Annotated in this window: 47 protein-coding genes (2 of these 47 only partly in view); 21 read left to right on the top strand and 26 right to left on the bottom strand. The window is 73.3% G+C overall.

The genetic code is table 11. The annotated features are described in order from the left end of the window. Positions 1–997: the 5' portion of an AraC-like ligand-binding domain-containing protein gene (locus ACY0MR_RS35375; protein ID WP_473557714.1), read on the bottom strand. The gene continues 50 nt to the left of window position 1, outside the view; only the first 997 of its 1047 coding nucleotides appear in the window; its start codon is at positions 995–997; the stop codon falls past the left edge of the window. 157 nt (positions 998–1154) lie between these two features. Further along, a complete protein-coding gene (locus tag ACY0MR_RS35370) occupies positions 1155–1676 on the bottom strand; it encodes a DUF427 domain-containing protein (protein WP_473557713.1) in 522 nt (173 codons plus the stop codon). Between the two features lie 483 nt (positions 1677–2159). Between ACY0MR_RS35370 and ACY0MR_RS35365 the strand changes: the two genes are divergently transcribed. After that, complete coding sequence (locus tag ACY0MR_RS35365; RefSeq protein ID WP_388803934.1) at positions 2160–2468, top strand: WhiB family transcriptional regulator; 309 nt, start codon at positions 2160–2162, stop codon at positions 2466–2468. Between the two features lie 125 nt (positions 2469–2593). Here the strand turns inward: ACY0MR_RS35365 and ACY0MR_RS35360 are convergent, their stop codons facing one another. Both ACY0MR_RS35360 and ACY0MR_RS35355 read right to left on the bottom strand, forming a co-directional pair. Further along, complete coding sequence (locus ACY0MR_RS35360) at positions 2594–3601, bottom strand: GDP-mannose 4,6-dehydratase (protein ID WP_392867076.1); 1008 nt, start codon at positions 3599–3601, stop codon at positions 2594–2596. Next, positions 3598–4749: a UDP-N-acetylglucosamine--N-acetylmuramyl-(pentapeptide) pyrophosphoryl-undecaprenol N-acetylglucosamine transferase gene (locus ACY0MR_RS35355; RefSeq protein WP_473557709.1), complete on the bottom strand. Its 1152-nt coding sequence runs from the start codon at positions 4747–4749 to the stop codon at positions 3598–3600. Before ACY0MR_RS35355 ends, ACY0MR_RS35360 begins: the two co-directional genes overlap by 4 nt. Before the next feature lie 181 nt (positions 4750–4930). Here ACY0MR_RS35355 and ACY0MR_RS35350 point away from each other — a divergent pair, with 181 nt between their 5' ends. Together ACY0MR_RS35350 and ACY0MR_RS35345 are read left to right on the top strand one after the other, a co-directional pair. Beyond that, positions 4931–5593 (top strand): response regulator transcription factor, encoded by a 663-nt coding sequence (locus ACY0MR_RS35350; protein WP_361850338.1) that lies wholly within the window; start codon positions 4931–4933, stop codon positions 5591–5593. Then, positions 5590–7170 (top strand): sensor histidine kinase, encoded by a 1581-nt coding sequence (locus ACY0MR_RS35345; RefSeq protein WP_473557707.1) that lies wholly within the window; start codon positions 5590–5592, stop codon positions 7168–7170. Before ACY0MR_RS35350 ends, ACY0MR_RS35345 begins: the two co-directional genes overlap by 4 nt. 117 nt (positions 7171–7287) lie before the next feature. Here ACY0MR_RS35345 and ACY0MR_RS35340 read toward each other — a convergent pair whose 3' ends face one another. Continuing rightward, the gene (locus ACY0MR_RS35340) at positions 7288–7470 is read right to left on the bottom strand and encodes a hypothetical protein (protein WP_404086361.1); all 183 of its coding nucleotides are present in this window, start codon (positions 7468–7470) and stop codon (positions 7288–7290) included. 142 nt (positions 7471–7612) lie between these two features. Here ACY0MR_RS35340 and ACY0MR_RS35335 point away from each other — a divergent pair, with 142 nt between their 5' ends. After that, the gene (locus tag ACY0MR_RS35335; RefSeq protein ID WP_473557704.1) at positions 7613–8056 is read left to right on the top strand and encodes a hypothetical protein; all 444 of its coding nucleotides are present in this window, start codon (positions 7613–7615) and stop codon (positions 8054–8056) included. A gap of 238 nt (positions 8057–8294) precedes the next feature. On the opposite strand, the gene ACY0MR_RS35330 is transcribed toward ACY0MR_RS35335, so the two are convergent. Beyond that, positions 8295–9254, bottom strand: coding sequence for a squalene/phytoene synthase family protein (locus ACY0MR_RS35330; RefSeq protein WP_473557702.1), 960 nt, complete (start codon positions 9252–9254; stop codon positions 8295–8297). A 120-nt stretch (positions 9255–9374) separates the two neighbouring features. Here ACY0MR_RS35330 and ACY0MR_RS35325 point away from each other — a divergent pair, with 120 nt between their 5' ends. Together ACY0MR_RS35325 and ACY0MR_RS35320 are read left to right on the top strand one after the other, a co-directional pair. Then, positions 9375–9971 carry a hypothetical protein gene (locus ACY0MR_RS35325; protein WP_388803956.1) on the top strand — a complete coding sequence of 199 codons (597 nt, stop codon included), beginning with the start codon at positions 9375–9377 and terminating at the stop codon, positions 9969–9971. After that, positions 9968–10957 carry a nucleotidyl transferase AbiEii/AbiGii toxin family protein gene (locus tag ACY0MR_RS35320; protein ID WP_473557699.1) on the top strand — a complete coding sequence of 330 codons (990 nt, stop codon included), beginning with the start codon at positions 9968–9970 and terminating at the stop codon, positions 10955–10957. The genes ACY0MR_RS35325 and ACY0MR_RS35320 overlap by 4 nt, the downstream gene beginning before the upstream one ends. Before the next feature lie 133 nt (positions 10958–11090). Here ACY0MR_RS35320 and ACY0MR_RS35315 read toward each other — a convergent pair whose 3' ends face one another. Further along, positions 11091–11672, bottom strand: a complete 582-nt coding sequence (locus ACY0MR_RS35315) for a hypothetical protein (RefSeq protein WP_473557697.1) — start codon at positions 11670–11672, stop codon at positions 11091–11093. Positions 11673–11813: 141 nt separating this feature from the next. On the opposite strand from ACY0MR_RS35315, the gene ACY0MR_RS35310 reads away from it, so the two are divergent. Next, the gene (locus ACY0MR_RS35310; protein WP_473557695.1) at positions 11814–12218 is read left to right on the top strand and encodes a type II toxin-antitoxin system PemK/MazF family toxin; all 405 of its coding nucleotides are present in this window, start codon (positions 11814–11816) and stop codon (positions 12216–12218) included. Between the two features lie 99 nt (positions 12219–12317). On the opposite strand, the gene ACY0MR_RS35305 is transcribed toward ACY0MR_RS35310, so the two are convergent. Continuing rightward, complete coding sequence (locus tag ACY0MR_RS35305; protein ID WP_403311431.1) at positions 12318–12758, bottom strand: DUF4267 domain-containing protein; 441 nt, start codon at positions 12756–12758, stop codon at positions 12318–12320. A 111-nt stretch (positions 12759–12869) separates the two neighbouring features. Beyond that, complete coding sequence (locus ACY0MR_RS35300; protein WP_473557692.1) at positions 12870–13316, bottom strand: anthrone oxygenase family protein; 447 nt, start codon at positions 13314–13316, stop codon at positions 12870–12872. A gap of 94 nt (positions 13317–13410) precedes the next feature. Between ACY0MR_RS35300 and ACY0MR_RS35295 the strand changes: the two genes are divergently transcribed. Then, positions 13411–13989, top strand: coding sequence for a TetR/AcrR family transcriptional regulator (locus ACY0MR_RS35295; protein ID WP_473557691.1), 579 nt, complete (start codon positions 13411–13413; stop codon positions 13987–13989). 43 nt (positions 13990–14032) lie between these two features. Here ACY0MR_RS35295 and ACY0MR_RS35290 read toward each other — a convergent pair whose 3' ends face one another. Continuing rightward, positions 14033–14806 (bottom strand): MerR family transcriptional regulator, encoded by a 774-nt coding sequence (locus ACY0MR_RS35290; RefSeq protein ID WP_473557688.1) that lies wholly within the window; start codon positions 14804–14806, stop codon positions 14033–14035. 222 nt (positions 14807–15028) lie between these two features. On the opposite strand from ACY0MR_RS35290, the gene ACY0MR_RS35285 reads away from it, so the two are divergent. Then, positions 15029–16255: a serine hydrolase domain-containing protein gene (locus ACY0MR_RS35285; protein WP_473557686.1), complete on the top strand. Its 1227-nt coding sequence runs from the start codon at positions 15029–15031 to the stop codon at positions 16253–16255. 163 nt (positions 16256–16418) lie between these two features. Here the strand turns inward: ACY0MR_RS35285 and ACY0MR_RS35280 are convergent, their stop codons facing one another. Then, on the bottom strand, positions 16419–17069 hold the full coding sequence (locus ACY0MR_RS35280) for a hypothetical protein (protein WP_404086346.1): 651 nt from the start codon (positions 17067–17069) through the stop codon (positions 16419–16421). Positions 17070–17302: 233 nt separating this feature from the next. Here ACY0MR_RS35280 and ACY0MR_RS35275 point away from each other — a divergent pair, with 233 nt between their 5' ends. Further along, positions 17303–17656: a hypothetical protein gene (locus ACY0MR_RS35275; RefSeq protein ID WP_473557684.1), complete on the top strand. Its 354-nt coding sequence runs from the start codon at positions 17303–17305 to the stop codon at positions 17654–17656. 166 nt (positions 17657–17822) lie between these two features. Here ACY0MR_RS35275 and ACY0MR_RS35270 read toward each other — a convergent pair whose 3' ends face one another. Continuing rightward, entirely contained in the window at positions 17823–18260 is a 438-nt protein-coding gene (locus tag ACY0MR_RS35270) for a hypothetical protein (RefSeq protein WP_403311413.1), read from the bottom strand. A 212-nt stretch (positions 18261–18472) separates the two neighbouring features. Here ACY0MR_RS35270 and ACY0MR_RS35265 point away from each other — a divergent pair, with 212 nt between their 5' ends. Then, positions 18473–18871, top strand: a complete 399-nt coding sequence (locus ACY0MR_RS35265; RefSeq protein ID WP_392867034.1) for a hypothetical protein — start codon at positions 18473–18475, stop codon at positions 18869–18871. Positions 18872–18943: 72 nt separating this feature from the next. Continuing rightward, positions 18944–19225 carry a DUF3253 domain-containing protein gene (locus ACY0MR_RS35260; RefSeq protein ID WP_361850294.1) on the top strand — a complete coding sequence of 94 codons (282 nt, stop codon included), beginning with the start codon at positions 18944–18946 and terminating at the stop codon, positions 19223–19225. 205 nt (positions 19226–19430) lie between these two features. Here ACY0MR_RS35260 and ACY0MR_RS35255 read toward each other — a convergent pair whose 3' ends face one another. Genes ACY0MR_RS35255 through ACY0MR_RS35245 form a run of 3 tightly spaced genes read right to left on the bottom strand, consistent with a single transcriptional unit; the run spans position 19431 to position 21831 of the window. Continuing rightward, a complete protein-coding gene (locus ACY0MR_RS35255) occupies positions 19431–20096 on the bottom strand; it encodes a response regulator transcription factor (protein ID WP_473557680.1) in 666 nt (221 codons plus the stop codon). Beyond that, positions 20093–21304 (bottom strand): sensor histidine kinase, encoded by a 1212-nt coding sequence (locus tag ACY0MR_RS35250; protein ID WP_473557678.1) that lies wholly within the window; start codon positions 21302–21304, stop codon positions 20093–20095. Before ACY0MR_RS35250 ends, ACY0MR_RS35255 begins: the two co-directional genes overlap by 4 nt. Positions 21305–21306: 2 nt before the next feature. Next, positions 21307–21831, bottom strand: a complete 525-nt coding sequence (locus tag ACY0MR_RS35245) for a hypothetical protein (RefSeq protein WP_388804000.1) — start codon at positions 21829–21831, stop codon at positions 21307–21309. Between the two features lie 401 nt (positions 21832–22232). On the opposite strand from ACY0MR_RS35245, the gene ACY0MR_RS35240 reads away from it, so the two are divergent. The 7 genes from ACY0MR_RS35240 (at position 22233) to ACY0MR_RS35210 (ending at position 28291) form a co-directional block, all read left to right on the top strand. Continuing rightward, a complete protein-coding gene (locus ACY0MR_RS35240) occupies positions 22233–22670 on the top strand; it encodes a hypothetical protein (protein WP_473557675.1) in 438 nt (145 codons plus the stop codon). A gap of 217 nt (positions 22671–22887) precedes the next feature. Further along, positions 22888–23415, top strand: coding sequence for a hypothetical protein (locus tag ACY0MR_RS35235; RefSeq protein ID WP_473557673.1), 528 nt, complete (start codon positions 22888–22890; stop codon positions 23413–23415). Between the two features lie 147 nt (positions 23416–23562). Beyond that, the gene (locus ACY0MR_RS35230) at positions 23563–23961 is read left to right on the top strand and encodes a hypothetical protein (protein ID WP_473557671.1); all 399 of its coding nucleotides are present in this window, start codon (positions 23563–23565) and stop codon (positions 23959–23961) included. A 584-nt stretch (positions 23962–24545) separates the two neighbouring features. Continuing rightward, positions 24546–25289, top strand: a complete 744-nt coding sequence (locus tag ACY0MR_RS35225; RefSeq protein ID WP_388804012.1) for a methyltransferase domain-containing protein — start codon at positions 24546–24548, stop codon at positions 25287–25289. 343 nt (positions 25290–25632) lie between these two features. Beyond that, on the top strand, positions 25633–26739 hold the full coding sequence (locus ACY0MR_RS35220; RefSeq protein WP_473557668.1) for a PI-PLC domain-containing protein: 1107 nt from the start codon (positions 25633–25635) through the stop codon (positions 26737–26739). 72 nt (positions 26740–26811) lie between these two features. Beyond that, positions 26812–27123 carry a hypothetical protein gene (locus tag ACY0MR_RS35215; protein WP_451059122.1) on the top strand — a complete coding sequence of 104 codons (312 nt, stop codon included), beginning with the start codon at positions 26812–26814 and terminating at the stop codon, positions 27121–27123. Between the two features lie 505 nt (positions 27124–27628). Further along, a complete protein-coding gene (locus ACY0MR_RS35210; RefSeq protein WP_473557666.1) occupies positions 27629–28291 on the top strand; it encodes a hypothetical protein in 663 nt (220 codons plus the stop codon). A 109-nt stretch (positions 28292–28400) separates the two neighbouring features. On the opposite strand, the gene ACY0MR_RS35205 is transcribed toward ACY0MR_RS35210, so the two are convergent. After that, the gene (locus tag ACY0MR_RS35205) at positions 28401–29138 is read right to left on the bottom strand and encodes a dienelactone hydrolase family protein (protein ID WP_388804024.1); all 738 of its coding nucleotides are present in this window, start codon (positions 29136–29138) and stop codon (positions 28401–28403) included. Positions 29139–29309: 171 nt separating this feature from the next. Here ACY0MR_RS35205 and ACY0MR_RS35200 point away from each other — a divergent pair, with 171 nt between their 5' ends. After that, entirely contained in the window at positions 29310–29900 is a 591-nt protein-coding gene (locus ACY0MR_RS35200; RefSeq protein WP_361850275.1) for a TetR/AcrR family transcriptional regulator, read from the top strand. Between the two features lie 19 nt (positions 29901–29919). Here ACY0MR_RS35200 and ACY0MR_RS35195 read toward each other — a convergent pair whose 3' ends face one another. Further along, on the bottom strand, positions 29920–30246 hold the full coding sequence (locus tag ACY0MR_RS35195; protein WP_473557662.1) for a VOC family protein: 327 nt from the start codon (positions 30244–30246) through the stop codon (positions 29920–29922). Positions 30247–30454: 208 nt separating this feature from the next. Between ACY0MR_RS35195 and ACY0MR_RS35190 the strand changes: the two genes are divergently transcribed. Beyond that, the gene (locus ACY0MR_RS35190) at positions 30455–30895 is read left to right on the top strand and encodes a VOC family protein (RefSeq protein ID WP_404086316.1); all 441 of its coding nucleotides are present in this window, start codon (positions 30455–30457) and stop codon (positions 30893–30895) included. Between the two features lie 70 nt (positions 30896–30965). Here ACY0MR_RS35190 and ACY0MR_RS35185 read toward each other — a convergent pair whose 3' ends face one another. The 9 genes from ACY0MR_RS35185 to ACY0MR_RS35145 form a co-directional block, all read right to left on the bottom strand. Further along, a complete protein-coding gene (locus ACY0MR_RS35185) occupies positions 30966–32567 on the bottom strand; it encodes an MFS transporter (protein ID WP_388804031.1) in 1602 nt (533 codons plus the stop codon). Beyond that, a complete protein-coding gene (locus tag ACY0MR_RS35180) occupies positions 32564–33394 on the bottom strand; it encodes a thioesterase II family protein (RefSeq protein ID WP_473557660.1) in 831 nt (276 codons plus the stop codon). The genes ACY0MR_RS35185 and ACY0MR_RS35180 overlap by 4 nt, the downstream gene beginning before the upstream one ends. After that, positions 33391–34560: an arginase family protein gene (locus ACY0MR_RS35175; RefSeq protein ID WP_388804037.1), complete on the bottom strand. Its 1170-nt coding sequence runs from the start codon at positions 34558–34560 to the stop codon at positions 33391–33393. The genes ACY0MR_RS35180 and ACY0MR_RS35175 overlap by 4 nt, the downstream gene beginning before the upstream one ends. Continuing rightward, the gene (locus tag ACY0MR_RS35170) at positions 34557–34859 is read right to left on the bottom strand and encodes a hypothetical protein (protein ID WP_341623410.1); all 303 of its coding nucleotides are present in this window, start codon (positions 34857–34859) and stop codon (positions 34557–34559) included. The genes ACY0MR_RS35175 and ACY0MR_RS35170 overlap by 4 nt, the downstream gene beginning before the upstream one ends. Positions 34860–35066: 207 nt before the next feature. Beyond that, the gene (locus tag ACY0MR_RS35165; protein WP_473557656.1) at positions 35067–39131 is read right to left on the bottom strand and encodes a bifunctional SDR family oxidoreductase/pyridoxal phosphate-dependent aminotransferase family protein; all 4065 of its coding nucleotides are present in this window, start codon (positions 39129–39131) and stop codon (positions 35067–35069) included. Then, the gene (locus ACY0MR_RS35160) at positions 39128–40249 is read right to left on the bottom strand and encodes a DNA alkylation repair protein (RefSeq protein ID WP_473557653.1); all 1122 of its coding nucleotides are present in this window, start codon (positions 40247–40249) and stop codon (positions 39128–39130) included. Before ACY0MR_RS35160 ends, ACY0MR_RS35165 begins: the two co-directional genes overlap by 4 nt. After that, positions 40242–46760 (bottom strand): beta-ketoacyl synthase N-terminal-like domain-containing protein, encoded by a 6519-nt coding sequence (locus ACY0MR_RS35155; RefSeq protein WP_473557651.1) that lies wholly within the window; start codon positions 46758–46760, stop codon positions 40242–40244. The genes ACY0MR_RS35160 and ACY0MR_RS35155 overlap by 8 nt, the downstream gene beginning before the upstream one ends. A gap of 26 nt (positions 46761–46786) precedes the next feature. Next, positions 46787–56467 (bottom strand): SDR family NAD(P)-dependent oxidoreductase, encoded by a 9681-nt coding sequence (locus ACY0MR_RS35150; protein WP_473557648.1) that lies wholly within the window; start codon positions 56465–56467, stop codon positions 46787–46789. Further along, on the bottom strand, positions 56464–57375 hold the final stretch of the coding sequence (locus ACY0MR_RS35145) for an amino acid adenylation domain-containing protein (RefSeq protein WP_473557647.1). Its footprint extends 8661 nt past the window's final position; only the last 912 of its 9573 coding nucleotides appear in the window; the start codon falls outside the window, past its right edge; its stop codon occupies positions 56464–56466. Before ACY0MR_RS35145 ends, ACY0MR_RS35150 begins: the two co-directional genes overlap by 4 nt.

Below are 57375 nucleotides of genomic sequence, written 5' to 3'. Positions count from 1 at the left end.
GCGCACCCCACCCGGCCGCCGCCGAGTTCTTCCAGTCGACCGGGGACTGCCCGTACGCCGTGCGGAAGACGCGGCTGAAGTGGGAGGCGCTGGTGAACCCCCAGCGGTGGGCGACGCCGGCGATCGTCGTGTCGACGGCGTCCCTGCGGGCCAGCGTCCGCCGGCACTCCTCCAGGCGGCGCCGCTGGATCAGGCGGCTGACGGTGATGCCCTCGGTCTCGAAGAGCTTGTGCAGATAGCGCACGGAGACGTGGTGGGCGCGGGCCACCAGTTCGGGGGTGAGGTCGGGATCGCTCAGATGGTCGTCGATGAAGGCGCGGATCCGGGTGAGGAGCACGCGAGCGCCGCTCGGCGACTCCATGGTGTCCGCGCCCCGCTGCTCGTCGGCGAGTACGGTGAGCAGGTCGATCACGTTGCGGGCGATGAGCTCGCCGACGGGTTCCGGGCACGCCTCGGCGGTGTCCACGAGCTGCGCCAGGAGGGGCGAGAGGATCCCGCCGATCGCGGATTCGGGCCCGAGGGGCAGGGCGGTGATCCGGGAGATGTCCGACTCGTCGAGGCCGAGGACGGCCCGCGGGAGGACCAGGGACTTCGTCTGGAACGGTTCGGGGAGGGCGAGCCGGATCGGCCGTGCCATGTCGTAGACGAAGAGCTGGCCCGGCCGTACGGCGTTGTCACGGGCGTCCTGTTCGACGCGGGCGCCGCCCCGGCTGAGCAGCTTGACGACCACGAAGTCCTCGTTGTCGGCGCAGGCGATGAGGCGTCGGGTCCGGCGGGCGAACTGCGGCTCGCTCTCCACCGTGACGGCCTGCACGCGTCCCAGTACCGCGGTGCGGATCGTGCCGGACCGCACCTCGTCGGGCACGGCCATGTCCACGGCGCCGAACGTGCGGGACAGCGCCTCGCGCCAGTAGCCGCGGCGCCGCGCGGCGGGAACGGTCTCCGCGGAGTAGTGGGTGAGGGGGCCGGGGGCCGGCTCCGGCGAAAGCGTCTGCATGGGTGTTTCCTCTGGCGGTTCGTGCTCTGACACCAGCGTGTCAGCGAGCCGCGCGGTGGCACATCACGCGAATCCGCTAGATCGCGTGACGCCGTGCTGGTCAGGGGCGGGTCGGGACGACCCGACCTCGCGCCCGAACCGGTGCCGCGGCCGGTCGTCACCAGCCCCAGGTGCCGGGACCGCCCTTGAAGGGGCCCTCGATCTCGGGGGTGATCCAGCCGCCGTAGAAGTCGCCTTCCTGGGCGACCACCACCTCGCCGTCGACCGTGCAGCGCGCGGTGGAGGGGTAGAAGGCCAGGTGGCCGCGGAGAGCCTGGTACGGGGCGAGGGGCTGCTCGTAGCTCCAGGCGGCGCGCGGGACCACGGCGTCGGGGACGGCGACGTCCCAGTAGGAGGCCGCGCCCTTCCACTCGCAGACGCTTCGTCCCGCTCCGGGCCGCAGCAGGTCCAAGCGGACGTCGTCGCGCGGGAGGTAGAAGACCGGGGGGTGGCTCGTCTCCAGGACGCGCAGGGACGTGTGGGTGTCCGCCACGACGTGCGGGCCCACCGTGACTCGCACATGACGGTCGTCGGCCACCAGCCGCGGCGGCCGCGGGTAGTCCCATACCGACTCCGTCGGCCGTGCCCGGGACGGTCCCCGTCCCCGAGGACCGTCGGGTTCGCCGTTCACGTCGTTCATGGCCTGCCCTCACCGTTCGTCCACTGCCCGTACCGCTACTTCCGGTACGGCCCGGCCCGCGGATGCGGCCCGGATCAGCGCTTCGCCAGGCCCTCCGGCTGTACGTACGGAGGTCCCGGGAGGGCGGCCGAACCGGCTCTCGCCCTGCCTCTTCACCGTCTCCGGGCGAAGTCCGTGCATGGGTGCGCGCTTCGGGGGCACACGACCCCGGGAGCGGAGGACATGGCCGCTCCTTCAGGGCCTGCGGTCTCCCCCGTCCGCACAGGCCCCGGGCAGGGTGGAGACCGGTCCGCGCCCGTGAGGGTGCGGGCCGGTCACCGCGTCTCGGCCCGGCCGGCCTCCCCGGAGACGACGGGGTCTCGGGCAGGTGCGGGGGTGGCGGTGAGGTCGAGCCGACTACGGGACGGGGGCCGTGAGGCGGACGCCGACCGGGCTTCGTTGCGGGGGCGGGAGCGGGGGCAGTGTGGAACCGGGGTGGGATGGATGCGAGTGAGTGAGCACTGGACGACGTCGGCCCTGTGCCGGGCGGCGCACGCGGACGAACTGTTCGCCGAGAGCGCGGCACAGAGCCAGGTCAAGGCGCTCTGTACCGGATGCCCTGTCAGGGTCGAGTGTCTGGCTCATGCCTTGGACGACCGGATCGAGCACGGGGTCTGGGGCGGGATGACGGAACGAGAGCGACGCGCCCTGTTGAAGCGTCGCCCGCTGGTGCGGTCCTGGAGCCGGCTCCTGGAAGCCGCCCGGCGTGAGCACGAACTGGGAGTGGCGCCGCTGACGCGGGAGACCGCCTGACCCACCGCGGGACCCTTGTCCGTCCCGGGGTGTGCAGAGGTGGGGAGTCGTGGCGTGCAGAGGTGGGGATGCGTCCTGCCAGGGGCGTCCGGCGATCACGGGCCGGGCGCCCCTGGCCGCCGTGCTCAGACCTGGTAGCGCCCGGGGGCGAACAGGTGCAGGTGATCCGCCACCCAGGCCGAGGTCCGCTCCAGGCCTTCCTCCAGCTCGACTTCGGGCTCCCAGCCCGCCCAGGTGCGGGCCCGCGTGTTGTCCGAGAGCAGCCGGTGCACCTCGCTGCCGGAGGGCCGCAGTCGCGCCGGGTCCACGACGATCTCGGCGTCCCGTCCGGAGGCGGCGACGAGGGCCTTCGCGAGGTCTCCGATCGCGATCTCCCGGCCGGTGCCGAGATTGACGCTCTCCCCCAGGGCCCGGTCGCAGCCCGCCAGTGCCAGGAACCCGGCCGCGGTGTCCGTGACGTAGGTGAAGTCGCGGGTCGGGGTCAGCGAGCCGAGGCGGATCTCCTGCGCCCCGGAGTGCAGTTGGGCGAGGATCGTGGGGATCACGGCGCGGGCGGACTGGCGGGGCCCGTACGTGTTGAACGGTCGTACGACCGTCACCGGCAGCTCGTAGGCGTGCCAGTGGGACAGGGCCATCATGTCCGCGCCGATCTTCGATGCCGAGTACGGCGACTGCGGCTGGAGGGGATGGTCCTCACCGATCGGGGCCGTGAGCGCCGTCCCGTACACCTCACTGGTGGAGGTGTGCAGGAGGCGTCGGACGGAGTGGCGGCGGCACGCCTCGGCGATGTTCTCGGTGCCGACGACGTTCGTGCGGACGTAGGCGCCGGGAGCGTCGTAGCTGTACGGGATGCCGATGAGCGCGGCGAGGTGGAAGACGGTGTCGCAGCCCTCGACCGCGTCCATGACCCGGCCCGCGTCGCCGACGTCCCCGGCGATGAACTCGACGGGGCCGTGCGGGTCGTCGAGGTAGCGGGCGAGGTGCCCCTTGTCGGCGTACGGCTTGTAGTGGACGAAGGCCTTGACCCGCGCGCCGCGGTGGACGAGCAGGTCGACGAGCGTGGAGCCGATGAAGCCCTCTGCTCCGGTGACGAGGACGGTGCGGCCGGTCCAGTCGATGGTCGTGGCGGTCATGCGGTGAGCTCCTTTGCGGTGGCGGGTCGTCCGGCGAGTCGGATGACCGTCTGTGCGAGCAGGTCGGCGGCGTGGGCGTGGTGTCCGGGGTCCGCGGCGCGTCCCATCACGGCGAGCCGGGTGGGGTCGGCGAGCAGCGGGTCGATCAGGGCGGCGAGCCGGTCGGGGGTGGCCTCGGCGTCGGGGAGGAGGTGGGCGGCGCCGGCCTCGGACAGGACCCGGGCGTTGTGGGTCTGGTGGTCGCCGGGGGCGTGCGGGTACGGCACGAGGACGGCGGGCACCCCGGTCGTGGCGAGCTCGGCGATCGTGGCCGAGCCGGCGCGGCAGACCACGAGGTCGGCGACCGCATAGGCGAGGTCCATCCGGTCGAGGTAGGGCACCGCCTGGGCCACGGGCCCCGCGTCGGCCTCGTCGAGTGCCCTCCGGGTGTCCGCGAGTGCGGCCGGGCCCGTCTTGATCAGGAGGTGGACGTCCTCGCGGCCCCGCCAGCGGGTGGCGAGGCCCACGGCGGCGGCGGTGAGGCGGGCCGCGCCGAGGCTGCCGCCGTTGAAGAGGACGACCCGGGCTCCCCGGGGTATCGCGAAGGCGCGCCGGGCTTCCTCGCGCAGGGCCGGCCGGTCCAGGGCGGCCAGGGACGCGGCGATCGGCATGCCCACGGTCCGCGCTCGCTCGCCGCCCGACAGGTGGGTGCGACTGCCGTCGAAGGCGACGGTGAGGTGGGGGGTGAGTCGGGCGGCGAACTGGTTGGCCCGGCCCGGGACCGCGTTGGATTCGTGGATCACGCTGGGCAGGCCCGCCATCTTCGCCCCGACGATCGCCGGGGCGCTGGGGTAGCCGCCCATGCCGACGACGATGTGCGCCCTCTGGGTGCGCAGGACCTGGCGGGCCTGGGCCCCCGAGCGCAGGAGCGCGGCCGGGAGGAGGAAGCGTTTCGCGCCGAGCGCGGGGTCGAAGGGGATCATGTCGACGGTGTGCAGCCGGTATCCGGCCGCCGGAATCAGGGTCGTCTCCAGACCGCGTTCGGTGCCGATGAAGGAGATGACCGTCTCGGGGTCGACGCGGCGCAGGGCCTCGGCCAGGGCGAGGCCGGGGTAGATGTGGCCGCCGGTGCCGCCCGCACCGATCACGACGGAGAGTGGTGTGCGCATGGCCGCCACTCTCGGGAAGCGGGTTAAGAGGGTTCTAAGAGTCCGGTTTGGCAGGCTTCAGGCTATGAACGGCATGAGCGCGGGCGACGGGAACGGTGTGGGCGTCGGGAGCGGTGTGAGCGGCAGTGAGGGCGTGGGCTCGGGTGGTGGGAGCGGCGTGCGGAGTACGGGCCGGATCCTGGTGGCCGAGGACGAGCCGGACGTCCGGGCCGCCGTCGAGGACGGGCTGAGCATGGAGGGGTACGAGGTCCGGGGTGTCGGCGACGGCCTGGAGGCGCTGTCGGCGGTGGCGGCATGGCAGCCGGACGCGCTGGTCCTGGACGTGATGATGCCGGTGCTGGACGGGCTCGCGGTCTGCCGGAGGCTGCGGGCCGTGGAGGACCGGACGCCGGTCCTCGTGCTGACCGCGCTGTCCTCGGTGAGCGAGCGGGTGGACGGGCTGGAGGCCGGCGCCGACGACTACCTGGTGAAGCCGTTCGCCCTGGACGAGCTGGTGGCGCGCGTGCGGGCCCTGCTGCGGCGCGCCGCGCCGCCCGCACCGGGTGCGGACCTGGTCTTCGCGGACCTGACCCTCGATCCCGTGACCCGCACCGGCCGGCGGGGCAACCGCCCGCTGGAGTTCTCCCGCACGGAGTCCGCCCTGCTGGAACTCCTGCTGCGCCACCCGGGCCAGGTCCTGCCGCGCGAGGTGATCCTGGAGCGGGTCTGGGGCCGGGACTTCGGGCCCGACTCCAACTCGCTCGCGGTGTACGTGGGGTACCTGCGGCGGAAACTGGAGGCGGGCGGCGAGCCGCGCCTCGTCCACACCGTGCACGGGCTCGGCTACCGGCTGGACCTGGCGTGAGCGGGGTGCGCGGGCTCGGCGCCCGCTGGCGGCGCAGGAGGCCGCTCCGGACCCGTATGGCGCTCGCCGCGTCGGCGGCGGTGGCGCTGGTCGCGGTCGGGGTGTGCACGGCGGCGTTCTTCGTCATCCGCTACGAACTGCTGCACCAGCTCGACCTGTCCCTCACCCAGTCCGCGACCCGGGTGATCCAGGGGAACCGGGGTGAGGACCCGCAGGTCGTGGCGGGAGAGTGCCGCTACCTCTCCGCACCCGCGTGCGCCCAGATCGTCCCCGCCGACCCGGCGGCGGATCCCGCCGAACCCTATGTGCTGCCCGTCTCCGCCCCCGTACGGGAGGTCGCGGCGGGCACGCAGGCCCCCTATTACAGCAACGTCCATCGGTTCGGGCAGCCGCTCCGGATGCTGACCACCCGCTTCGGGGACGGGCAGGCGCTCCAGGTGGCCCTGCGCGCCGACCCGGTCGACAAGGGCGTGCGGCAGGCTGCCGCGCTGCTCGCGGCGGTCGGCGCGGTGGGGGTCCTGCTCGCCGGGCTGCTCGGTTACGCCGTCTCCCGCACGGGCCTCGCCCCGGTGGCCCGGCTCACCGCGACCGCCGAACGGATCGCGTCCACCCGGGACCCGCGCCACCGCATCGAGCTCCCGCCCGGTCCCCCGGGCCGGCAGGACGAGGTGACCCGGCTGGCAGCCAGCTTCAACACCATGCTCGGTGAGCTGGAGCAGTCGGTGACGTCCCAGCGCCGGCTGGTCGCGGACGCCTCCCACGAACTGCGGACGCCGCTGACCGCGCTGCGTGCCAACGCGGAACTCCTCGCCCGCGGCGACCGGCTGACACCCACCCAGCGCGCACGGGCGTCGGGGGCGCTCGAGCGGGGCATCCGGGAAGTCACGGGGCTCGTCAACGACCTGATCGAACTCGCCCGGGACGAGGAACCGCTTCCCCTCCTGGAGGACGTGCACGTCGCCGAGATGACGGAGCACACGGTCGCCCTCGCCCGGACGCACTGGCCGCACACCCCGTTCCACCTGGAGGTGGAGCCAGGCGCGGCACACGCGGTCAGGCCGGGGGTCCCGGCGCGGCTCGCCCGCCTGCTGACGAACCTGCTGGACAACGCCGCCAAGTTCGGCCCGCCGGGCACACCGGTCGAGGTGACGCTGAGCACGTACGGCCCCGGAGGCAGCGCCGTGGCGAGCGGGAGCGGCGCGGGCCGAAGGAGGAGCGGCCCGGGCGGAACCGGCGGAGGTGCGGACGGGCGAGGAGGCGGCGCGGGCGGACGTGGGGGTGGCGCGGACGGGCGAGGAGGCGGCGGGGGCGGCGCGGGCGGACTCACGCTGACGGTCCGGGACCACGGCCCGGGGATCCCGGCCGCGGACCTCCCCCACGTCTTCGACCGCTTCTACCGCGCCCAGTCGGCCCGCGCCCTCCCCGGCTCGGGCCTCGGCCTCGCCATGGCCCGGCAGATCGCCCGGGCACACGGCGCGGAGCTGACGGCCGGGGCGGCGCCGGGTGGCGGGGCGCTGTTCACGCTGGAGTTCGCCCCGGAGGATGCACCCGCTTCCGTCCCGAAGACCCCTGAGTGACGGGGCCTTCGGGACGGAAGGCGGGGCGGTGCTCGGTACGGCCCGTAGCGGCACGAAGGTCCGGGAGAGGTCGACGCGGGACCACGGCTGACGCGATCGTGCCGCTCGGCGCGCCGGCTACTCGCCACCCCAGGGGATCGCGGGAAAAGGCTCGGCCGTCTCGACGTAGTACTTGCGAATCAGCGGGCCGAAGCCGTTCGGATCGTCGCCGAGGAGCATGCGCTTGATGTGCGTGACGGCGTCCGCATGCGTGAGGGCGGATGCCTTGTCGGCGGTGCTCCCGACGGTCTGCTTGCGCACCCACGCCAACCGGGCCTCCCTCGTGGCGCAAGCCGACGGCTGGGGTGCGGGCCGCTCCACGACAGAAGCCCTCGCGCGGGTGTGCGGCGGGGTCCCCGCAAAGCCCTGAGACGGCGCAGCGACCGTCTCCTATGCTCTGACCGTGGATGGCTGTCAAGATCTGACCGCATTGCTGGAATCGGCCTGGGAAGAGCTGGAGGGCTCGGACCCCGACCGTCGGCACCTGTGCCTCGATGCCGTCGGCGACGTCCTGGAGACGGGCCGTCTGCCGCGGCAAGACGTCGAGCGGGCCGTCGAGCGTCTCACCGCCGTCGCGCTCTCCGGCGAGAGCCACGACGTGCGGGAGTCCGCACTGCACGCAGTCTGCACGGCCTCCACCCACTACGCACTTCCCTACCGCGTGGTGGAACCGCTCGCGGCCGGAGCCGAGTGCTTCGCACCCTTGCTCCTCCCCTACGTCCTGGCCGCCCTCTCCTCCACTCACGACCAGGCGGCACTGCCGATCGTCGAGCGGTTCCTGCACCACCCCCACTCAGAGGTTCGCAAGGAGGCCTCGGAGGCGGTGACCGAACTCCACGGGCGGTGAGGTGGCGGGTGACGGGGCCGAAGGAGACCAGGCCGCTGCCGGCTCCCGCGTACTCGTCCTCCGCGGGGGTGAGCACCTCGCGGGACCGGCGCAGCAGCGGTACGTGTCCGACGGAAGCTCGCCATGCCGGTCACGGTCGTCCAGCAGGACTGGGGCGCCGCGCTCGGCTGTCACGCACAGGGTCCGTGGAACGCCGGGAGTGACGCGCTGCGCCACCGCACGGTGTCCCGCGGCCCTTTCATGGCCGGGGAGGACCCCCGACTGATCGCCGCCGAGATCCGGGCACGCGCCGACCGCTGACTCGGGGGCCGCTCCACACGCTCCTCGCCGCCTCCCGCAGGAGCAGCCGCGCCGCCGCCGGTGCCGAGGGGCCCGAGGTGCGGGTCGCCAGCGAGGCGCCTGCGCGGCGTACGGCGTCGAGACGGAGGTGCTGAACGCCCACGAGGGCGCGGACGAAGGGGCGGTACGGCGGTGCCACGAGGCTCGGGAGGGGGGTGGCGGCCGTGAGGTCGGCGGCGGCGAGGGCGGCCTGCTCCTCGACGAGGCGGCCGAGTTCGGGACCGGGCACGGTGAGGTCGGCGCCGTGGCGGGCCACGGCGTCGAGGGGGATGCCGTGGCGGCCCGCGCGGAGGTCCTCCGGCAGGTCCTCGAGGAAGTCGATGCGCTGCATGGCGCGGATGAGCAGGTGGCAGCCGTCGGTGTACGCCGTCCGTGCGGCGGCGTCCTCGGGGGCGAGGAGGCCGGCCGTGAGCATCAGCGCGGGCAGCGAGTACTCCTGTACGTACTGCCGCAGTTCCCCGTCGTCGGCCATGGTCCGCCAGACGGCCTCGCGCTCGCAGCCCCGCAGGAAGTCGTCCGCGTGGGTGCGGATCTCGGGGTGGCTCTCGGCGGTGCGCGCGAGGCAGCGCAGGACGGGCAGGGCCGAGTCGCCCTCGGCGAGGGACGTGCGGACGAGGGCGTCCCACTCGGTGAGTCGGGCCGCCCGTTCGTCCGGTGTGCCGCGGTCGATCCGGTCGTCGGTGTCGTGCATGAACGCGACAGCGGCCACGACGTGCGGCAACAGCGCGGCGGGGAGCAGGAGGCGTGCGGCCGCGTACTCGGCCGTCGCGAACCGCCGTACCGCCCGCCGTTGCTCGGTGTAGTCCCGTCGCAGCCGCGGTTCCCTCACCCCGGCCCGGTCGAGGGCCCGCTTCCACATCCCAGTCTCCCGTCGGCGTCGGCTGTGAGCCTACGGCTCACGGGGCGGAAACCCGGAGGCGCCCCCGGGCGCCCGTCTGCGAGACTCGCGGCGATACGCAAGGTGTTCCTGGGGTGGGGGATGAACGAGGTCCACGACGTCTTCGAGACGCATGTGACGGTGCGGTGCCGGAGCGAGGGCGAGCTGACCCGCCTCCGTGCCTGGGCGGCGGACCGGGCGCTGAAGGTCACCACCATCGTGCTCGCGCGTGGCCGTACGCCGGTGCAGCCGATGCTCACCCTGCGCGGTCGCACGGGGCATCCGGCCGTGGTGTCCGGGCTTCGGGAGGCCGGTTTCGAGCCGGCGCGGGTCAAGGTGGAGACGGTGCCGTGGAGCACGGAGCCCGCGGGTCCCGGCGGCGGATACTTCGAGCACCACGTCAAGCTGGCGCTGCCCGCCGCGTACGACCGGTCGGCACTCGAGGACCTCGTCGTGCCGCACGGCGCCCACGTCTCGTGGAACGCGCGCCGGGCGCTGCCGGGGCCGGGCGGGCGGCACGAGCGCTTCGTGACCCAGCGGCACGGGGGCCCGGCGGACGCGGCGGGTCGCGCCTGCGACGCGCTCGTCGCCGCATTGACCGCCGCCGGACACGAACTGGTGTCCGAAGAGCGGGAGTTCGTGGTCTCCGACAGCGATCTGTCGTGGGACGAGGGCTGGCTGGAGGAGATGCCCGTATGAACGAGAAGCAGTGGGCTCCGTCGATCCCCGACGGGCCCGACAGCGTCACCGAACCGGTCGCGGACCGGGTGCGCCGCCGGACGGAGGTTCCCCAGACCCTGACCGCGGGAGTCGGCGCGGTGCCCGCGCGGCACCGCGTCTTCGACCCCGCGCTCAAGCACTTCGACGAGGCCTTCCGCCCCGCCGACGGGGTCGTCGAGGACCCGGAGCTGCGGGCCCGCTGGCGGACGGCCCGGCGCGCGGCGCTGGAACTCGTCCTCGCGGCCGTGGCCGGGTCGCCGTGGGCCGGCTCCCTCGTGCTGCGCGGCAGCATGCTGATGGGGGCCTGGTTCGGCGACGCCGCCCGTGCCCCGAAGGACATCGACTTCGTCGTGGTCCCCGAGACCTGGCGCATCGAGGAGCCCCGGACCCGGGAGATGCTGGACGGCATCGCCGCTGCGGCCGAGCGCCTCGCCGCGGAGCGCGGGACGGACCTGGCGATCTCGGCGGCCGGGGCGGTGTCCGAGTACATCTGGACGTACGAGCGGGTGCCCGGGCACCGTCTGGTGCTGCCGTGGACCGCGCCCGGGCTGCCCGGCGGTCAGGTCCAGCTCGACTTCGTCTTCAACGAGCGCCTCCCGACCCCTCCCCGCGCCGCCGAGGTCGCGGGCGTCCGCCTGGCTGCCGCGGACCGGGAGTCCTCCCTGGCCTGGAAGCTCATGTGGCTGAGCTGCGACATGTACCCGCAGGCCAAGGACCTGTACGACGCGGTACTCCTCGCCGAGAGCTGCACCCTGCCCCTCTCGCTCCTGGAGACGGTGCTGCGGGAGGCGGACGAGTGGCCGGGCCGGCCGGGCGAGCCGCTGAGCCTTGCGGTGTTCGAGGACGCCGTACGCGAGGTCGACTGGTCGGACTTCGACGACGGCCACCCGGACACCGAGGCCGCCCGCCGTGACCTCGGCGCCCGCCTGCTGGCCGCCCTGGCACCGGTGGTGGGGGCGGGCTGAGCGGCGCTGCACCCTTGCGTCAGCGGGGTGCTGGGCCGGCTGTGGGCGGCCGCCCTTGTCGGTGCTTCTGCGCGGGTGAACGGCCCGCGCCCCCGGCTGCCCGCGATCCGTCTTCCGTACGGCCGGGGCGGGTTCAGGCCGGCGGGGCGGTCCGGGCCCGCGGGCGTGCGGTCGACAGGACCGCCCATACCCGGCGGCCGTCCTCGGAGACGTCCGTGCCGCAGCTGGTCGTGCCGGGAACGGCCGTGAGGGCGGAGAGGATCGTCTCCTCCGGTTCGGAACTGCCGTGGCTGAGCACGGCGATGAGGAGCAGGTCGTCCTGGTCCGCGAGGTGAACGCTGATACTCCGACCGTCGTCGGCAGCGGCCGCGCCGACGAGAAGCCGCACGGCCTTGGCGAGGGCGTCGTCGTCGGGATGGACGTATTCCCAGCCTCGTACGGTCTCGGTGATCTTGCCGACGGCCTGCGCCGCGACCCACGGGTACCCGGTGAGCGCCCAGTTCGCGGCGCGCCGATCCCTGATGGTCAGCCGGGGGCGACGGGCCTCAAGGCGGGCCTGCCCCGGTCCGGGGAGTGGCAGGGAGGTGGTGACGGGCTTCGTCGACGGTTGCGGCCGGGGAGGTGCGACGGGCTTCTTCTGCGGGGGCGGGGTGCGCGGAGGGTGGGTCGGCGGCAAGGTGGGGCCGTTGTCCCCCATGGGCATCGGGTCGGTCACGACAGCCTCCTTGCGCTCGCTACCATCCTGACAGTGCCCCCCCGATCCGCCGAGGCCGATCGCCCGAGTTCCCGCCGCGGCGCGCCGCCGGCCCGTTTGTCCGCCCCTTGGAGCTTCGTGGGAACCGTGTCTGGAGGACGTGTGCGACGTGGCGAGGTCTGGTGGGTTCAGTACGACGAACGGAGGCTGGTCGTCCTGCTGTCGGGAGACGAGACGACCGGGATCCAGGTGATGCAGGTCGTCGCTCCGGCGGGCGTCGACATCGGCGGTCTGGGCATCGAAGTCGCGGTCGGCGCCGATGCAGGACTGCCGTTCGAAGGCGTGCTGCGGCTTGCGTTCCCGCGTCCTGGCCTCACTCCGTGCACGTGGCTGACCACGGTGTCCCGGGACGACCTGATCGAGCGGGCGGCCGTCCTGTCCCCCGTGAAGCTCGGTGAGATCGACGGCGCCCTCCGACTCGCCGCGCAAGCGCAGGAGCCGACTCCGGCCACGACCGCGAAGCTCGGCGAGATGAGGGATGCGCTCCGTCGCGGTGCGCTCGGGTAGGCGCGGGACGTGAGGTCCCCACCGGGGGGGACCTCACTGGCTGCCGCCCGCTCCGCGCCCGACTCCCGCGACTCCCGACGAACCGCGGGGCGGCGGCTGTCACGCGGGTACCGCGGCCTTCGACCCGGTGCTTCCCGCCGTCGCCGCGGAGGTGGAGGTACGGGTCTCCCGCAGGAGCAGCAGGCCGCTCACGACCATGAGGGTCGCGGTCAGGCCGTGGATGCCGAGGGCGGTCGCCGTCGAGCCGTGGTGGGCCAGCACGGTGCCCATGTCCCCGTACGCGGCGAGGGATTCCACCAGTACGGCCCAGCCCAGGGCCCGGCGGTGACCGGTCACCAGCAGGACGCCCAGGACCAGGGCCATCACCACGTCTCTGATTCCCTTGACGACCAGGAAGCCGCCGCCGTCACCGGACGGCCAGCTCGGCAGGCCGAAGCCCGGCGCCGTCGTCTCCGGGCGCAGGATGAACTCCGTCCCGAACCAGAGGATGAAGAGGATGAAGGCCGCGGCCAGGATGGTGTTGATCTTCTTCAGCGACATCGTTGCTCTCCCTGCGAGTCTCGTCGAGCTGGATGGATCCGGGATGGTGCGGGCCGGGCGTCCGCGTCATGGCGACGGGGGCGCCCTGGAGCGTGACGGTGCGGCCTGCGGTCAGGCGCGGGCGACGGCGAGGAGGGTGAAGGCGGCGATGATGACGGCGACGCGGGCGTAGTGGTAGCTGTCCCAGCGCTTCATCTGCTGCTTCCAGTCGGCGGGCCGGTTCTCGGGAGTCCAGGTCTTGCCCCGGTTGTTGATCGGGACGAGCAGCAGGACGGACATGATCACGCTGACGACGAGGAGTGCGCCGGCGGCGACGACGAGGCCGGTGCCCTCCTGGCCCCAGCCCGCCACCGCCCAGGCGGCCGTGAGGATCAGCGAGCCGATGTACCAGACCGGCATGACCGCGCCGAGCATCCGGCCGCCGTGCGCGCGGCCGAGCTGGCCGCTGTCCTCGGACAGTGCGTTGAAGATCGGGTTCATGACGAAGGCGACGGAGAACTCCACTCCGACCATCAGGCCGGTGATCACGACGGTGGCGACCTCGAGTGCGGTGAGCATGGTGGCGACCCCTCCCAGTCTCTAGCGTTGCTAGCTGATGAGGCAACGCTAGTACTGCTGCCGCTCTGTTGTCTAGCGGTGCTAGCATCAAGTTATGTCGGTACAGGAACGCAAGCAGCGCGAGCGGGCAGACCGCGAACGGCTCATCGTCGTCACGGCCCGCGAACTCGCCGAGCAGCAGGGCTGGGACGCCGTCACCACCCGCCGCCTCGCCGAGCGCATCGAGTACAGCCAGCCCGTCCTCTACAGCCATTTCAAGGGCAAGCGCGAGATCATCGGTGCCGTCGCCCTCCAGGGCGCCTCGGAGCTGGCCGCTGCCGTCCGCGCCGCGACCGCGAAGGCAGACGGCCCGCGCGCACGCGTCACCGCCCTGGCCCTGGCCTATCTCGACTACGCCGCGGACAATCCCGCCGTCTACGACGCCCTCTTCCAACTCGACGGCGGCCTGCCCTACGCACGGGAGGACACCCCCGAGCCGCTCAAGGACGCCTTCGCCTCCCTCCAGGAGACACTCGCCGAAGTCGCCGGCGAGGACGTCCACCCCGGGATGTTCACCGAGTTGTTCTGGGCGTCCCTCCACGGGCTGGCGACGCTCACCCGGACGCGACGGCTGCTCCCCGGGGACGCCGTACGGAGAGTGGAACTACTGGTGGACCGGCTCGCCGTTCTCTGACCCCCAGCCCGACACCCGGCGAGGTGGGCCCGGCGCCCGGCCCTCAGTGCCGCGGAACGGCGACTCCGGCCGCGCGCAGCCTCGCCTCCACCAGGGTGTTCAGCCGGGCGATGGAAGGCGACTGGCCCTCCCGGTGGTGGTTCACCATGCCGTACCGGGAGGCGGTGTCCGGCTTCTGGGGCGCGGCCGGCGCCGCCAGGAGCGCGGGATCGGCCAGCAGCCGGTCGGCCAGCGCGGAGGCCAGCTCCTCGATCCGCGGATCGTACGGATCCCAGTCCCTGGCATCCCAACCGCGCTTCGTCAGCTCGACCGACGCGGGATCGTCCAGCAGACCTTCGAGACGGGACACGAAGGCGTCGAAGATCTCCGGGAGCAGCGCCGCGGTGAGCACCAGGGCCTCGCGTTGACCGACGACGTAGTCGGGGTCGAAGTCGGCTTCGCCGAGCCGGTCCAGGACCGCGCAGGCCCGGTCGGGCAGCAGGGCCCGGTCGCCGTGGTCGAGCCGGTGCAGCCTGTCGCGGCGGGCGATGAGGTCGTCGATCCGTTCGGTGAGCTGTCGATGGACGTCGTCCAGGGTCGCGGCGAACGTCGCGGGGTCGGCGTCGAGCAGGTCCCCGACCTTCGCCAGGGGCACGCCCGCCGCGGCCAGCGTCCGGACCTGGACCAGCCGGAACAACTCCGCCGAGCGATAACGGCGGTAGCCGGAGCCGTCGCGATCCGGCTCGGCGACCAGGCCGAGGCGGTGGTAGTGCCGAACGGTCTTGATCGTGACGCCGACGAACGCCGCCGCCTGACCGATCGTGAGCCCGTCTGTCATCGGTTCGGTGCACCTCCAGCTCAGCGGCGGTCGCGGCTCCGCGAACCGCCTCGTCCGGGAAGTCCAGCCGGACACGGGGGCGAGGATAACGCGCGCCGGTTCGAGAGGCGGGACTTGACCTTGACCTTGGGTCAAGGCTGGAAGCTCCTCACACGGCCGCGGAAGCGGCCCGGCCGCCATCAGGCCGCCGGGAGCCCGCACACTGTGAACAGGAGATTCATCATGGGAACCAGCAGCAACGGCTTCTCCGACGCGGGGCTTCGCCGACTGCGCGAGGTACTCGCGCGGCACGTCGAGTCCAAGAAGATTCCCGGCCTTGTCGCCCTGGTCGGCCGCGGTGACCAGACGCACGTCGAGGCGATCGGGACGATGCGCCACGACGGCGGGCCCGCGATGCGCCGGGACACCATCTTCCGGATGGCGTCCGCGTCCAAACCCGTCACCATGGCGGCGGCGATGGTCCTGCTCGACGAGTGCCGGCTGCGACTGGACGACCCGGTCGATCCTTGGCTTCCCGAACTCGCCGACCGCCAGGTCCTGAAGCGCCCCGACGGACCGCTGGACGACACCGTGCCGGCGCTCCGGCCGATCACCGTACGGGACCTGCTGACCTCCACCTTCGGCCTCGGCGTGGACTTCGAGTCGATGGCCTCCCCCATCAGGGCCGCGACCTTCGAACGTCTCGACTACAGCGTGGCATCGGGCCCGGCGCCGGAGCCGGACGAGTGGATGCGCCGTCTGGGCGAGCTGCCCCTGCAGTACCAGCCCGGCGTGCGGTGGCAGTACGACCTCAGCAACGAGGTGGTCGGAGTCCTCGTCTCCCGGGTCACGGGACAGTCGTTGGAGGACTTCCTGCGCGAACGCGTCCTCGATCCGCTGGGCATGCGGGACACCGCCTTCCACGTGCCCGCCGAGAAGATCGACCGGCTCCCTCCCCTGTACGGACCCGACCCGCAGACCGGCGAGTTCGCCGTGTGGGACGCGGCGGCAGGAGGAAGGTCCAGCACGCCTCCCGCCTTCCAGGGCGCCGGCGGCGGGCTCGTCTCCACCGCCGACGACTACCACGCCTACTTCCGGATGCTGCTGAACGGCGGCGTGCACGGCAGCCGGCGCATTCTGTCCCGGGCGGCCGTGGAGCTGATGACCACGAACCGCCTCTCCCCTCAGCAGCAGGCCGCCCGCGACACCATGTTCGGCAACGTCGCCCATCTGTCGTCCGGTCAGGGCGCCAACGGCGGCTGGGGCTTCGGGATGTCGGTGCGCACCTATCGCGGCGACTACGCACCCGTCGGCCAGTTCGGCTGGTTCGGCGGCACCGGCACCACGGTCTACGCCGATCCGGTCAACCGACTCACCGGAGTCCTGCTCACCCAGGTCGGACTGTCCACCGCCGACTCGCCCCGTGCCATGAGCGACTTCTGGACCACGCTGTACCAGGCCGTCGACTGAGACCGACTCCGACGGCGGCAGCCGGTACGGGACCGGAGGAGGCTCGCTCCCCCGGTCCCGTAACGGAGGGTCCCGCCTGGGTGTCCGCGATACGACGACGGCCGCGGCGGGAGATTCTCCGGAGTTACGCGGTTAGGCGGTTAGGCGGTTAGGCGGGGGGATCTCAGGAGGTGGGCCAGTCCACCTCCTGCTTCAGCCGGACCTCGGTCACGCTCACGTGCTCAGGTGCTCCGAACGCCCGGACCATGACGCCGTTTCCGATGTCGGTGACCTCCAGGGCCAGATTGCCGGACCCCACCCGGAGGTCGAGCCTCACGACAGGCCTGCCGCCGAAGTTCGGCATGCGATGGATGCGTGCTTCGGGGTACCGCAGCAGCGTCAGCCGGTCCCGCATGCGCGCATACGTGCCCGTCTCCGTCCCGGAGAACGCCTTGCCGATCCGGGGCTGGTGGCGCTGGGCGGCACACTGCTCCGTCGGGTGCAGCGGCAGGGGGTCCACCAGGACGGGCATGGTGGTGTCGGGAGTCGGTGCCGCTGCCACACGGCCGCCGGCACGGAGGACCCGGGGCTCGCAGCTCTGCGCGATCAGATCGGCGAACTCCAGGAAGCGTGCCTCGGCCTCGGAGATCCTCGGCGGGACGGTCACGGCACGGGGTGCGGCGTACACGGCGGGAGTGCGGGCGGAGGCGACGGGCTTGGCGGCCGGCACGGGGGCCTTGGCGGCGGCGGAGGCACCCTGGGCGCCGAAGGCCACAAGAAGGACGCTGCCGACCGCGGCGGTGATCAGGGACTTCGGAAGGAGATTCGATCGCATGCCCACACCCTGCGGTCCGAGGGACACCGGCCGCCTGAGTCGCCGTACTCATTCGGCACAGGTATCGACTGGGATTCGAGCTGAGGCGGCCGAGGGGGCCGCAGACCGCGGGGGGTCGCTGAACCGGTCCAGGTCAGAGGAGCGCACTCCGCGTCGGGCGGTGCACACTGCACGTCGACCGGCCCGTGCGAGACGGGCTGTCAGCCGAGCCTGGTTCACCAGGCGATCAGCCGATGAGGAACGACGTGACGAGTCAGCCCCTGCGAGTGAACAGATTCGGGTTCGCCGAGTACGAGGACATGATCGGCCTCTCCCTCAACGTGGACATCGCCGAACTGAGGGGAGTTCTCCGGACGATCGTGGATCTGGTCCTGGCGGAGGAGACCGATGTCATCGATTCGCTCTCGGATGCCGCCCAAGCGGACTTCGTCGTCCCCTTGGGAATGTCTGCCGGCGTGCTGGCGAGCGGCGACTGCTCGGCAGTGGAGTTTCTCTCGGCGGTCTGCACGGTGCGGTACTGCGCCGAGCCCCACATGAAGGAGTTCTCGGACGAGCTCGTACACCTGCTCTCACAGCTGCCCGGATGACGGCACCAGCCTGAAGCCAGACGGCGAGTCCGTCACCTGAGGCCGCGTCTCCGCCCGGGCACGGGGTCCTGGCGGAGACGGCGACCGGTTCGGTGCGGTGCGACCGGCAGGTCACATGGTCGGCCGAAGGGTTCTGACGGACGACCCGGTCGACGGTCGAGGGCGCTCAGGTCTGAGGGACCTTGTCCTGGGGCGGCCAGCTCCAGGGCTGGGGTGTCGGTTCCGGGCCCTCCATGGTGCTGCGGAACTTCTCCTTCAGGCTCTTCGGCGGCGCTTCCTTCTCTTCTCGTTCGTGGACGAGCCGGGCCGTCGACACACGTATGTGGCAGGCGCGGTGCCGCTGCTGCACCAGCACGATCCACGAACCGTCCTGAGCGAGCAGGGCGTGGCGAGCGGGCTGGTCCCCTCGGCGCGCATGCCTGGCGATCATGCTCGGCACGTGGTGGAGCGCCGCATCCTCGGCAGCCGCGACAGCCTCGGCCTGGTCCGGGCCGATCAGGTGCGTGCCTGTCAGACCCCATCGATGGAGCTTGAGCTCCGAACCGTCGGCACGCACGGTGGTCCGGGTGTCCTCCTCGATGAGGACGTACCAGTCAGCAGTCATGATCGGACCCTACCGACTGGCGCCGGGAGCATCGCGCGAGTACTTCGCGCCCGCCGTCTGCACCGGTGTCGCCGACGGTGGCAGGATCCCGGGCCCGCGATCTGCCGGCGGATTCCGCGGTCTCTGCCGGGCGACTCATGTCAGAGGGAGTGGTCGAGGACTCCGTAGGATCCCCTGCGGAGTCGGAATCGGGGTACGACGAGGAGAACGTCATGGGCGAAGCACTGTACGTACGGTTTCAGGGGACCGAGCGGCATGAGCGGGGGCACTATCCCGGAGTTTTCATCCTCGCCAACGAACTGGCCGCGCAGGGCCGGCTGACCGAGGAGCAGTACCGGTTCTGGAGGTCGAACAACGACTGGTACGACGCCAACTACCCCAACCCCAGTCACGTCGATGCTCGCGTGTACGACCCCGCCGTGAACCCCGGAGCCGTCGCCTGGTTCAAGTCGTCCGCCGTCGAGCTCGTGGGTCGGGTGGACGGGTACCTGGAGCTCCTCGCGGCACACGGAGTGGACTGCCGGCGCCTGGAGACCACGAACCCCGGCCGTGTCATCTACGAGGACGCGTACCAGGTCGTGGTCATGCCGGAGGCAGGACCGTCGACGTGACGTCGGCCCCGGAAACAGGCGGGGGCCGCGGCCGTGCGGGCGTCGCCGGTCCCGCGGTGCCACACTGAAGGCATGACGCAGTCGGACCGGCAGCTCGCCCGGCGGTTGGAGACGGCCACCAGGCACCTGCTCGAGCGCCGCGCCGAGACGGCCTCGATCTGTCCGTCCGACGTGGCACGCGAGGTCTACGACGGCGACGACGACGGCTGGCGGGATCTGATGGAACCGGCCCGCCAGGCGGCCTGGCGCCTGGTGGCGGCCGGTGAGGTCGAGGTGACCCAGGGCGGACGGCCCGTCGCGGAGAACGAGGCACGGGGGCCTCTGCGCATCCGCCGCGCACGCCACTCGAACTAACACCGGTGGCGCTGGTTCACACGTCCCACCGCCCTAGGCCGCCCGCCGCGCCTGGAGCCGGCTCACTATGCGTCGCGTGGAGGGCGGGCTCCCGAGCAGCCCGGCTGGAGCTTGACCGCCGACATGCTGAGGGCCGCGTGCTTCTACGAGGAGGCATCGCGGTCCCGTAGAGCGTTCTTTCCGAGGACTGGCCGGTCAGCGCGCCTCAGGCGAGGTCCGCCTCGATGGCCAGGCGGACCGCGTCCGGGCGGTCTCGGAGGCCCGCCTTGGCGAAGAGGTTGTTGATGTGGGTCTTGACCGTGGCCTCGCTGATGAACAGCTTCTCGGCGATGCCCCGGTTCGACAGGCCGAGGCCGATCAGCGCGAGTACCTCGCGTTCCCTCGGGGTGAGGTCGTCCGGCAGGTCCCGTTTCGTCGGCGTGGGGGCCTTGGCCCGTGCCGTGGCGAGCAGGCGGTCCTGGACCTCGCGGTCCAGGACGGACTGACCGGCCGCGGCGGCTCGGATCGCCCGCGTGATGTCGCGGCGTCCGGCGTTCTTCGTCAGGTATCCGCGGGCTCCCGCGCTCAGCGCGCCCAGGATGGAGTCGTCGTCGGCGAAGGTGGTGAGCACGACCACCGCGACGTCCGGGTGCTGCTCGGCCAGCAGCCGCGTGGCCTCGATCCCGTCCATCACGGGCATCCTCAGGTCCATCAGCACCACGTCCACCGGCCCGGCCGCGACCGCCTGGAGGACCTCGCGGCCGTTCGACGCCGCTGCCACGACGTCGATGTCCTCGGCCAGGGCGAGTACCGCCGCGAGCGGCTCGCGGACGGCCGCCTGGTCGTCGGCCACGACCACCCTCAACCGCTGCCGATCCGTGTCGTCACTCATGCCGGGATCACTGCCTCCACTTGCCAGCCGTTGCGGTGCGGTCCCTCGGTGATCGGGCCCGCTGTGAGCATTCCGTTCAGGAGCGCGACCCGTTCGCGCATTCCGATCAGGCCCATTCCGCTGCCCACGCCGGCGCTCGCCTCGCGCGTCGCCGGCCCGTTGCGTACACGCATCACGACGGCCTCCGCGGTGTACGTCAGCTCGGCCCGGACCTCGCCGCCGGGAGCGTGCCGGGCCGCGTTGGTGAGGGCCTCCTGCGCGATCCGCAGGAGGTCCTGGGTCACCCGGGCCGGCACGTCGCGCACCGTACCGTTCACGGTGAGGGCGTCGTGGTGGCCCGAGGACTCCAGCATCGCGGTCAAGGTCTCCCGCAGGGGCAGGGCGTCCTCGCGCAGCGCGTGCACGGTCCACTGCGCCTGCCGCAGGCTGTCCTTGACCAGTCCGTGCGCCTTGTCGTGCGCCTCACGGACCTTGTCCAGGTCACCGGTGTCGATCAGCGCGTCCGCCAGTTCCAGCTGCATGTTGATCCCCGCGAGCGAGTGCGCCAGCACGTCGTGCACGTCGCGGGCGATCCGGCTGCGTTCGCTGAGCACGGCCGTGCGGGCCTCGGCCCGGGCCACGCGCTCGGCCGCCTCCGCGGCCTCGATGGCCGCCCGTACCGCCTGACGCTGTGTGCGGTTGAGGATGCCCATCACGACCGGCAGACCCGTGAGGAGCCCGAACACCCACGGCAGGGCTTCGTACCCCGGCCCGAGGCGGAAGAACAGGACCGCGCCGCACAGCAGACTGCACAGTCCGGCGAGCGCGAGGGCCGGCCTGGTCCCCAGCCGGTAGCCGATGTGACCAGAGAGGAAGAACGCGAAGAGGTAGCCCGTACCGCTGCTGCTGACCCCGATCAGAGCGGCTGCCGCGACGACGCCGACGGTGAGCCAGACCAGGACCAGACGCGGGGAGACCCTGTGCTCCGGCAGTCGCCTGGCCAGCAGAGCGGCGGCGTTCACCACGAAGAGCACGGCCACGGCCAGGCCCTGGCCGGTGAATCCCATGGGGCGGATCGTCACCGCCCCCACGACGACCACCGCGAGGCTCGCGACCCACTGCACCCGGGGGTCCTGTCCGGGAACGCGACGCGCACCCGCCGCCGGGCCGAGGTCCGACCTGGGAGGCGGGGCGTTGTGGTCTGCGGGCACGAGCCGAACATACTGCACGTTCAGGCCGCTCGATCGAGAACGGCGACGGGGCGGACCGCCTTGTGCGTCCTGCTGCGCACATAGATGGTGGCCACCCGGGTCACCACCTCGGTGAGCGCCATCAGGACGAAGGCCGCCACCCATGCCTGCTGCCCGGTGATGTGGTGCGTGAGGCTGAAGCGGGCGACGTCGTCGGCCCCGCCGGCGTGCTCGACCCACACCTGGAAGCCCATCCTGGCCCCCATGCCGACGACCCACAGGATCGCCGACACGGCACCGGCCTTGATCAGGAGCTGTCCGTCGAGGGCCCGGATGCGGGTGTACACACCGCCGGCGATGCCGAGGACGGCACCGATCGCCATCAGTGCGGCGATGAGGACGAGGTCGTTGCCTCCGGTGGGGACGGTGTCCAGGTAGGAGTACGCCACGAAGGCGACGATGGCCAGCGGGAGCAGGAACGTCTTGCGGTCCAGACGGCCCTCCCGCAGCTGCCGGAAGACGACCAGGATGAGTGCTGCGTCGGTGATCCACTCGGTTGCTGTCATGCCCTCCAGACTGCTGCGCCGCAGCTCGCAGCACCTGCACCCAGGGGTGGAACCCTGGGTGGAACCAGGGTGGAGAGACACCGACGGGATCACGGAATCACGGAATCACGGAATCACCGAGCATCACGGAGCGTGACGACCGCCGCACGTACGGCGGTCGTCAGGCGTCATCGGACGGATCGCCCCGGGGCGGCGACCCGCTCGCTACGCCCGGGTCGCGACAGGGCGGCCCCGCACCTGACACATACGCGTCGACGGTGTTGCTCGTCTCCGGCAAGAGTACGGCGACGACACCGACCGCTCTCTGCGCGTTCCCTGTGGGGGTTTGGCCAGGCGCCCCGGAATCGGTCGGAGGGAATCCCGGTGTCGCTGCCGGCGGTCCGCGCCCTACCCTGCGGCCCATGCACAAGCCTCGACGGGACGATCGACGCCTGGCCCACCGCGCGCCCGCGGCGCCGGCTCAGGGCCTGACGTTCCGTATCCCTGCCGCGGGTGCGGACGTGGTCCTGGTGGGGTACTTCTCGGCGAAACAGAAGGACTTCGGGACGGTGATGGCCTCGGCGGCCACGGCGTTGGCGGCACACGGCGCCCAGGTCGTGGCGCGGATCGTGCAACGCCGCGGCGTCTCGGCCGGCGGGGCCGGGAAGATGGGGCCGCCCTACTCCTCCAGAACCCTGCTGTCCTACGGGAAGGTTCGCGAGGTCGCGCGGCGGTGCGAGGAGACCGACGCCGCCGCGGTGGTCTTCACCACCCCGCTGACAGGACGCCGGCGACGAACCCTGACAGGCATGCTGGGCCGCCCCGCTACGAGCATCACCGACGTGCTCCCGGCACGCTGACAACCTTCCGTGACGCGCCGCACGGCCCGGCATCGGGGCAGGAATGTCCGGGCGCAGCGCAGGCGGGAACCGAACAGGCCCTCGCGCATGTCGATCACGGAGACGGTCGTACTCCTGTTCACGTGGTGGACGCGTCGCACGTCCCGGTCTGGCGTCACGTTCGGTTCGGCGGCGGCCGAGAGGCCGTGCGCGGCTGAGCACGAGGAAGGGCAGCACCATGATCTTCTTCTTGCCGGTGGTCTTTCTGGCCGCCCTTGCATCCGTCGTCTTCCTCCTGGCCCAGTCCGTCAGGATCGCCTTCACGAAGAGCAGGCGGTGGCCCGGATGGTGGCGCGCGCTCGCCGGCTGCGCGCTGGCAAGCGGTGCCGTGGCCGTGGCGTCGTACGCGATGGGGGCTCTGGTCCTGATGTCGACCGTGTCCGTGGCGCAGGACGGCGGCGCGGACTCGGCTCCGTTCCCTTCCAACCACCCGTGCCGGGCCAAACTGCGGGGGGCGGTGGACTACGAGGTCGACTTCCGCAGCCTGCGCACGGTGTGCGTCATGGGCGACGGCGAGCGGAGGGACGTGGAGGACGTGCCGCAGAGGGTTCGGGTCACGGCCGCGGCGTCGGCGGCCGGTACCGCGTTGCTCGGGGGAATCGCGCTGGCCTCTCGCGAGCGTCTCTCCGCGCGGGCCGGACGCGTGCCGGGCACGCCGGGAACCCCGGCTCCCCGGAGTTCGCCCAGCGGACGTCGGCGCTCCTGACGGGGCCTCGATCGCCGGGAGGCCGCACACCGGGCCTCCGTACGGGCGCGTGAGCGGGCCGCTCGACGCCACGGGCCTGTGTGCACGGGGGAAGAGGCGGGGGGGACGTCCTGGCGGCGCGTCAGTCGTCGCTCGTACGATCCCGCCATGACGAATACGGGGTGGCGTGTCGCTCTCGGCGTGGTGGCTTCCAGCGCGTTCTTCTGGGCGGTTGCCGGGGCCGTCGACCTCGGGCTGGAACGGACCCGCAAGGGCTACACCCTCCCGGACGGCGGAGAGTGGTACTCCGTCGGCCTGTTCGGCGGGTTCATGGTCGGCTACTTCTGCGTGGCCTCGCTCACCGACACCACCGCCGAGCGGCACGCTGCGCTGATTCCGGCCGCAGGTGCCTGGTTCGGGGCCGTCTCGTGCCTGCTGCTGAGCCAGGAGACGCGGCACTGGGTCGCTGCCGCCGTCATGGCGCTGATCGGAGCCGCCTTGCCGTTCGTCGTGCGTCTGCGGGACCGCTCGCGGCGTGCCGGAACCCCTTCCGGTCCCGCGCGTTAGCCGTCGCCGGGGGCGCGCGGCCGCGGTGTCATCGGCCGACGATTCGCCTCCCGGCCTCCCCTCATGATCGCCGTGCGGGGTCGCGCCTGCTCCGCCGGCCACCGTCCCCCTCCCCCGCACTGCCGGCTGCCTGACCCCCGGTGCCAAGCTCGTCCCTCCGCCCGGCGCACCGACGGAGGGACGATGGCCGGCCCGACCCCACCTCGTACGAGATGGGGCATTCCTCCACGAGGCGGGGCATGCGTCCGCGATGATGGTCCAGCCATGCCGATCTCCCGCATATCCGATGAACACCCCTGGGCGTGCCGGCACTCCGCGGGCACTCCCACCGATCGTTCCTCCGCCCTCGCCCCGACCGGGGCTCCCCTCGCCGCAGGACCGCACCAATGGTTCCTGACCTTGACCGCGTCGCGCCTCGCCGCTGCCCTGGCCCCGGCCGCCCTCCCGCGCAGTGCCGCTCCCCTCCCCGTCGACGTCCCTTCCCCGCCCCTCGTCCCCGGCGTCTCGACCGAGGCGAGCCTCGGACGCGGATGCCGCTCCCTCGCGACCACGTACAAGATCTACGCAGTAAGAAGGGCAGAGAAGTGCTGAAGTCGGGACTCAAGCGGCTCCTGGGGCGCACCGGATTCGACATCGTGCGCAGCACCAACAACCGGGGCGGAGTCGATGACTTCCTGCCCTTCGAGGCCACGATGCGGGCCGCCCGTTCGGCGGGGCTGTCCGTCGGGGACTACCTGGACGAGGTCATGAACGGGACTCCGGGGGCCACCCAGTCCACGATCGACGAACTGCGCGCTCTCGGGGTCTTCGCCTCCGGACCGAGGACCGTGCTGGAGATCGGACCCGGCTCCGGCCGGTACCTGGAGAAGACGCTCAAGGAGTGCGCGCCGGACCGTTACGAGATCTACGAGACCGCGAAGCCCTGGGCCGACTACCTCGTGGAGACCTTCGACGTGGTCGCCCAGCCGACCGGGGCGGGCGACCTCGCCTCGACGCCCGACGACAGCGTCGACCTCGTCCAGGCGCACAAGGTCTTCAACACGGTCACGTTCCTCGTCGCCGCCCGCTACTTCTTCGAGATGGCGCGCGTCACGCGCCCGGGCGGCCGGATCGTCTTCGACGCCATGACGGAGACCTGCCTCGACCCGGCGACGGTACGGGACTGGGCCGCCAAGGGCGGCCCGGGACACGACTCCTACCCCGCCGCCCTGCCGCGCCAGGCGTGCGTGGACCTCTTCCGTCACCTCGGCTGCGGTCTGGAGGCGAGCTTCACAGCACCGCTGGGCTTCGCCTCGACCGAGGTCCTCGTCTTCAGCAAGGCGTCCTGACCCAACGCGCCGCCATCTGCCATCCGTCATTCACCGTCCGCCTCCGCCGTCCGCCGCGTTCCACGCCCGGGATCTGGCGGGCGGCGGACGTGTACGGGGTCTTGCGCCACGACCGCGCGGGACGGTAGACACGGAGTGACTGAACGGTGGTTCAGTAGCCGGTCACCGCAGCCTCAGCCGTTCGAGTGGGATCGGGGAGCCGGAACAGACCTGCGGAGCCGCCCGATTCGGGGTCCCGGCGGCGAGACAGAGCATGCATATCCGGCCACGACGATCCATACGTTACCGATGGGTTCGAATCACGCGAAGGCACGCTACGCTCCACTCCATGCCAACCATGAACATGCCAAACAGAGACGTCCGCGGCGGCGCGGGGCCACGGTTCGCATCGGGCGCGTCCGGGGCCGCCGGTTCACGGAGGGCGCTGCGGTTCTCCTTCCTGCTGCTGCTCGTACTGGGCCTCCTCGCCGCCCCGACGCTCGCCAGTGCCACGCCCCCACCCGCACCCGCCCGGGCGCTCGCGCCCGCGCCGCAGTCGAGCGGCACGGCGGCGGCCCAGGCAGAGGCGCGGTGGGGAGACCGTCGACTCGACGAGGCGACCTTCCTCTCCACGCACAACGCCTTCACCAACTACGAGGACTCGCGCTGGAGTTCGGTCTCCCAGTCCGAGTCGCTCCGTCACCAGCTCGACAACGGGGTGCGCGGGCTGAGCCTGGACACGCACTGGTACGAGCGCAGCACGTGGCTGTGCGTCATCAGCTTCGGGAGCGACTGCTACCCGAGCGACGTGTATCTCTGCCACGGCGAGTGCAAGACCTTCGCCGGGGTCACCTACGCGCTCCCGCGCCAGTCCTTCCACAGCGCCCTGCAGACCGTCGTCGACTTCCTCAACACCCACCCCCAGGAGGTCGTGAGCGTCTTCCTGGAGGACTACGTGTCCGCGCAGCAGCTGGGCAACTCCATGAGCCGCGTACGCGGCCTCGACCAGTTGCTGTTCCGGCCCGACGCCTGGAACGTCCGCGGGCAGGGGTGGCCGAGGATGACCGAGCTCATCGGCTCCGGCAAGCGTCTGCTCCTCTTCAGCGACGAGGGCGACCGTGAGCACCTCGGCGTGATGTACGACAAGAACTGGACCGTCAGCAACTACTGGAGCCTGGGCGACCTCGGCAACGACGTCTCCTGCGTCACCCGCTGGTCCGACGTGCCCCTGGACCGCCAGGAACCCGGATTCCGCCGGCTCTTCACGATGAGCCATCACCGCAACGTGCCCACGGTCATCAACTCGGCGCTCGACAACGGGTCCAAACTCCGCGACCGCATCAACCAGCAGTGCCGCCCGGCCGCGGGCAACCGGGACCCCAACTTCGTCTCGGTCGACTTCCACCGCATCTCGGACACGAGCGGTCACACACCCGCCGGCATCGTCGCGGAGCTCAACGCCCGGAACTGACGCGGTCTCTCGCCGGCCGCCGTCACGCCGGGCGGCGACCGGCCCGGCCGTACACGCGGGTAGCCTGCTTCGATGATCGTCTCCCTGCTGTGGCACATCGGACACCGGAACGAAGCCGGACCTGATCGGACCACCCTGCACACCGACGGCGAGGACGTCTTCCTCGACGAGGAGGAGGGCGACGACGCCAAGCTGCTCGGCGTCTACTCCTCGCGCGCCAAGGCCGAGGAGCGGATGCGCCGGGCGCGCCTCCTCCCTGGGTTCGCCGACGAGCCCGAGTGCTTCGTCGTCGACGACCACGTGCTCGACGAGGACGAATGGCCGGACGGCTTCGAGACCGTCCTGCCGGCCGGCGTCACCCCGCCGCCGAACCGGCCTCGTTGAGGGTCGGGCGGCGGCGCCGGGCGGGCGTCCCGAAGGGTCGCCGACCCGGATTCTCGGAACGCCCGGAGAAAGAGGCGTTTGAGCGCGAGGAGCCGGGTCAGACGGTGGAGTATCGGAAGTGCGCACCGTGGGGGTGGGCCTTCCGGAGCGGGCCCGCCCCGTGACGCCCATTCCCCCTCGGCGTCATCGGGGCCCGCCCGCAGGCACGACGGGCTGCCGCCGGATCCGTACGGCACCCGGACACCCCGCAGGGACACGCGGAGACGTTCGGCGCACCCCCGGCCCCGGCGTTCAGAGCGCCGCCCCCGGGCAACGGACCCGACGGCAGTAGCCCGTCGCCGGACCGTCACGTCCACCACGCCCGCCACTCCGGGCCGCTTCGCACTGCGCGCTCGCCTCTCCCCCGGCTCGCGCTTCCCGAAAGGGCTCCGGCGCCGCGCGCCGCACGGGAGGATGGCTCCGACCAGGGGCGGCCGGGGGGCCGTACCGCGGCAGGGGGAGCAGCATGGACAGCGGACTGATCGCGCTCGGTGCGGCCGTGGTCGGTGTGGCGGGGACGCTACTCGCGACCATCGTGTCGCAGCGGATGCTGGCACGGGTGCAGGCGGCACAGTTCGACCGGGAACAGCGCAACGCGCACACGCAGTGGCAGCGGGACCAGGAACTGACGGACCTGTCCCGGCGGCGCGACTGCTACACGGCTGCCAACGCCGCGTACCGCCGCTATCGGATCGCTCTCATGAACTTCCTGTGGGCGGTCCACCGGTCGCAGGCCACCGCAGCGGACCGGGCCGCGGTCGAGGAGGCCGGGAGCGGGCATCACACCGCTTTCGCGGAGGCGCAGATGATCGCCTCCGCCGGTGTGCTCGCGGAACTGGACCTGATGACGAAAGTCATCGCGCGCGCCCACGCCCACACGATGCGGCTCGCGGACGGGATACCGGAGCCGGACGGCTCGTTCGAGCAGATCCACGAAGAGCTGGTCGTGATCACACGGCGTTGGGTGGGGATGCGGGACGCGATGCGGTCCGACCTCGGCCTGTCCCCCTCACTCGACGGTACCGGTCCGGATCCGTCCGACTGCCTGCCCCCGGCCACGGCTTCGGCGCCGATGGCCGGGCCCGGAGCCGTCCCGCGCGGGGTGGTGGATCCGGACCCGGTGAGGTGAGGCGGTCCGGGGTCGAGCGGTGGGCGTGCCGCGGTCAGGCGGTGGTCGCCACGCTCATCCGAGCGTCGGTCCCGGGCCCGTCCCGAGCCTTGGTCGCGGGCCCTCCGGGTCAGGCCTCCGAGTGGTCCGGCAGGGGCAGGCATTCGGCGAGCAGGCCGGTGACGTCGCGCCAGGCGCGCTCGGCGTGCCGTGGGTGGTAGGCGACGCCGGGGACCGCGGGGTGGTCGACGGTCGGGTGGTGGAAGGCGTGCAGGGCGCCGCCGTAGACCGCGAGGCGCCAGTCGACGCCTGCGGCCTGCATCTCGGCGCTGAAGGCGTTCCACTGGGCGGGCGACATGATCGGGTCCTCCGAGCCGACCCCGGCCCACACCGGGCAGCGGATGCGGGCCGCCTCGCCCGGGCGGCCGGTGGTCAGGGCGTTGACCGTGCCGATCGCGCGCAGGTCGGCGCCGTCGCGGCCCAGTTCCAGCCCGATGGCGCCTCCGGTGCCGTAGCCGATGGCGGCGATCCGGTCGGGGTCGGTGCGCGGTTCGGTACGCAGCACGTCGAGTGCCGCGTGGCCGATGCCGCGCATCCGGTCGGGGTCGGCGAGCAGGGGCATGCACCGGGCGAGCATCTCCTCGGGGTCGCTCAGGTAGCGCCCGCCGTGGATGTCGAAGGCGAGGGCCACGTAACCCAGTTCGGCGAGGGCGTCGGCCCGGCGGCGTTCGACGTCGCTGAGTCCGGTGCCCTCCGGTCCGACCAGCACCGCGGGCCGGCGGTCGGTACCGGCCGGGAGTGCGAGGTACCCGACCATGGTCAGACCGTCGGCCGGGTACTCGACCGTTCGCGTCGTAATCGTCGTCATGGGGTGCGACTGTAGTAACAGCCAAGCCCGGTGCGGTGGTTGTTCCGCCACTGGCGGAACGGGACGGGTGGTGCGGCCGAGAGGGTCGACTACGCTGAGCTACCCGCTCGCGCGGTCACGAAGTACCGTATGTGCAAGCTTTCGGCAAGCCAGACGGAATCGGGGGGCACGATGGGAAATGGGGTCCGGGCGCTTCAGCGCGAACAGACGCGGCACACCCTCTTGAGCGAGAGCCGGCGGCTCTTCTCGACGCACGGGTACGCCGCGGTGAACCTGTCGGAGGTCGTCCAGGCGGCCGGTGTGACCAAGGGGGCGCTCTACCACCACTTCGAGAGCAAGACCGCGCTCTTCCGTGCCGTGCTGGAGGAGGTCCAGGAGGAGGTGGCCGCGTACGTCGCGGCGACGGCGGACGCCCAGGAGGACTCCTGGAGCCAACTCGCCTCGGGCTGCCAGGCGTTCCTGGAGGCCACCACGAACCCCTCCGTCCAGCGCGTCATGCTGGTGGACGGGCCGGCGGTGCTCGGCTGGCCGAGCTGGCGGGCGATGACGGCGGCCACCTCGGGCCGGCACCTGGCCGACGCCCTCGAGATGCTGATCGCCGAGGGCGTCATCCCGGCACAGCCCGCGGCGCCGCTGACGCATCTGCTCTCCGGCGCGATGAACGAGGCCGCCTTGTGGCTGGCCTCGTCGGAGGACTCCGCGGACCTGGAGGCCACCCGGCACGCGCTGACGCGGCTTCTGGAGGCGCTGCGGACGAAGTGACGTCCGCCCGGCCCCGCGGTCAGGCCGCCTGGAGGTCGATCCTGACCCCGTTGGGGTCGAGGAGGGAACCGCGCCTCAGGTCGCCGGCCGGTACGGCTCCGTCGGCGGCGAGCCGTTCCCACACCTCGGGGCGGTCCTCCACGTCCAGGGTGATCCGGACCGCACGCATCGGCGTGCGGAACGCCTCGGGCAGCGCGGGGTGGGTGTGGTCGAGGAGGGCGAGCGTCGGGTGGCGCTCGCCCGACCGGACCAGCTCGGTGTACCACGGGGTCGCGTAGGCGACGGTGAGCCCGAAGAGTCTTCCGTAGAAGCTGCGGGTCTGGTCCATACGCGAGGTGCAGATCACCGGACAGAGGCTGGTTATCATCGAGACGGCTCCGCTCACATACCAACGGTAGGTCAAATGACGCTAAGGGCGTACCTCTGGTATGTCAACGCGCCCTCGGGAAGGGCAACGAGCGGGCCGCGCCCAGGACACGCCCCGGCGTGACGCCGGGACGCGAGGGTCGTTGAGGAACCGAACGCACGTCTCTCGCGATCGGAACGGTGCCCCCATGACCTCCTCGACCCTGACCAGCTTCTATCCGGTGATCTGCACCGAAGTACTCGACGAGTCGGTGGACTTCTACCGCACGCACTTCGGCTTCGAGACGACCTACGCGAGTGACTGGTACGTCAGCCTGCGCCGGCCCGAACCGCCGTTCCACGAACTGGGTCTGGTCTCGGCCGACCATCCCACCGTTCCCGAGGGCCACCGACGTCCGGCCGGCGGCCTCATCCTCAACTTCGAGGTGACGGACGTGGACGCCGAGTACGAGCGCCTGGTGCGGCGGGCGGGGCTCCGGGTGGCCCTGGAACTGCGGAGCGAGGCCTTCGGACAGCGCCACTTCATCGTGGCCGCCCCGGACGGCGTCCTCGTGGACGTCATCACGCCCATCCCTCCCACGGCCGAGTACGCCGACGCCTACACGGACGGCGCCGGCACGGCGGCATGACGGGTTCGGCCCGCGTCCACCGGGGGACGCGGGCCGAACCGGGGCCCCCTCGCGGGGGCGTGACGTGCCGCTACTTCTCCGCGCCGACGACCGGCGCCGCCTCGACCGCGCCCTCGGCGCCCTCGGCGTCCTCCGTCTGCCCGCCCGTGGCGGGCAGCTTCACGACGATGGCGACCAGTACGGCGGAGGCCACCGCCACGGCGGCGCCGATGCCGCCGATGACGTTCAGGCCGTCGGTGAACGCCTCGCGCGCGGAGGCCAGCAGCCCCGAGGCCGCCTCAGCGGACAGGCCCTGGGCCGCGTCGACGGCCCCGGCCAGGGTGTCACCGGCGTAGTCCGGCGCCCCCTCCGGCACCTTGACGCCCGCGTGGTACAGGGCGGCGCCGAGGCTGCCGAGGATCGCGACGCCCAGCGCCATGCCGAGCTCGGTGCTGGTCTCCGAGAGCGCGGCCGCCCCGCCGGCCCGCTCCGGCGGAGCAGCTCCGACCACGATGTCCGTGCCCAGCGCGATCAGCGGTCCCCCACCGGCGTACACGAAGGCGAAACCGGTCACGACCTGGGCGATGCCCGAGGTGCTGTCGGCCATGCTCAGCATCAGGTGACCGCCCGCCGAGACGAGCAGGCCGGCCGCCACCACGTACGCGGGACGGAAGCGGCTCGCCGCCATCGGGGAGACCACCGCGGTGACGATCAGCGCGAACGCCGCCGGCAGCAGGTACAGACCCGCCTTCATGGGGCTCAGCCCGCCCACGAGCTGCAGGAACTGGGTCACCATCAGGTACGTGCCGCCCGCCACCAGCATGCTGAGCAGCAGCGTCACCAGCGCGGTGCGGAAGGTGGCGGTCCGGAAGAGCGCCAGGTCCATCAGCGGGTTCTCCAGGGTCCGCTGACGGCGGACGAAGAGCACACCGACGACCAGACCCACGACGAGCGCGGCGACGGGCACCGCACCGAACCCCTCGTTGGCGATCTCCTTGAGGCCGTAGATCACCGGCAGGATCGCGGCGAGCGACAGGGCCACGCTCGTCAGGTCGAGGCTCCCGGCCTCCTCGTCACGGTACTCCGGCAGCAGCATCGGACCGGCCACCAGGAGCAGCGCCATGATCGGCACGCCGAGCAGGAAGACCGAACCCCACCAGAAGTACTCCAGCATGGCGCCGCCCACCACCGGGCCGAGCGCGATGCCCACGGAGAACATCGTGACCCAGACCGCGATGGCCACACCGCGCTGCCGTGCGTCCTGGAACATGTTGATGATCAGGGCCAGGGTGGAGGGCATCAGGGTGGCTCCGGCGAGGCCCATCGCGGCGCGGGCCACGATCAGGGACACCGGGCCGTCGGCGTAGACCGCCGCCAGCGAGGCGAGGCCGAACGCGGCCGCGCCGATCAGCAGCAGCTTGCGGCGGCCGATGCGGTCTCCCAGGGTTCCCATGGTCACCAGGAAGCCGGCGATCAGGAAGCCGTAGATGTCGATGATCCACAGCATCTGGGAGGCGGAGGGGTCCAGGGCCGCGCTGATGTGGGGCACGGCGAGGTGCAGCACGCTCACGTCGATGGAGAGCAGCAGGGTCGGCAGTGCCAGGACTGCCAGGCCGAGCCACTCACGTGGCGTTGCCTGAGCGGGGGTGTCGACGTCGGTGGTCAACGGTGTTCCTTTCGGGGACGTACTCATCGCTGCCCGGCGCGGACACCGGGCAGAGGCATAGGGGGCGCCGCCTCGGGCGGCGCGCTGGAGGAGGGCAGCAGGAGCGCCGTGACGGCGGCCGCGTGGGCAGGGGTGTAGAGGTAGAAGTGGCCTCCGGAGAAGGTGCGGTACTCGAAGCCGCCGGAGGTCTCCAGCGACCACAGGTGCATCCGGTCGCCGATCACCACCGGGTCGTCGACGGCGCCGAGCGCGAGGATCGGGACGGCGACCCCGGACCGGGGACGCCGGTAGGTCTCCATGGCCTCCAGGTCGGCGCGGATCGCCCGGAGCGACGGACCGACCAGGTCGGCGCGGTCCCTCACCCCCGGGGTCATCCCCCCGATGTCCGTCAGGTGCTCCAGCAACTCCGCGTCGGTCCTGAGGTGGGCGAAGGGCGGCTCGCTCGGGAAGCACGGCGGCTGCCGCGCCGAGACCGCGAGACGCGCCGGGGGCAGGCCCTTGGCCTCCATCGCCCGGGTGAGCTCGAAGCCGAGCACGCTGCCGAAGCTGTGTCCGACGACCGCGTACGGCAGGGGTTCCAGCTCGGCCAGTTCCCGGGCCAGGGCCTCGACCATCGGCTCCACCCGGTGCACGGGCGGCTCGCCGATCCGGGCGCCCCGGCCGGGCAGCTGGGCCACCACGCACTCGACGTCCTCCGGCAGCACCTGCCACCACGAGCGGAAGGCGGACGGCCACCCGCCGGCGTGCGGGAGCGCCACCACCCGGAACCGCGGGCGGGCCCGGGGCGCGTGCCCCGGGCCGCTCGCGGCGGTACGGCGGGCCCCGCTGCCCACCTTCATCCACCAGCCGCTCATCCCGGCCCCGCGTCCCCGGACACGGGGTGTCCGGCCGTCACGGGCTGCCGGGCCGGCGCGCGGCCGGCCAGGAGCGGGTGGTGCTTCTCCAGGTGCAGGATCACCCGCTCCTGGTGGCGCTGGAGCCGCTGCCCCGGAAGGTGCTCCAGGGAGTGCAGGAACGGGTCCTCGGGCGCCGGCAGCCCGGCGATCCCGGTGGCCGTGCCGAGCACCAGCATCGGCTGGTACCACGCCGAGTAGCCGCCCTCGTGGGCGAACACGACCCGGCCGCCGGTCAGTTCGTCGGCGAGCCGGACCATGGCCGAGGCCATGGCGTGGAAGGTGCGGCTGGTGCACATCATCCGGCCCATCGGGTCGTGGCCCCCCGCGTCCACGCCCGCCGCCACCAGGATCAGGTCCGGGGCGAAGGCGCGGGCCGCGGGCTCCACGATCCGCTCCATGACGGCGAGGTAGGCGCCGTGGCCGGACCCGGCGGGCAGCGGCACGTTGAGCGTGCCGCCCGTGCCCTCCCCGGCGCCGGTCTCCATGACGAGACCGGACGCGGCGGGGAACAGGCCGTCCTGGTGGACGGAGACGTACAGGACGTCGGGGTCCTCGTAGAAGGTGCGCTGGATGCCGTTGCCGTGGTGCACGTCCCAGTCGAGGATGAGCACCCGGCGCGCCCCGTGCCGCTGGGCCGCGCGGGCCGCGACCGCCAGGTTGTTGTAGAGGCACAGCGCCATCGCCCGGTCGGGCTCGGCGTGGTGCCCGGGCGGCCGGACCAGGCAGTAGGCGCGGTCGAACCTGCCGTCCAGGACGCCCGTCGCGGCCTGGACGCAGGCGCCGGCGGCCAGCCTGGCCGCCCGAGCGCTGTGGTAGTTGACGTGGGCGTACACGCCGGCGTCGCCGGCCCCCGCCGCCGAGGCGGCCTCGATCCGCTCGATGTGGCCGGCACCGTGCACGAGGAGGAGTTCCTCGTCGGTGGCGGGCGCCGGGGTGTGGACGGCGTAGTGGTCCATCACCCCGGTCGCCTTGACCAGGCCCTCGGCACGCCGCAGGTCCGGGTCGACCGCGAACTGCCGCAGCGGTTCGACGCCCGGCCCGACCGGTACGTACCCCGAGCCGGCGCCGGGGTCGTGCCAGAAGCAGATCTCGTGGCTGAACCACGCGAGTCGGGAGCCGCTCACCAGCCGGACACTCCCAGCGAGGCGCGGCTGACGCCGGACGCCTTCTCTATGTACTGGAGGTAGTACTCGCGCTCCTCGTCGGGGGTGCGCTTGGTGCGCAGCGTCGTCTCCAGCAGACGGAGGATCTCCTCGGCCTCGGCGGGGGTCAGTCCCCTCTCGCCGATCTCCTTCTCCAGCGCGCGGATGCGCGCCGCGGGCTCCGCCACTCCGGACGCGAACGCCGCCGGGTCGCTGTCGTGGTTGCGGGTGGAGGCGATGGTCTTCAGAACCGCTCCGAAGAACGCCGTGGTGTCGGTCATGGTCGAATCCCCCTTGCTCGCGGTACATCGGTCGGTACGTCAACCGGCGCGTCGGCCGTGGTGCGGCCGGCGGCCGGGTGTCGGAGGCCGGAACACCCCGCGGTGCTCCGGGCGGTGCGCGGGTCCGTGCGTCGGTCGGTCGTCACGGGTGCGCGGTGCTCCCGCGGTCGGGGAGCGGTGTCGCGCGGCACCGGTGGGCCGGCGTGGTCAGCGGATGAGGCCGCAGGCGCGGCCGGCCTTCTCGAGGGTGAGGACCGCCGCGTCCAGGTCGGCCTCGGTGTGGCTGAGGTTGACGATCGTCCGCAGCCGGGGAAGGGTCCGCGGCACCGCCGGGTACACGATCGGCTGGACGAAGAGCCCGTCCTGCTGGCACAGCCGCGCCATCTCCACGGCCTGGTCGGCACTGGAGCAGATCAGGGGGACGACGGGCGTCTCGCTGGCGAGCGTGTCGAACCCCAGGGCGTGCAGCTGGTCCCGGTAGCGGGTGGTCCTGGCCCGCAGTTCACGCGGGAGGGACGGCGCGGCGGCCATCACGTCGACGGCGGCCTTGGCCGCGGCCACCTGGGCGGGCGTGGCCGCCGCGGAGAACATCCAGCCCCGCGCGTTGTTCTTCAGCGCGAAGATCAGGTCGCGGGAGCCGGCGACGTAGCCGCCGGCGCTCGGGACGGTCTTGGAGAGCGTGCCCATCTTGACGTGGACGCGGTCGGGGTCGATGCCGAAGTGCTCGGTGATGCCGCGCCCGGTGTCGCCCAGCACGCCGAGGCTGTGCGCCTCGTCGACCATGAGCGGGGCGTCGTAGCGTTCGCACAGTTCCAGGATGCCGGGCAGGTCGGCCACGTCCCCGTCCATGCTGAAGACGGCGTCGGTGACGACGAGTCGACCGCCGTCGCCCGCCTTGCGCAGGGCGCGTTCGAGGTCGGCGAGGTCGTTGTGGGCGTAGGTGACGACCTTGGCGTTGGACAGCCGGTAGCCGTCCAGGATGCTGGCGTGGTTGTAGACGTCGCCGATCACGGTGTCGCCCGGGCCGACGAGGGCGCCGACGGTGGCCACGTTCGCCATGTAGCCGCTGGAGAACACGATGGCGTCCTCCGCGCCGAGAAAGCGGGCGAGGGCCAGTTCCAGCTCGCGGTGCAGGTGCAGGGTGCCGGCCAGCAGGCGTACGCCGTGGGCGCCGGTCCCGTGCTGCTCGACGGCGCGCAGCGCCTGCTCGTCGATGTACGGGTGCCCGATCAGCCCGAGGTAGCTGTACGAGGCGAAGTTCAGGAACCAGCGGCCGTCGAACTTGATGCGCGAGCCCGACGCCTCCTCGATCACCGGCTCGTAGAAGTACTCGCCCCTCGCCACGATTCCGCGGTCCTCGGCCGACAGCGCGTCGATGCGGCGGTCGAGGAAGGTGCCCTGGGGGGCGTCGTCGAGCCGGCCCGGCAGGGTGCGGCGCGGGACGCGGGGACCGGCGGCGGGCGCCGTGCCGGGGGCGGGCGGGGCGGCCGGGGCGAAGGCGGCGGCGGGTGCCGGGCGCGGGGTCGGCGGCCGGGTGGGCGGGGCGGCGGGCGTGGGACGGGCCGCGGGGGCCGCGGGAGCGGGCTCGGTGTCGCGGTAGCGGTCCCAGTCGGGCGCGAAGCCGTTGTCGGCCCGGACGGGAGCCGGCGTCGTCACCGGCCACACCGAGGCCGGCGGCGCCTGCGGGGCCGGGGCGGCGGGCGCCGCCGCGTACGACTCGCGGGGCGCGGGGGCGGGCGGGGCCGCCGGCTGGGCGGCGGCGCGCGGGAGGGTCTCCAGGTGGGTGAGGAGCGTGCCGACCCGGGTGTGCTCGAAGAACACCATCGGGTCCACGTCGAGCCCGTCGGCGGCCAGCGAGGCCGCGAGTTCGACGGCCATCATGGAGTCGAGGCCCAGCTCCAGCAGGTCGTCCTCGGCGGAGACCGAGTCGAGGTGCAGGACCTTGCCGACGGCGAGGGTGAGTGACGGCCAGAGGCCGGCGTCGGTCGTGACAGCAGTCATGGATGCGTCCTTCGCGTTCGCGGCGGAGAGTACGTAGTGCGCGGGCGGGCGGCCCAGGGCCGTGCGGAGCAGGCCGATCCCGTCGTCCTCGGTGAGCGCGGCGACGCCGTGCGCGGCGGCCCGGGGCGCGACGGCCTCGCCCATGCCGACCGTCCACAGGCCCCAGCCGAGGCTGTACCAGGGCAGGCCCTCGGCCCGTCGACGGGCGGCGTAGCCGTCCAGGTAGCCGTTGGCCGCGGCGTAGGCGCTCTGGCCGAGGTTGGCCCGGACAGCCGCGATCGAGGAGAACAGGACGACGAAGGCCGGGTGTCCACCGTCGGACACGAGGTCGGCGAGGACGTGTGTCCCGCCGACCTTGGGCCCGAGGACGGCGTCGACCCGGTCGGGCATGAGGCTGCGGGCGAGTCCGTCGCGGAGCACGCCCGCCGCGTGGAACACCCCGTCGAAGGGGCCGGACAGCGACTCCCCGGGGGACCGGACGTCCGCGGCGACGACCTGGAGGTCGCAGCGCTCGGCGAGCCGGTCGAGGCGCGCGCGTGCCTCGCCCTCCGCGGGTACGGTCCGCCCCACCAGCGTCAGCCGGGCGCAGCCCTCGTCGGCGAGGAACTCCGCCACCCGCAGGCCGATGCCGCCCATGCCGCCGGTGATGAGGAACCGGCCGCCCCGGTATCGCACCTCCCGGGCGGGGGCCGGGGGTGCCGTCAGCAGCACGGGCTCGTACCAGGTGCCGTTCCTGAGGGCGAGCTCCGTGTCGTCGCGGCGCAGCGCCTCCACGAGGGCGGCCCCGTCGGCGCCCTCCTCGGCTCCGGCCCGGGCCGGGCCGGAGCCGAGGTCCGCGAGCCGGATCCTGGTGCGCGGGTGCTCGACGCGCAGGGTGCGGCCGAGTCCCCACAGGGCCGTCATGAACGGGTCGACCGTCTCCCCCTCGGTCACCGCGTGCGCGGTGCCCGTGACGATGAGCAGGTCGGGCATGGGCGTACGGGCGGCGAGCCGGCGGACCAGCGCGAACACGTCCTGGAGGGCCTTGGTCGCCGCAGCCGCGTCGTTCTCCGGGCCGTCGGGGGCCACGTAGACGACGTCCTGGGGCACGGCGCCGTCGGGCAGGGCGTCGAGGCCCTCGTCGACGAGCCGTTCGGGCGTCAGGTGGAGGAACCGGTGGCCCCCGGTCGCACGGGGCGGGTGCGCCGCCACCAGCAGGACGGTGCGCTCGGCGTCGGCCGCCCCTCCCCCGGCGCCGGAGGGTTCGCCGGTGCCGACGGATTCCCCGGCGCCGGCCCCCGGGTCGGGGCGGGTGGATCGCGGAGCCGTCGCGTGCCAGACCAGGGTCTCGACGGTGGGTACGGCCACCGGCCCCCGCCCGGCCGCGGGCTGGTCGCCCTCGACCGGGGCCGGGGTCTCGGTGGACGCGGCGGACGGCGTTCCGGACGCTCCCAGAGCTGCACCGGGTACCGCGGGCGCGGTGACGGGGCCGCCGGAGGGGGCGGGTGCCGTCGGGCCCGCGGACTTGAGGGTGATCCGGTCCAGTTCCAGGAGGACCTCACCCTGCTGGCTGCAGACCAGGGCCCGGCCGCGGACGGCACCGCCGCCGGTGTCCGCGGTCTCGTCCCGCTCGACCAGGGCGATCACCGTGCCGGAGATCCGGCGGCGGGCCACCAGCCGGCCGACGTACCAGGGCAGGCACATCCCGGCCGATCCGTCGTCGAGCATGCCGAGCGACTGGAAGACGCTGTCGAGCAGCGGCGGCGGTACGAACGGGGGCACCGCGCCGCCGTCCGCGCCGTCCTCGGCGCGGAGCATCAGCAGCATGCGCACGGGGCCCCGGTGCGCCGACCGGACGACCCGGTACGCGGGCCCGTACGTGATGCCGCTCGCGTCCCGCCACGCGGCCAGGTCCGCCGACGGGACGTGCTCGGTGCAACCCGCCCTGAGCGCGGCCACGTCGACGTAGCGGGGCGGCGGCAAGGGAGTGCTCGACACCCGGGCGACGCTGTGCTCGACCGGCTCCCCGGCGGGGGCGGCCGGCCGGGAACGGACCGCGTACCGGCCGTCCTCGACCGCCGCCACCTCGATGCCGGCCTCGGGGCCGGGGACGGTCAGCGGCGTCTTGAACGCGATCTGCTCCAGCTGCCACACCCGGTCGGGCAGGTCGGCGGCGCAGGCGGAGAGCAGGGCGTCGATCTGGGCGGCGGCGGGGACGACCGGGACACCGCCGATCCGGTGGTCGGCGACCAGCGGATCGGCGGCCCTCAGGGTGATCCGGCGGGCGCTCACGTGCGCAGCCCGAAGCGCCCTGTGGCCCGTACGAGGCCGTTCACCTGGATCTCGACGGCGTGCTCGCCGGGGTAGTACGTGCGCGTCTGGACCTCCCTGATCGGGTGGGACTTCTCCAGCGTCCGCTTCTCGCCGGGACCGAGTTCCAGCGTGGTCAGCTTGAAGACCTTGGGGATGGTGCGCCCGTTCTTGCGGACGTGGTGCACCACGTAGTCGACGGCGATGCTGTGCCGTCGGTCGTCGGTGTTCTCGATGTCGAAGTCGATGACGAGGGTGTCGCCGACGGTCACCGCGTCCGGGGTGATGCGCAGCCGGGGCACGCGCACGTGCTCGCCGCCGGTGGCGCCGAGCAGGCCCAGGGCCTGCTGGTCGCCCTTCTTCACGAGGGTGCGCAGACCGTGCTTGACGATCCAGCGGGTCTCGGGAGTGGGGCTCTCCTCCAGCCAGCGCAGCGCCGTGGCGAGCGCGACCTCGGGGTGGTCCTTGGAGATGTCGTTGAGGTTGTTGGCGACGGACTTCCGTACGTACTCGGACGGGTCGCTGCGCAGCGGTTCGAGGATCTCCAGGACCGGCTGCGGGTCCTGGACGAAGACGACGAGCGTGCGGTGCCAGGGAAGCCGGGGGCGGACGCCCTCGGTGGCCAGCCGGCGCACGTTGTGGCTGGGGCTGACCGCCCAGTCGGCCACCTTCCGCATCGTCAGCTCGTAGTGCTGTTCGAGGTAGGGCCGGATGGCGTACTCGCCGGTGTGCCGCTTGGTGATCTCCTCGATGGCCTCGAGGGAGAGCTCCGGGTGGTCGAGGCCGTAGTCCTCGACGAAGCGGGCCACCGGCATGAGGAACCAGCTGCTGTTGAACATGCCCTCGCCCTCAGCGAGTTCGTACTCGAGGATGGCGAGGAGGATCGGCACGGCCTTCTCGTAGTCCTCGGGGAGCCGCGCCCGCAGGCCCTCCGCGAGGACCAGGACACGGTCCTTCAGCTCCAGTCCGGGGATGCGCCGCTCGGTCTCGGCCGCGTAGTCCTCCACGTCGAAGTCGGGGTGGACGGCTCGGATCTTGCCGCCGATGAGGCGGGCCGCGTCCCCGTTGAAGTGACGCTTCAGTCCGTACTCGCTAGCCATGATGCTGGTACCTCTCGTTCGTGTGGTGCGGGTGTTGCACGTTCTTCGGAAGGGCGGGATCGGGGACGTGGGTGGATGGGGTCGGGGGCGGGGCAGGGGTGGAGGGCGGGGTCGGGTCCGCGCCGGGGGCGGGCATGGCGTTCGCGTTCGCGTTCGCCTTCGCGTTCGGGGTGATCCAGTACCTCTGTCGGTGGAAGGGGTAGGTCGGGAGGGTGGTCGTGCGGTGGCCCTTGCCGGCGTGCACACCCGCCCAGTCCACGGAACCCGAGCCCGAAGCGGCGTACGACGCCACAGCCGCGTACACCTCCGCCTGGTCCACCCGGTCACGCCGCAGCGTCGACAACCACAACGGCTCATCGCCCGACCACGACGCACGTGCCAGCGATGTCAGCTGCGGCTGCGCGCCGATCTCCCAGACCACGCCCGCGCCCACACCCGACACCAGCCCGACCGCCTCCGAGAACCGCACCGGCTCACGAATCCCACGCGCCCACACATGCGCGTCCTTCACGGACTCCGGTGTGTGCCAACCGCCCGACACCGTCGACGCGAACGCCACCCGCGGAGCCGACCACTCGACACCCGACACCGCCCCGGCGAACGGAGCCACCGCCCCCTCCATCAACGCCGAGTGGAACGCATGACTCACCACGAGCGACTGCGACCGCAGACCCGACTCCGCACGGAACCGTGCCACCGCATCCACCGGACCCGAAACCGTCACCACACGAGGCGAGTTGAACGCAGCCACCTCAACCCCGGGAAACGCCTTCAACGCCTCCACGACAGCAGCCGCATCACCATGCACCGCAGCCATCGCACCCGCACCCGGCTGCGACTCCATCAACCGCCCACGCACCACCGCCAGACGCAGCAGATCCCCCAGACCCACCACACCCGCGGCCCACCCCGCACTCAACTCACCCAGACTGTGACCCACCACCACATCCGGACGCACACCCAACGACTCCAACCACCGCACCAACCCCACCTGCACCGCCACAATCCCCACCTGCGCATATCGCGTGGAATCGAGGGCGCCGGACCTGTCGGTGAACAGCAGGTCGAGCAGGGGGATCTCCAGGTGGCCGGCGAGCAGGTCGGCGCATTCGTCGAGTGCGGCGCGGAAGGCCGGTTCCGTGCGATAGAGCCCCTGGCCCATGCCCGTGTACTGCGAGCCCTGGCCGGTGAACATGAAGACCACCGGCGCCGGTTTCCCGGCGCTGCGACGGGTGACGGGGGACGCGCCGGAGGCGATGTCCCTCAGTGCGACGGCGAGTTCACCCGCGTCGCCACCGGAGACGACCGTACCGAACCGGTTCTCCGCCCGTCCGGTGTTCGCCGTGAAGGCGAAGTCGCCGACGAGGTTCTCGTCCGCGGCGGCCAGGGCGTCCGCGTACGAGCCGGCGAGGGCGCGGACGGCGGTCTCGTCCGCCGCGTCCACCCGCACCAGATACGACTCCTGCCCCACCACCTCACGAGCAGCAACCGCAGGGGCCTCCTCCAGGATGACGTGGGCGTTGACCCCACCCATCCCGAACGCGCTCACCGCACCCCGACGCGGACCATCCACCGGACGCGGCCACACAGACACCCGATCCGCCAGGAAGAACGGAGTCCCCTCGAAACGGATGTGATCATTCGGCCGCACCACATGCAACGACGGAGGAACCACACCCCGCTCCATCGACAACAACACCTTCACCAACCCCGCAAGACCCGCAGCCGGCTCCAGATGCCCCACATTCCCCTTCAACGAACCCAACGCACAGAACTGCGAACGAGACGTCACACCCCGCCACGCACGCGTCAAACCCTCCACCTCGATCGGATCACCCAGACTCGTCCCCGTCCCATGCGCCTCCACCAGACCGATCGACTCCACCGACACACCCGCATCCACCAACGCAGCAGAGATGACCTCGGCCTGGGCGCGCGGGCTCGGCGCCGAGTAGCGGGTGGTCCGGCCGCCGTGGTTCACGGCCGCGCCCTTGACGACGCCCCGGATGCGGTCGCCGTCGCGGAGCGCGTCGTCGCAGCGCCGGAGCACGACGGCCACGGCGCCTTCACCGGGGACGAAGCCGTCGGCGGTGCTGTCGAAGGCACGGCTGCGCTGCCGCGGGGAGAGCGCCATCATGTCGCCCATCGACCGGAAGTACTCCGGGCTGAGCCCGGCGTGCACGGCTCCGATGACCGCGGTGTCGATGTCGCCGGAGCGCAGGTGCTGGAGAGCGGAGTGCAGGGCGACGAGCGAGGAGGAGCAGAGGGTGTTGACGACGGTGCTGGGGCCGCGCCAGTCCATCAGGTAGGAGAGCCGGTTGGCGATCATCGCCTCCAGGCCCAGGCCCCGCCCCTCGGGCACGCCGTGGCGGAACCGCTCCTCGTGGTAGTGGTCGTGGCTGTAGGCGATCCACAGCCCGGTGCGGGACTCGGCCGCGCGGACGCCGCCGCGTCCGCCGTCCTCCAGGGCCTCCCAGATGGTCTCGTAGGCGATGCGGGCCTGCGGGTCGATCAGCGGCGCTTCGCGGGCGGAGATCCGGAAGGGTGCCGGGTCGAACGCGTCGACCCGGTCGAGGAAGGAGGCGTGCGGGAGGGGCCCGGCGGCGTCGCCGCGCCGGCTCTCGGGCAGCGGGCCGACCGTGTCGCGGCCCTCGACGAGCAGCTCGGCGAACTCCGTGAGCGTTGCGGCCGTGGGCAGCCTGATCGCGGCTCCCACGACCGCGATGTCGCGCGCCCGGGTGGCGTGGCTGTCGCCGGACGCCGCCTCGTCGGCGCTACGGGCCCTGGGGACGGCGGTGACGCGCGCCACCGGGGCGGCCGGCTGCGGGGCCTCCGGCGGCCGGGGGGCCGACGGGGCGACCGGAGGTCCCTCGGCGATCGGGGACGCCGGGACCGGCGGGACCACGGGGGTCACGGAGGCCGTCGGGTGGGGCTGGGCCGCCGGTTCCTCGGGGGCCACCGGGGCGGCCTCCGGAGCCGTCACCGGCGGGGTGTGCGAGGTCGAGGGGCTCGGAAGCCGGTCGACGAGTTCCGGTGCCTCCTCCGTCAGGAACTCCGCGAACTGCCGGGGCGTGGCGTACTCGAAGAAGACCGTCGGGTACAGGGACAGGTCGTGTTCCTGGGAGATCCGCTCGCTCAGCGCCACCAGGCCGACGGAGTCGAACCCGGCCGAGAGGAACTCGGTGTCGGCGTGCTCCTCGGGTGTGTCCGTCAGTGCCAGGAACCAGGCGAGGGCCCGTGCGGACGGCGTGCCGAAGGCGGCGGGGGCCGACTCGGCGGCAGGAGCCGGTTCGGCGGCCGGGGCGCCGGCGGCGGGCTCGACCGGAAGCGGTGCGGCGACGGCGGGCACGGGTGCCGCGGCCGGAGCCGCCGGGACCGCCGCCGGGACGGCGTCCCGCTGCCGGACGGCCGAGGGTCCGCCGGACTGCTCCTGGGCCGTCGCGGCCCCAGAAGACTGTTCCGGGGCCGTCGGGGCCGCGGTGTCCCCGTCCTCGCGGAACGCCAGGGCCGGGACGCGCTTGGACGACATGTCGCCGAAGACCAGCAGGGGCGTGCCCGACTCGTCGGTGACGGTCTGGGTGACCCGGCACGCCTCGTCGTTCCAGAAGGCGATCTCGGTCCGGACGTACGCGGCGTCGTCGAGCGGGCCCAGGACGTCGAGCCGGCCCACCGACAGCGGGATGAACGCGGTGGCGTCCGCGGTGCCGAAGACCGGGTTGGCCGGGTCGATGGCCGCCACGGTGACGCTGTCCAGGAGACCGGGGAAGAGCTGGACGCCGGGCGGGTTCAGCTCCCGCTGGCGGGGGCCCTCGATCCGGGCGAGGGTGCCGCCGTCCGGAAGGCTCGCCACCCAGGAGATGTTCCGGTAGTAGCGCCCGTGGTGGTAGCCGATGCGCCGCAGCCAGCGGTACAGGCCGGATCCCGCGTGGACGGCGGACCCGGCGCAGTCGGCCAACAGGGCGCCGACCGGGAGGCGGGGCGCCGGTTCGGCGCGGGTGGCGAGGCGCCCGGTGACGAAGAGGTCGCCGGTCTCCCCGTCCTCGACCCGGAACCGCCCGTCGGCGTCGACCCGGCCGACCACGCGCCGGGCCCCCGTGGGGATGAGCGGGCGGTGGAAGAGGACGTCCACCGCGCCGTGGAACGCCTCGCCGCGCAGGGCGGCGCCCTCGCGGAGGAAGTCGAACCAGGCCACGCCGGGGAGCATCAGCGTCCGGTAGACGGAGTGCTGCGCGATGGGCACCTCTCCCGGGCCGAAGACCCGGGCGTACGTGTATCCGGCGGGGCCGCCGTCCTCCACCAGCTCGGCGGGCGAACCGGGTTCGGCGGACCTGAGCGGCTCGGCGAGGTTCAGGGCGCGGCCGCGGGACTGGGCGACCGGCAGCAGGCGCTTGCTCCACGCGGTGCCGGTGGTCTGCTGGAACGCGGCCCAGTCGATGTCGCGGCCGTTCTCGAACAGGTCGGCGGCGACGGCCGCCAGGACGGCGGCGGCGGTCCGCTCATCGTGGGCGCCGGCGAGGCGGGCGCCGACGTCGCGGCCGGCGGTGTCCCGGTGGCCGGCTTCGCGGGCCGGGTCGCCGTCGCGTCGCAGGACGTCTCCGAGCGCCTGCTCCAGCGGCACGGTCCCCCGGACGAAGTCGGCGACGGCGTCCCAGCCGGGCGGGAGGTCGACGGCGTCGTCGGGCAGCCCCAGGTCACGCAGCGCGATGGCGAGGGCGACTCCGGAGAGGATGCGGAGCAGTTCGCCGGAGAACGCGGCAAGCGGAGTGCCCGTGGCCGTCTCGAAGCGGCGTACGACGTCGTGGACGGCGGGCGTGGCACGGTCCAGGGCGGTGAGCCAGGCGGGCGCCGCCGCGGCGGCCTCGGGGCGTACGGAGACGGTCGCGCGGGCGGTGCCGGCGGGCGCCGCCGCTCCGGGGGCCCCGGCGCCGGGGGTGAGGAGCCGGGCGCGCAGGGCTGCCGTGAGCGCGTCGGCGTCCTCGCCGACGACGGCGAGTCGGACGGCGCGGTGCGGCCGGGCGAGCCGGGCGGTGGCGCACACGTCGGCGAGTTCCTCGGGCCGGCCGTGGAGGGTCGGGAGGAACTCCACCCACTGGGCGCAGAGTTCGCGCAGGCCGTAGGCCGTGTCGGCGGAGAGCGTCAGGACGTGGGCGGGCTGCCGGGCCCCTGCGGGTGCCGTTCCGGTGCCGCGGGCCGGGGCGGGGACGGCCTCGGCCACCACGTGCGCGTTGGTGCCGCCGAAGCCGAAGCCGCTCACGGCGGCGCGCCGCACGGGCACGTCGGGCCACGGCCCGGGGGCCTCGGGCAGGTGGAAGGGGCTGTCGTCCAGGTTGAGCCGGGGGTTGGGCGACTCGACGGCCACGGCCGGGACGGTGCCCTCCCGCAGCGACAGGATGATCTTCGCGAGGCCGGCGAGGCCGGAAGCCGAGTGGAGGTGCCCGATCCGGCGCTTGACCGAGCCGAGGGCGACCGAGTTCCGCGGGACGCCGTGGCGCCCGAACACCTCGGTGAGCGCCCGCACCTCGATGGGGTCGCCGATGGCGGTACCGGTGCCGTGCGCCTCGACGTACTGCACGGTCGCCGGGTCGACGGTCCGGTAGACCTTGTCGAGCAGGTCGATCTGGGCTTCCAGGTTGGGGGTGGTGACGCCCATGGTGCGGCCGTCGTTGTTGACCGCGACCCCGCTGATCGCACCGAGGACCAGGTCGCCGTCGCGCAGCGCCGCCGCCATGGGCTTCAACACCAGGGCCGCGGCCCCTTCGCCGGGGACGTAGCCGTTGGCCCGGCGGTCGAAGGTGTGGCACAGCCCGTCCGGGGACAGCGCGCCGGTGCGGGACAGGAGCACGAAGGTCAGCGGGTCGATGAGCAGGTCCACCGCACCGACGAGGGCGAGTTCGCAGCTTCCGGAGGCGAGGCTCTGGCAGGCGAGCCAGACGGCCGAGAGCGACGACGAGCAGGCCGTGTCCACGACGAGGCTGGGGCCCGCGAGGTCGAAGCGGTCGGACAGCCAGGCCGCCATGAAGTTCTGCGACCGCCCCCACAGGGCGGCCGGGCCGGGCCCGGTGCCCGGCGGGGCGGATTCCGCGGGGTCCGGAAGGCCGGGGGCCACCGGGCCGCGGCCCCGGTCGAAGCCGTAGGCGTTCATCCGGGCGCCGACGAACACGCCCGCGTCGAGCCTGCGGCGCGCGCCCAGGTAGCCGGAGTCCTCCAGGGCCCGGGCACCGACCTCCAGCATGACCCGCTGCTGCGGGTCCAGGAGGACGGCGTCCTCGGCGGTCATGCCGAAGGCCTCGTGGTCGAAGGAGAACGGGTCGACCAGGAACGCGCCCCGGTGGTGGGTGCCGCGGTGCGGCGCCTCCCCGAGGTACAGGTGACGGGCCCACCGGCTCGGCGGGACCTCGCCGACCTCGACTCCTTCGCGACCCAGCATGGCCGTCAGGTCGGCCACGTCCTCGGCGCCCGGGAGCCGCGCCGCGAGGCCGATGACGGCGATGCGGGTGTCGAGCTCGCTCACAGTTGTCCTTTCGTTCGGCTCGCGGGTCATGCCTGGACCACCCCGCGCCCACCGTCGTGGTCGAGCAGGGGGCGGAGCAGGGCGCTCAGGGCGGAGTCGTCGGCCCCGGCGCGGTCGGGCGCGGCGGCGGCCGGGGGCACCGGAGCACCGACGGGTGCGTGAGAGCCGGCGGGCGCCGGTGTGCCGGTGAGTGCGGGTGTGTCCGTGGGCGCGGGTGCGTCCGTGGGTGCCGGAGTGCCGTCGGGTGCGGGCAGGGCGGCGAGCTCGGCGAGTTCGGCCGCGATGTCGTCGGCCGTACGGGCCCGCAGGAGGAGCGACGGGTCGACGGTGGGGCCGCCCCGTTCGAGGGCGGTGGTCAGTTCCGCGATCATCAGGGAGTCCAGGCCGAGGGCCTGGAGGGGCCGGTCGCCGGGGTCCTCGCCCAGGACGTGGAGGAAGGCGTCCCGGACGCGGGCGCGCGTCGCGGTGGCGTCCGGCCGGGCGCCCGTCGGCTGCGGCCCGGGACCGGTGGGTCGCGCGGCGCCGGCGGCCGATGCCGCCGAGGTGGCCGGAGCCGGTGCGGCAACGGTCGGCCCCGCGGTACCTGCCGTTCCGGCCGTACCCGACGCACCTGCCGTACCTGGCGTGCTCCCCGTGCTCTCCGTGCTCTCCGTGCTCTCCGGAGCGGACGCGGTGCCGGGGAAGACGACGGCGCCGCCCGACCGCAGGTGGTCGAAGAAGGCGTCGAGCGCTTCGTCGGCGCCGACCGAGTACGCGGCGGAGTAGGTGTCGTCGGCCTTCATCCCGATGCCCGTCCAGTTCGGCCAGGCGTGCGCGGTGACGGCGGTGACCTCGTCGTCCTCCCGTTCGGCGAGGGCGAGTTGGAAGGCGTTGGCGAGGCTGTAGTCGACCAGGCCGCGCCCGGCCAGGGCCTGGGTGCCGGCGACGGAGGAGACGAGGACGGCGAAGTCCGCGCGCTGCTCCTTGGCCAGGCGGACGACGTTCAGCGAGCCGGCCACCTTGGGCGTCAGCACCTTCTCGGCGTCGGTCCAGGGGCGGCGGTGCATCGCGCCGAAGGGGTTGACGGCTCCGGAGGCGTGCACGACGCCGACCAGCCGGCCCCAGGTCTGCCCGAGCCGGTCCGTGACGGCGGCGAGTGCCGCCGGGTCGGAGACGTCGCAGGACACGTACTCGACCTCGGCGTCGCCCGCCGGCTGACGGAGCGCCTGGGCGCGGGTCGCGTCGAGGGGCGACCGGCCGACGACGGCGACGCGCCGGGCGCCCCGTGCGACGAGGCGCTCGGTCAGTCGCAGTCCGACGGCTCCGAGCCCTCCGGTGACCAGGCAGTAGCCCTCGGCCGGGAGGAAGTAGGGAGGGCCGGGCCTGGCGGGCACGTTCTCGGGCACGTGGCGGACGCCCCGCCGGTAGGCGGCGACGGTGGTCCCCGCGTCGGCGCTGTCGGTGTCCGGCGCGCCGGACGCCAGTGCGGCGAGCTCGGCGGCCAGGTGCGCGGCCTGGTCGGCGGCCGGATCGGCGGGGTCCAGGTGGACGACGGCGGTGGGCCGGCGCCCTTCGGCGCCCGCGGCCCGGACGGCCATGGCGGTCGCGGCCCGGACCGGGTCCGGGCGGGCGTCGCCGCGCTTCGTCCCGTGCGCGCCCTGCGCCGCGGAGTTCGGGTCCGCGCCGCCGAACGAGGCCCAGAGGACACCGGCCCGCGGCGGCAGCGTCCGCATCAGATCGCCCAACTCGCTCCAGACCGAGGTGAGTTCCGCCGGGTCGACGTGCCGGGTGTCCCGGGCTCCGATCACGACGGCGGCGTCGGCCGGAGCGCCGGGCGCGACGACGGTCACGCCACGGTCCCGGAGGAGTCCGGCCAGGGCCTGCCCGAGGGCGGGATCGGCCGCGGCCACGCTGACCGTCGCCGGACCGGCCGGGGTGGCCCGGTCCAGCGCGCGGGCGCGCCACTCGACGCGTACGGCAGGTGTGCCCGTACGTCCGTCCGGCTCCGGTGTCCCGGCGTGCCCCGCGGGCCCGGTCTCCTCGGGGCCGCGCCAGAACGGGGAACCGGCGAACGGGTAGGTGGGCAGGTCCGTGACGCGGGCCCCCGCGGGGGAGAGCCCGGACCAGTCGACGTGTGCGTACCCGGCGGTGGCGAGCTCGGCCGCGCGGGCCGGGTGGCCGGGGGCCGTGGTCGTGCCGGCCAGGGCGGCGGCCGCGTCGGCGGTGAGGTCGATGTCGACGCGGGCGACGGGGTGCGTCCCGTCCGCGACCGAGCGGAGCGCCGTCGCGAGGTCCGCCGCCGTGCGTCCGTGCACGGCGGTCTGGTACTCCAGCGGGGAGCGGCCGGTGTTGGCCGTGTGGCACAGGTCGGCCGTCTCGGCGGGGTCGCGGGCCGTGTCGAAGCGGGCGGCGTACGCGCCGGCCAGCTTCCGTACGGCCGGCTCGTCGGTGCCGGTGACGCGGACCACGTACGACTCCGGGGCGGGTACGTCCCGGGCCGGGACGGCGGGCGCCTCCTCCAGGATGACGTGGGCGTTGACCCCACCCATCCCGAACGCGCTCACCGCACCCCGACGCGGACCATCCACCGGACGCGGCCACACAGACACCCGATCCGCCAGGAAGAACGGAGTCCCCTCGAAACGGATGTGATCATTCGGCCGCACCACATGCAACGACGGAGGAACCACACCCCGCTCCATCGACAACAACACCTTCACCAACCCCGCAAGACCCGCAGCCGGCTCCAGATGCCCCACATTCCCCTTCAACGAACCCAACGCACAGAACTGCGAACGAGACGTCACACCCCGCCACGCACGCGTCAAACCCTCCACCTCGATCGGATCACCCAGACTCGTCCCCGTCCCATGCGCCTCCACCAGACCGATCGACTCCACCGACACACCCGCATCCACCAACGCAGCCGAAATCACCGACTCCTGCGCAGCACTGCTCGGCACCGTCAAACCACTCGTACGACCCCCGTGATTCACCGCCGAACCCTTCACCACACCCCGCACCCGATCACCATCACGCAACGCCGCACGCAACGGCTTCAACACCACCGTCACCACCCCCTCCCCCGGCACGAACCCATCCGCACCCGCATCGAACGGCCGCGAGTGACCGGAGGGGGACAGGGCGCGCAGGTTCCGCATGGCGACGTAGTGCAGGGGCGACATGGCGACGCGGACGCCGGCGACGAGGGCCTGCTCGCACTCTCCCGAGCGGATGCTCCGCACCGCGGTGTGCAGCGCCACCAGCGACGACGAGCACAGCGTGTCGATCGTCATGCTCGGACCGTGCAGGTCCAGGAAGAAACTCACCCGGTTCGCCAGGAAGGCGTTGTGGTTGCCCAGGCCGGCGGGGGCGTCCAGCTCCGGCGAGAGGTTGTAGTCCTTGTAGTGCTGGTAGCTCGCCCCGACGAACACGCCCGTGGCGGGCGACAGTCCGCGCGGCGGAAGTCCCGCCGACTCCAGCGCCTCCCAGGCGCTGCGGAGCAGCCAGCGCACCTGCGGGTCGAGCGCCTCGGCCTGCTTGGGGAAGAAGTCGAAGAACCGGGCGTCGAACTCCTCGACGCCGTCGAGGAACCCGCCCACGTCGGGCTCACGCCCGTCGGCGTACTTGCCCCAGCGCCGTGCGGGCGCGGGGCCGACCCGGTCGCCGGACTCGGCCAGCAGGTCCCACAGTCCTTCCGGGTCCGTGGCGCCGGGCAGGGCGACGGCCAGTCCGATGACGGCCACGTCGTCGGCGGACACGGCCTCGCCGGGGTCCGCGCCGTAGAGCGCGGCCGGGTCGGCGCCTTGGTCGGAGGTACGGCGGGCGGCCTGACCGGCGGGAGAGCCGAAGGACGGACCGGTTGCCGAACCGGTGGCCGGACCGCTTGCGCTTGCCGAACCGGTTGCTTCCTCGATGACGTGCGGCGACGTTTCCTCGGTCGGCTTCGCCTGGGCCTCGGGCCGCGCGAAGGCGTCCTCCGGGGCCAGCTCGGCGACGAAGGCGGCGAGGGTGCGGCAGTCGGCGGCGTCGAGGACGTCCGTCGGGCTGAGCGGTACGCCGTACCGCTCGTCCAGGTCGGCGGCGACGGCCGTCGCGAGCATGGAGTCGATGCCGACGGCGGACAGGGACGTGGTCGCGGTGATCCGGGGGTCGTGCAGCGCCGCCCGCACCACCTCGACGACGGCGGCCTCTGCCGTCGCGAGGCGTGGCGAGCGGGGCGCGGGCCCGGACGCCTCGACGCCCCCGCCCTCGCCACCTCCCGCAGCGGCGGTCTCGGCAGTCACGCCACCGGCCGTACCGGCCGTACCGGCGGTCTCGCCGGCAGCGCTGCCGGCGTCCGAGCCGTTCCCGGCCACCGTCCGGTACTCGACGCCTTCGAGGCGGACCAGGACCCGTCCGTCGTGCGCCAGCAGGTCGATGTCGCCGCGCCGTACGCCGTCGGCGCCGGTCTCGGTGCCGTCCAGCAGCGCGAACACCGTGTGCGCGGGGTCGCCCCAGCGCGTGGCGCCTTCGACGGCGACCGGCAGGAAGGTCCCGGTCGGCGCCTCGGGGTCGGCGAGGGTGAGGACGGCCATGGTCTGGAGGGCGGCGTCGAGCGCCGCCGTCTCCGCCTCCAGCGGGCTGTCGGCCGTGATGCCGACGCGGGCCAGAACCCGCCGGGGCCCGTAGTGGACCTCGGTGATCGACCGCAGCGGCACGGTGAGTTCCATGCCCTTGGCGGCGAACCAGGCGTAGAGGCCCGCGGGCTCCAGGCCGCGGCCCAGCTCCGCGCGCAGGGCGTCCAGGTCCCGGGCGGCGGGGGCGGGTCCGGCGTGAGCCGCGCCGGTCGTCAGTCGGGCGATGGTGCGGCCGGCGTGCCGGAAGGCGGCCGGACCCGTGCGGCCCGGCTCGTCCAGGTCGGTGGTCAGCGCGTGCGGGCCGCTCCCCCGGCCCGTGAAGGCGACGGCTCGCAGTTCACCGGCCGCGCGCAGCCCCAGGGCGAGGGGTACGGCCCCGGGCACGGTCTCCTCGCCGAGGACGCGGTGCGCCCGCGACAGCCGGCGGACGGCCTCGGCCACGTCCTCCGCGCGTGCTGCTGCCGGGGCTCCGCCCGCCGCGTCCTCCGGAGCGGCGGTGGCGGCGGGTGCCGCCGACACCGCGGGTGTCGCACCGAACGGGTACGGCGGCAGCGGTCGTCGGCGTACCGCCGGATCCGGGTACACGGACGCCCAGTCCACGGCCGCGCCTTCGACGTGGCGGAGGGCGTGGACGCCGAGCCCGGTCGAGGCGGTCTCCACCACGGCGGAGCCGCGGACGACGGACCCGGACGCCCAGTCCGCGAGCCGCAGCGCGTGGTCCAGTCCGGCGCCGATCTCCCAGGCGGTGGCGCCGAGGACCGCGATCCGGTGCGCCCGGTGGTCGCGTCCGACGGCGCTCGAACGGCACAGTTCCCGCACGCCGGAGGCCGTCTCCCCGCGGAGCGCCGCCCGGGTGGCGGCGATGCGCCGCAGCAGGGCCTCGGGGGTGTGGCCGGAGAGGACCAGCAGGTGCTCGTCGGCGGCGCCGTCCGGGTGGGCGGCCTCGGCGGCCGGTCCGTCGGCGGTCGCGTCGGGGCGCGGGCCGGCGACGTACTCCTCGACGACGACGTGGGCGTTGGTGCCGCCCATGCCGAAGGAGCTGACGCCGAACCGCCGCGGTCTGGTGGAGGTCCACGGGCGGGGCTCGGTCGGGATCTCGAACGGCCCGGAGGACAAGTCGAGGTGGCTGCTGGGCTTCTCGTGGCCGGCGACCGGCGGGATCTCCCCGTGCCGCAGGCTCAGCAGGGCCTTGACGAGCCCGGCGAGCCCGGCCGCGGGTTCCAGGTGCCCGATGTTGCCCTTGACGGCGCCGAGGTGGACCGGTCCTTCGCGGTCGGGATCGCCGCCGAACACCTCGGTCAGGGCGGCGAGTTCGATGGGGTCGCCGAGACGGGTCGCGGTGCCGTGGGTCTCGATGAGGGAGATGTCGGCGGGGGCGAGCCCGGCGTCGTCCAGTGCCGCGCGGACGACGGCGGCCTGGGCTTCGCTGCGGGGCACGGGCAGCGCGCTGCCACGACCGCCGTGGTTGACGGCCGTTCCCCGGACGACGCCCCAGACGAGGTCGCCGTCGCGCTCCGCGTCCGCGAGCGGCTTCAGCAGGACGGCGAGCGCCCCCTCGCCGGGGAGGAAACCGTCGGCGTGCTCATCGAAGGGTTTCGGAAGCCCCTCCGACAGGGCGCCGAGCTGGCTGAGGCTGCGGTAGTACCACGGCGTCAGGCCGACCTGGCAGGCCGCGACGATCGCGGCGCCGCAGTGGCCGGAGCGGAGCGCGGTGACCGCCTGCTGGAGGGCGACGAGCGAGGACGAGCACAGGGTGTCGACGGTCTGCGAGGGCCCGGTGAGGTCGAGGGCGTACGAGATCCGGTTGGCGAGCACCGCGTTCATGGAGCCGAGCGCGGTGTGCGGGCCCACGGTCTCCAGCCCGTGCGTGTCGCGGTGGTGGGTGTAGGTGGCGGCGACGAAGACGCCGATGTCGCGGCGGCCGACGAGGCCGGCCTCGTCGCGGACCGACCAGGCGTGCTCCAGGAGCAGCTTCTGCTGGACGTCCATATCCTCGGCCTCGCGCACGGAGATGCCGAAGAAGGTCGGGTCGAACCGGTCGGCGTCGGCGAGGAAGGCGCCCTTGCGGCAGTACGTGCCCGTCATGCGGGGGCCGCGCTGCTCGAAGTGGGCGTCGACGTCCCAGCGTTCGGCGGGTACGTCGGTGAAGGCGTGGTCTCCCGCGCGCAGCAGCGGCCAGAGGTCCGCGATGCCGCCCGGGGCGCCGGGGAGGTCGCCGGACACGGCGACGATGGCGACGTCCAGGTCGCGCCCGCCCGGTGCCGAGCGCCGCGGGCGGTACGGAGCGGGGGCCGGGGTGGTGGCTTCGCCCGCGGGTGCGGAGACCGCCGGCCGGGCGGGTCGGCCCGTGTCGACGGCGGCGTCCCCCGAGTCGGAGTCCCTCTCGGCGGCCTGCGCCGCCGCTCCGGCGGCCTCGCCCCCGGTCGGCTCCGGCAGCGCCGCCGCCGCGCCGTAGCGCTCGGTGAGCGCTTCCGCCAGTTCGTCGAAGGCCCCGTACTCCAGGAAGAGCGTGGCCGGAAGGCTGACACCCCATCGGCGGGACAGCTCCTCGGACAGCTCGACGCTCATGATCGAGCTCATGCCGTAGTCCGCCAGGAGCGCCTCGCGGTCGAGGGACGCGATGCCCAGCCGCTCGACGAGGAAGTCGGCCAGCGCGTCGGCCACCCGCTCCACGGCGCCCGCCCCGGTCCCACCGGAGTGGTCACCGGGAACGGCGGCGTGCGCGGTGACGGCGACGTCTGCGGTAGCGGTGACGTCTGCGGTCACGGTGACGTCCGCGGTGGCGGTGACGGCGGAGGAGTGATCCCGCCCTTCCGGCTCGATGATCTCGGTGCCCGCGTCCGGGTGGGCGATGACGAGCTGCCGGGCGGGCTCCTCCGCCGCCAGGACGGCCATGAGGGCGTCGAGGCCCTCCGCGGTGGTCAGCGGCCGGACGCCGCGGGCCCGGAGCTGGTCCGCGACGGCCGTGCCCATGCCGACCTCGCCCCACAGGCCCCAGTCGACGCTGAGCCACGGCGCGCCGTGCGCGTGGGCGTAGCCGTCGAGGTAGGCGTTGGCGGCGGCGTATCCGCCCTGCCCGAGGTTCCCGAAGGTGCCCGAGACGGAGGCGAACAGCACCGCGAAGTCGAGGTCGCTCCCGGTCAGGGCGGCGGCGAGCTCGCGGACCCCGTCGGCCTTGGGCCCCATCACGGCGGCGACGTCCTCGGCGGTGGCGCTGCGGATCAGCCCGTCCTTGAGGGTGCCGGCGGCGTGGACGACGCCGTGCACGTCGCCGTGCTCGCGCCGCATCCGCTCCAGCAGGGCCGTCAGGGCGCCGGGGGCGGTGATGTCCGCGCTGTACGAGACGGCCAGGCAGCCGTGGGCGGCGATGGCCGCGGACCGCTCGTCGGAGCCGGGGTTCCCGCCGGAGCGGGAGACCAGCGCGACGACGCCGGCGCCCTCGCGGGCGAACCGTTCGGCCACTTCGAGGCCCAGGCCGCCGTGGCCGCCGAGCACGAGGTAGCGTCCCCCGGGCCGGATCGGGCCCTGGCCGGCGGGCCTCGGCGGGGTGTACGCGGACCGGTCGCGCACCCGGACGGGCACGTGCCGGACGTCGCCGCGGTAGCCGGTCTCGACGGGCCCCCGGGCAACGCCGAGTTCCGCGACGAGGGCGGGGAGCAGCGCGTCGGGGTCGCCGCCGAGGTCGACGATCCGCGGGCGCAGGCCCGGGTACTCGATGGCGGCGGTGCGCAGGAGCCCCCACAGGGCGGCGCGGGCGGGCACCGGCCGGTCGCCGGCGGTGACGGGCTGGCCGTCGCGGGTCGCGACGAGGAAGCGGGCCTTGCGCTGCCGCTCGCCGAGGGTGCGAAGGGCCGCGAGGCAGGCGTACAGCCCGAGGCGCAGCTCGTCCTCCTCGCCGCGTCGGCCGTCGGTCGGGCCGTCGGCGTTCCACAGGTGGAGCACGCCCGTGACGGGGTCGCCGATCTCCTCCCAGAGCCGGCGGAACCCGTCCTGGTCGGGCCGGTCCAGGGTCGTCCGGTCGGGGTCGGGAGCGCCGCCGGGGGACGCGGCCGGGCCGGCGGCGACCTCCACGACGCGGGCGCCGTCGGCCCGCAGCGCTTCGGCGGCGCCGGTGCCGAGCCGGTCGGCGGGGCCGTGGTGGAGGACCACCCAGGTGCCCGAGGCCGGTTCACGGCGGGCGGGGTCGCCCGCCTCGGGGTGCCAGTCGATGCGGGAGACAGGCAGAGGTTCCCGCCGTTCCGCAGCGCTGTCGGACGTCCGTGCCGGGGCCGTGGTGCCGGTCGCCGCCGCTGGCGTACGCGTCACGGTGGTGGTACGCCGCATCCGCACGCCCCGGAACTCGGCGAGGACATCGCCGGAGGGGCCGAGCAGCAGCGCGTCGGCGGTGGCGTAGGCGCCGTCGTCACCGGTACGGCGGACGTGGACGGTGACCCCGTCCGTCGCCGTCGACAGGTCGGCGAAGAGGGCGAGCCGCTCGACGCCGATCGGCAGCATCGGGTACGGGCCGTCCGTGCCCGTCAGGTCCTGAAGGGCGCAGCTGACGACCTGGAAGACGCCGTCCACCAGCAGCGGGTGGGCGTACCAGGGCATCGGCTCGGCGTCGGACCGCAGGGTGGCGCGGGCGGTTCCGGCGTCGGCGACGGAGAGTGCGCGGACGGTGCGGAAGTCGGGGCCGTACTGGAGTCCCTCGCGCTCCCATCCGGTGTAGAGCCGCTCCGGGGCGATGTCCCGTGCGCCGGCGTGCTCGTGGTCCGCCGTGGCGCGGGCGGGCCGTGCCGTGTCCGCCGGGAGGAACCGTCCGGCGCCGGTGGACAGCTGCTTGCGGGTGCCGGCCACGAGGGTGGTCAGCTCGAAGCGGGTCCGGTCGGGGCCGGGGGTCACGTCGAGCCGGACCGGTGCGCTGCCCTGGTCGGCGACCGCGAGGGGGCGGAGGAACGACACCCCGGTGAGTTCCAGGGCAGCGAACGGTCGGCGGCGTGCGACTCCGACGAGTGCCATCTCCAGTTGCACGGCTGCGGGGAGCAGTCCGGTCCCCGCGGCGCGGTGCTGGGCGATGAGGGGCTCCTGGCCCGTGAACGTCTTCTCGTACGTCTCTGGGGTGTGCGTCACTGTCCCTCGCTCCGGTGCTCGTAGTGACGGTCGAACAGCGGGTGTCCCACGGCAGGCGCAGCCGACGCGGTGCGCGTGGCGCGCTCGCCGCGGGCCGGGGGCGCGACCAGGTCCTGCCGGTGGAAGGGGTACGTGGGCAGGGTCGTCGTGCGGTGGCCCTTGCCGGCGTGCACACCCGCCCAGTCCACCGAACCCGAGCCCGAAGCGGCGTACGACGCCACAGCCGCGTACACCTCCGCCTGGTCCACCCGATCACGCCGCAGCGTCGACAACCACAACGGCTCATCGCCCGACCACGACGCACGTGCCAGCGACGTCAGCTGCGGCTGCGCGCCGATCTCCCAGACCACCCCCGCGCCCACACCCGACACCAGCCCGACCGCCTCCGAGAACCGCACCGGCTCACGAATCCCACGCGCCCACACATGCGCGTCCTTCACGGACTCCGGTGTGTGCCAACCGCCCGACACCGTCGACGCGAACGCCACCCGCGGAGCCGACCACTCGACACCCGACACCGCCCCGGCGAACGGAGCCACCGCCCCCTCCATCAACGCCGAGTGGAACGCATGACTCACCACGAGCGACTGCGACCGCAGACCCGACTCCGCACGGAACCGTGCCACCGCATCCACCGGACCCGAAACCGTCACCACACGAGGCGAGTTGAACGCAGCCACCTCAACCCCGGGAAACGCCTTCAACGCCTCCACGACAGCAGCCGCATCACCATGCACCGCAGCCATCGCACCCGCACCCGGCTGCGACTCCATCAACCGCCCACGCACCACCGCCAGACGCAGCAGATCCCCCAGACCCACCACACCCGCGGCCCACCCCGCACTCAACTCACCCAGACTGTGACCCACCACCACATCCGGACGCACACCCAACGACTCCAACCACCG

The organism is Streptomyces sp. JN8, from assembly GCF_055808075.1.
The sequence above is the reverse complement of the archived record's forward strand: the minus strand, read 5'-3'. Positions and strand labels throughout refer to the sequence as shown.

Bases quoted from the DNA above. Each gene is read 5' to 3' on its own strand.
- ACY0MR_RS35370 (WP_473557713.1), bottom strand. From the start codon at position 1,676: ATGAACGACGTGAACGGCGAACCCGACGGTCCTCGGGGACGGGGACCG.
- ACY0MR_RS35365 (WP_388803934.1), top strand. From the start codon at position 2,160: ATGCGAGTGAGTGAGCACTGGACGACGTCGGCCCTGTGCCGGGCGGCG.
- ACY0MR_RS35360 (WP_392867076.1), bottom strand. From the start codon at position 3,601: ATGACCGCCACGACCATCGACTGGACCGGCCGCACCGTCCTCGTCACC.
- ACY0MR_RS35355 (WP_473557709.1), bottom strand. From the start codon at position 4,749: ATGCGCACACCACTCTCCGTCGTGATCGGTGCGGGCGGCACCGGCGGC.
- ACY0MR_RS35330 (WP_473557702.1), bottom strand. From the start codon at position 9,254: ATGTGGAAGCGGGCCCTCGACCGGGCCGGGGTGAGGGAACCGCGGCTG.
- ACY0MR_RS35325 (WP_388803956.1), top strand. From the start codon at position 9,375: ATGAACGAGGTCCACGACGTCTTCGAGACGCATGTGACGGTGCGGTGC.
- ACY0MR_RS35320 (WP_473557699.1), top strand. From the start codon at position 9,968: ATGAACGAGAAGCAGTGGGCTCCGTCGATCCCCGACGGGCCCGACAGC.
- ACY0MR_RS35305 (WP_403311431.1), bottom strand. From the start codon at position 12,758: ATGTCGCTGAAGAAGATCAACACCATCCTGGCCGCGGCCTTCATCCTC.
- ACY0MR_RS35300 (WP_473557692.1), bottom strand. From the start codon at position 13,316: ATGCTCACCGCACTCGAGGTCGCCACCGTCGTGATCACCGGCCTGATG.
- ACY0MR_RS35295 (WP_473557691.1), top strand. From the start codon at position 13,411: ATGTCGGTACAGGAACGCAAGCAGCGCGAGCGGGCAGACCGCGAACGG.
- ACY0MR_RS35290 (WP_473557688.1), bottom strand. From the start codon at position 14,806: ATGACAGACGGGCTCACGATCGGTCAGGCGGCGGCGTTCGTCGGCGTC.
- ACY0MR_RS35285 (WP_473557686.1), top strand. From the start codon at position 15,029: ATGGGAACCAGCAGCAACGGCTTCTCCGACGCGGGGCTTCGCCGACTG.
- ACY0MR_RS35280 (WP_404086346.1), bottom strand. From the start codon at position 17,069: ATGCGATCGAATCTCCTTCCGAAGTCCCTGATCACCGCCGCGGTCGGC.
- ACY0MR_RS35275 (WP_473557684.1), top strand. From the start codon at position 17,303: ATGAGGAACGACGTGACGAGTCAGCCCCTGCGAGTGAACAGATTCGGG.
- ACY0MR_RS35270 (WP_403311413.1), bottom strand. From the start codon at position 18,260: ATGACTGCTGACTGGTACGTCCTCATCGAGGAGGACACCCGGACCACC.
- ACY0MR_RS35265 (WP_392867034.1), top strand. From the start codon at position 18,473: ATGGGCGAAGCACTGTACGTACGGTTTCAGGGGACCGAGCGGCATGAG.
- ACY0MR_RS35260 (WP_361850294.1), top strand. From the start codon at position 18,944: ATGACGCAGTCGGACCGGCAGCTCGCCCGGCGGTTGGAGACGGCCACC.
- ACY0MR_RS35255 (WP_473557680.1), bottom strand. From the start codon at position 20,096: ATGAGTGACGACACGGATCGGCAGCGGTTGAGGGTGGTCGTGGCCGAC.
- ACY0MR_RS35245 (WP_388804000.1), bottom strand. From the start codon at position 21,831: ATGACAGCAACCGAGTGGATCACCGACGCAGCACTCATCCTGGTCGTC.
- ACY0MR_RS35240 (WP_473557675.1), top strand. From the start codon at position 22,233: ATGCACAAGCCTCGACGGGACGATCGACGCCTGGCCCACCGCGCGCCC.
- ACY0MR_RS35235 (WP_473557673.1), top strand. From the start codon at position 22,888: ATGATCTTCTTCTTGCCGGTGGTCTTTCTGGCCGCCCTTGCATCCGTC.
- ACY0MR_RS35230 (WP_473557671.1), top strand. From the start codon at position 23,563: ATGACGAATACGGGGTGGCGTGTCGCTCTCGGCGTGGTGGCTTCCAGC.
- ACY0MR_RS35220 (WP_473557668.1), top strand. From the start codon at position 25,633: ATGCCAAACAGAGACGTCCGCGGCGGCGCGGGGCCACGGTTCGCATCG.
- ACY0MR_RS35215 (WP_451059122.1), top strand. From the start codon at position 26,812: ATGATCGTCTCCCTGCTGTGGCACATCGGACACCGGAACGAAGCCGGA.
- ACY0MR_RS35210 (WP_473557666.1), top strand. From the start codon at position 27,629: ATGGACAGCGGACTGATCGCGCTCGGTGCGGCCGTGGTCGGTGTGGCG.
- ACY0MR_RS35205 (WP_388804024.1), bottom strand. From the start codon at position 29,138: ATGACGACGATTACGACGCGAACGGTCGAGTACCCGGCCGACGGTCTG.
- ACY0MR_RS35200 (WP_361850275.1), top strand. From the start codon at position 29,310: ATGGGAAATGGGGTCCGGGCGCTTCAGCGCGAACAGACGCGGCACACC.
- ACY0MR_RS35190 (WP_404086316.1), top strand. From the start codon at position 30,455: ATGACCTCCTCGACCCTGACCAGCTTCTATCCGGTGATCTGCACCGAA.
- ACY0MR_RS35185 (WP_388804031.1), bottom strand. From the start codon at position 32,567: ATGAGTACGTCCCCGAAAGGAACACCGTTGACCACCGACGTCGACACC.
- ACY0MR_RS35180 (WP_473557660.1), bottom strand. From the start codon at position 33,394: ATGAGCGGCTGGTGGATGAAGGTGGGCAGCGGGGCCCGCCGTACCGCC.
- ACY0MR_RS35170 (WP_341623410.1), bottom strand. From the start codon at position 34,859: ATGACCGACACCACGGCGTTCTTCGGAGCGGTTCTGAAGACCATCGCC.
- ACY0MR_RS35160 (WP_473557653.1), bottom strand. From the start codon at position 40,249: ATGGCTAGCGAGTACGGACTGAAGCGTCACTTCAACGGGGACGCGGCC.